Here is a 57,671-nt window from a genome sequence, read left to right as displayed (position 1 = left end):
TGCCATTTTATAGCTATCTTTACCAAAACGCTTGATATATTCCTGATCATTATTAGCCAGTCTTAATTTCATCATGACATTACCAATCAAAGCTGGAATGGATGTACCATCTTCATATATTGAAGAACCCCAAACCTGTTCAAATAAATAAGAAATACTAAAAGGCTGATAAGGATGGGCAATGAGAATGGATAATAACTTATATTCATTTTTTGTTAGTGTTAAAGCTTTTCCATTACATGAACATGTTTTGGCAGTTGTATCCATCACAATATCTTTAAAACGATATATACGTCTAGGTTTTAATATTCCATTTTTATAAACTGATTGAATTTTAATATCTAAATCTTTTAAAGCAAAAGGTTCAGTTAAGTAGTCATCTGCTCCAGCGTTTAATAATGATTCTAAATAATCAGGAGCTAATGCATCACTTAAAACAATCGTAATGGGTTGACCTCTTAATTTAATTTGTACTAGAAAATCTCTTATTTGAATGCGTGGAAAATTATCTTCAATGATGACACAATCATAAGTATGATTTTCAAAATAATTTTCTAAATCTTTATATGTGATGACTTGTTGACAGATATAATCTTTAGATTCCAGATAGTCTTTGATTTGATTATTGAAATCTTTTTGACTATGAATGATAAGAGCTGTAAATTGTCCAAACATAAAAATTCACCTCTTTATAAGTATAATATGAAACGCAAAAAATACAATAGAATATATTCAAAATATTTTTATTTCATTATATGAAAATGTACACTATTTAATTGATATACTGCATAGTCATGGTATAAAAGTTATAAACATCAAATTTAAAATATTTGATTTTATTATATGAAAATGCATGTTGCTTATATGTTATAATGATTGATATTTATAGTCATGGTGTAAAAGGTATAAAAAATGAAATTCAAAAAATACAGTAGAATGAATGAAAAAGATTTTGATTTCATTATATGAAAATGCGTATTATTTACCTATTATAAATACGTAATATATATAGACATGGCGCAAATAAATTGATACAATGGTGGAAAAAGAAATGGGGGATGTATTGAATGGATATGAATAAGTTACTTGAAAACTATGGATGTTTGACTTTTAGTGATGATATCATGAGAGAACGTATTCCAAAATCAACTTATAAAGCTTTTCATGAAGCTTTAGATAAAGGTGAACCTTTAGCTAAGGAAACAGCAACAGTTATTGCGAATGCTATGAAAATATGGGCAGTAGAAAATGGGGCCACTCACTTTACACACTGGTTTATGCCAATGACGGGATTAACTGCTGAAAAACATGATGCCTTTTTAGAACCTGATGGTAATAAAGCTATCTTAGAATTTAGTGGTAAAACATTAAGAAAAGGGGAACCTGATGCGTCTTCTTTTCCATCTGGAGGATTACGTGCAACTTTTGAAGCACGTGGTTATACGGCCTGGGATTGTACTTCACCAGCTTTTGTGAAAGATGGAAGCTTATATATACCAACACTATTTTGTTCATATACAGGTGAAGCTTTAGATAAAAAGACACCTTTATTAAAATCCGTTGATGCCTTGACAAAAGCTTCATGTCGTTTATTACCAATGCTTGGTATGGAAGGTATCACTCATGTCAGTGCTTCTGTAGGAAGTGAACAGGAATATTTCTTAGTAGCAGATGAATATTATCAAAAGCGTATGGATTTAAAATTAACAGGTAGAACGCTTTTTGGTGCTATGGCACCGAAAGGTCAGGAATTGGAAGATCATTATTTTGGAAGCTTAAAACGTAAAGTTGCTGCTTTTATGAAAGAACTTGATCAGGAATTATGGAAATATGGTATTCCTTCTAAAACAAAACATAATGAAGTGGCTCCTGCGCAACATGAAGTGGCTTGTGTTTATCGTAATGTTAATATTACAACAGACAATAATCATTTATTAATGTTATTGATGCAGGATATTGCGAAAAAACATGGATTAAGATGTTTGTTGCATGAAAAACCATTTGATGGTGTGAATGGATCAGGAAAACATAATAACTGGTCAGTTGTCACAAATACCGGTGTTAATTTATTTAATCCAGGACAGAACCCAAGTGAAAATTTACCATTCTTAGCTGCTTTAGCATGTACAATTAAGGCCGTTGATGAATATGCAGATTTATTGCGTATGACAACTGCTACAGCTGGTAATGATCATCGTTTAGGAGCTAACGAAGCACCACCAGCTATCATTTCTATGTTTTTAGGTGAAGATTTAGATAAAATCATTCATGCGATTATTGAGGGTGCAGAATTAGAAAATATTGATAAAGCAAGATTCCAGACAGGTGTTTCTGTTGTTCCTGATTTTTCTAAAGATAATACTGATCGTAACCGTACATCACCATTTGCTTTTACAGGTAATAAGTTTGAATTTAGAGCTGTTGGTTCATCACAATCTATTGCGGGTCCTAATACAATCTTAAATTCTATTTTAGCTTATGAAATGGAAGAAATGGCAGATGAAATAGAAAGTGGTAAAGAACCTATGGAAGTCATTAAAGAATTCCTATCTCAACATCAAAGAATTATCTTTAATGGAGATGGATATTCTAAAGAATGGGAAGAAGAAGCAAAAAGAAGAGGACTTCCAAATCGTAAAAATACAGTTGAAGCTATGGAACACTTATTAGATGAAAAGAATGTTAAGATGTTTAAACGTTTAGGTATTTATAGTGAAATTGAACTTCAGGCACGTTATGAAATTTTACTTGAAAATTATAATAAAACGATTCAAGTTGAAGCTTTAACAGCATTAAAAATGGCAAGAAATGAAATTTATCCTGCCGCATTAGCTTATTTAGATCAAATGACAAAAACATCTTTGCATATGCAAGAATTAGGTGTCAATATTGATTATCTGGTGGATGATGTCAAATCATTATCATCATTGTTATCACAAATGAAAAATCAAATGATGATTTTAGAAAAACATATTGATAGAGCACAACATCTTGAAGCTGATATTTTAGAAATTGCAAAAATATGGCGTGATGATGTATTATCAACAATGACGATATTACGTCAGATTGTTGATCAGATTGAAAATTGTGTAGATGAAAAATATTGGCCTATGCCAACATATATGGATTTATTATTTGGTATATAAACTGGTATCTTTTGATACTGGTTTTTTTATTTGACAGGTAACTTTTGGGGTTCTCATACGAAAATGTTTCTTATTTGTCAAGAGTGTGATATAATGAAAATAGTTTTGAAGGGGTGGTGTAGATGAAAACGAGGTTATATAGGCAAAGTGATTTAGATTCTATTTTAGAGTTATTTTATCATAATATTCATACTGTTTGTGTTCATGATTATACATTAGAACAGCTAGATGCCTGGGCACCTGCAAATCCAGATGTTTATCGTTGGCAGGTTTCTTTGAATAGAAATCATACTTTGGTTGTAGAAAAAGATTCACAAATTATTGGATTTGGTGATGTTGGTGAAACAGGATATTTAGATAGGCTTTATGTACATCCTGATTATCTACATCAAGGCATTGCTTCATTGCTTGTTGAACAATTGGAAAAATATGCCAAAGCCAAAGGAATATCTTTTATGAATACAGCTGCTTCTGTGACATCAAGACCTTTCTTTGAAAAACAGGGGTATAATGTTTTAGAAGAACAGATTGTGGAAAGACGTGGCGTGAGATTGAGAAGATATTTAATGGAAAAGAAGCTTTAGTTGTTGAAGGAGAAAAGAGATTTTCTTCTTTTTATTTTGAAGTTTCATAATTTGAAATTTAAAAGACAAAAATAAATATTTCGGTATAATCATGATGGTTGTGGAGGGAAATCATGAATAGAAATATAAAGAGATATATCATTATTGTATTAGGGTTTATTATAACTGGGATAGGTTCAGCTTTAACTTTAAAGGCTGGTATTGGCGTTGGGGCCTGGGATGCTTTAGCTAAATCAACATCAGATTTGATCGGGATAGAAGTTGGAACAGCGGGTATTCTTTTCAATAGCAGTTGTGTACTGGGACAAATTCTTATTTTAAGAAAACAATTTCGTTTGCGCCAGTTGCTTCAGATTCCTTTTAGTATTTTGCTAGGTACGGTTATTAATTTTATGGTTTACCATATTTTAACTTTCCCATTTGATTCCTTTGGTGGCGGAATCGTTTTATATTTATGTGCCAGTACTTTATCGGCATTTGGTGTGTCTATTGTCATGTTGTTGGATGAAGTAACGTTTGCTTTAGAAGGCTTTTGTATGGCATTGACAAAGCTTTTACCTTTTAAGTTTTCTACAATCAGACAAGCTGTTGATGTGATATCTATCTTGATGATTATAGGACTGACTTTATCAGCTCATATTTCTTGGTCTATTGGTGTAGGAACAATTCTAGGAATGTTAACATTTGGACCAACATTAGGTATTTTTATGAAATTATTTAAACCTATATTAAAAAGACATCAGTTGCTTAATTATGAATAAAACTCAAATCTATTTCAGACTTGAGTTTTTTCTTTTCCAATAATTATAAAAATAATAAATCACAATGGCGATCAGGGCACCACATGTATCAATAAGAACATCTGTGAATTGACCAGCTCTGCCACCTATAAATAACTGATGGAATTCATCAGTGCAGGCATATAGAAAAGCACATATAAGTGAATAGACGATAATCTTTTTCAATGGATATTGATTCTTATAGAATCCATAAATAAAAGTCAAAGTTAAAACAGCATATTCGCTCATATGAGCAGCCTTTCTGACAATCAATTCTGTTATAGGAATATGTAAGTAAGTTTGAATCCATAAAACAATTTGTGAACTTAGTCCAGATGATTCATTTCCTGTTTGTTGTGAAAACATAAAAATGATGATCATTAAGATGAAGGATGGTATAAAATATTTGATTTTCTTCATAAAAACACCTCTTGGTTATTATAAAAGAACTTGTCTGTTTCGACAAGTTCTAATCTGTTAAATCTTCACCGTTAGAAGCAATGACTTTTTTATACCAATAGAAAGAATCTTTACGATATCTCTTCAGTGTTCTTAATTCAAATTCATCTCTATCTACATAAATGAAACCATAACGTTTTTTCATTCCTTCATGAGTAGAAATTAAGTCAATGGCAGACCAAGGATTATATCCTAGCATTTCGCATCCATCACTAATCGCAAGTCTAATCTGTTCAATATGTTTTCTTAAATATTCAATACGATATGGGTCATGGACTTTTCCATCTTCTGTTAATGTATCATAAGCTCCTAAACCATTTTCAGTGACTAATAATGGTAAACGATATCTTGAATACATTTCACGAATTGTCGCTCTAAATCCCATAGGGTCAATTTCCCAACCGAATTCAGTTGTTGGAAGATAAGGGTTTTTAAATCCTTTAAACATACCTGTTTCCCCACGTGCTGTTTGTTGGTCAGCTGCAGAGTCACATTCTACAGTGCCATCTTCCCACTCGCAAGTTGCTGTATTGTAGTAGTTGAAACCAATGAAATCTGGATGACCGTTTTTCAATGCTTCTGCGTCACCTTCACCAAAATCAGGTGTTGCATCATGTTCTTCTAACCAAGCCCAAACAAGATTATTGTAAACACCATAAACAGCCATATCTAAATATAACCAGTTTCTAACGGCATTATAGTTTTGAGCAGCTAAAACATCTTCTGGTTTACAGCTGGCTGGATAAACAAGTGAAATGTTTGGTGCAGGTCCAATTTTAGCATCTGGTAACATTTCATGACATAATGCCATGGCTTTTGCCTGAGCTACTAACATATGGTGGTTTTGTTGATAGATTTCTTTTAATTCATTTGTACATCCTTCAGGTATAGTCAATGTTCCAATAACAGGACCAACAAGTGTTAACATATTTTGTTCATTGATTGTTAACCAGTATTTGACTCTATCACCGAAGTTTTCAAACATCACTTTCGCAAAATTCACAAACCAGTCAATTGATTCTCTATTTGACCAGCTACCTCTTTGATCCAATGCAGCAGGCATATCAAAGTGGAACATTGTCACGATAGGTTCAATGTTGTATTTAAGACATTCGTTAATTAAGTTGTTGTAGAATTCAATACCTTTAGGATTGACTTCACCAGTTCCTTGAGGTAAGATTCTTGTCCAAGCAATAGAAAAACGATAAGACTTGAATCCCATTTCAGCCATTAAGGCAATATCTTCTTTATAATGATGATAATGGTCAGCACAGACAGTCAAATCAGAAGTTCCTTCAGGCACTTTTTTAACATCCTGACAAGATGGTCCTTTTCCATCTTCTAAATTTGCACCTTCAACCTGATAGGCAGAAGTACTTGCACCCCAAAGAAAATCTTCAGGGAAAGATTTTAGTGTTTTATGTATCATATTTTATTCCTCCTTAATGTTTATTATATAAAAAATCAAATATTTTGACTATCATTTTTACAATGAAAAAACTTGTTTTTCAACAAGTTTAATCACTTAAATCTTCACCGTTAGAAGCAATGACTTTTTTATACCAATAGAAAGAATCTTTTCTATATCTATCTAAAGTTTTTAAATCAAATTCATCTCTATCTACATAGATAAATCCATAACGTTTAACCATACCTTCATGAGTAGAAATTAAGTCAACAGCAGACCATGGACAATATCCTAACATTTCACATCCATCACTGATTGCTAAACGAACTTGTGTTAAATGATCTTGGTAATATTTAATACGATATTGATCATGAACTTTTCCATCTTCTGTTAATGTATCATAAGCTCCTAAACCATTTTCAGTGACTAATAATGGTAAACGATATCTTGAATACATTTCACGAATAGTTGCTCTAAATCCTTGAGGATCGATTTCCCAACCAAATTCAGTTGTTGGTAAGTTTGGATTTCTAAATCCTTTATACATACCAGTAATGCCTTTAGAAGTTTGTTGATCACTAGCACCAGATAAATCTTCAGTTCCATCAGACCACTGGCAAGTTGCTGTATTGTAGTAGTTGAATCCGATGAAATCTGGATGTCCATTTTTCAATGCTTCTGCGTCACCTTCTCCAAATTCAGGTGTTGCATCATTTTCTTCTAACCAAGACCAAACAATGTTGTTGTAAACACCATAAACAGCCATATCTAAATACAACCAGTTTCTAATAGCGTTGAAGTTTTGTGCAGCTAAAATATCTTCTGGTTTACAGCTAGCTGGATAAACAAGTGAAATGTTTGGTGCAGGTCCAATTTTCGCTTCTGGTAACATTTCATGACATAATGCCATGGCTTTTGCCTGAGCAACTAACATATGATGGTTTTGTTGATAGATTTCTTTTAATTCATTTGTACATCCTTCTGGTAAATGAAGTGTTCCAATCACTGGTCCATTTAAAGTTAAGACGTTTTGTTCATTGATTGTTAACCAGTATTTAACTCTATCACCGAAGTTTTCAAACATGACTCTTGCAAAATTTACAAACCAGTCAACTGATTCTCTATTTCCCCAGCTACCTCTTTCATCTAATGCAGCAGGCATATCAAAGTGGAACATAGTCACTAATGGTTCAATACCATATTTTAAACATTCATTAATGACATTATTATAATATTCAATACCTTTAGGATTGACTTCACCTGTTCCTTGAGGTAAGATTCTTGTCCATGCAATAGAAAAACGGTAAGTCTTAAATCCCATTTCTGCCATTAAGGCAATATCTTCTTTATAACGATGATATTGGTCAGCACAGACAGCTAAATCTGATGTTCCTTCAGGAACTTTTTTAACATCCTGACAAGATGGCCCTTTTCCATCTTCTAAATTTGCACCTTCAACCTGGTAGGCAGAAGTACTTGCACCCCAAAGAAAATCTTTAGGAAATGGTTTTAATGTTTTGTGTATCATAATTTCTCCTCCTCATACAAGCGTTATTATATCGAAAAGTTTTTTGAAATAAGAAATTTTCCAGAAGATGAAAAAAATTTTTATAAAATGAAAACTATTTGAAGAAGATGTATTGAAAATTGATGATTTATCATGAATAATAGAGAAAGATGTGAAAATAATCAGATAAATTGAAAATGGGATGTTCAAAACAATATTTGATAAGAGGATAGAAATCATTTTCGATTTTAGACAGTAATGATTCATGGTTATATGGGAAATAGGAGGGAAAATAATGAATCAAGACAAAATTATCAATGAAATTATTCCACATTTTTTATGTGAGGGGAGATTATTAAAAATCATTCCTTTTGGCAATGGTCATATTAATGATACATATCGTTTATATTATCAGCTTGAAGATGGTCAGACACAATCTATGATTTTACAGAGAATGAATACATATGTGTTTCAAAGTCCTGACAAGTTAATGGAAAATGTTTTAAATGTCACTTCATTTTTAAAGAACAAAACAATTCAAAATGGAGGAGAACCTGAAAGAGAAACACTCACTGTGATTTTAACTGATCAGGATTTACCTTATTATCAAGATCATGACAATCATGTCTGGCGTATGTATGCCTTTATTGAAAATACAATGAGTTATGATTTGGTTGAAGATGAGAATATTTTTTATCAGAGTGCTTTAGCATTTGGAAAGTTTCAAAATTTGTTAGCTGATTATCCTGCTGATACGCTCTATGAAACAATTCCAGATTTTCATGATACAAGAAAGAGATATGATGCTTTTATAAAAGCGATGCAAGAAGATTGTATGCAAAGGGCTCAAGGTGTATCAAAAGAGATTGCGTTTGTTATTGAACACGAACATTATGTAGATCGCTTTAATGAAGCATTACAAAAAGGAGAAGTTCCTTTAAGAGTGACACATAATGATACCAAATTAAATAATATATTATTTGATTGTGATCAGCATCAGGCTGTATGTATTGTGGATTTGGATACAGTGATGCCTGGACTTGTGATGAATGATTTTGGAGATGCTATTCGTTTTGGCGCAAGTACAGCTTTAGAAGATGAAAAAGATTTATCTCAGGTTGCATGTGATATGCATTTATTTGAAGTTTATACAAAAGGTTTTATTGAAGGAACACAAGGAAAACTCACACCTCAGGAAGTAGAATTGCTGCCTTTAGGTGCTTTAATGATGACATTAGAATGTGGTATTCGTTTTTTAACTGATTATCTACAAGGTGATGTTTATTTCAAAACTGATTATCCTGAACATAATTTGATTCGTTGTCGTACACAATTTCAATTAGTCAGTGATATGGAAAAGAAATGGGATCAGATGACAGCTATTGTGCATCAATATGCCTACGTTCACCAATAATACACTTCTTTATGGGATAATGATTGTAAGGAGGGAAGACAATGGTTGGTTTTGAGATGGGATTGGAAACAGGTGGTTATGATATGATGTTTACATTGGTTGCGTTATTGATTTTGGGCATGATTTTTGTGATTATCATCAGAGGGATTCAACAATGGCATCATAATAATCAATCACCTAGACTTACAGTGAATGCTAAGGTTGTTTCTAAACGTACTAATGTCTCTTTTCATCATCATGGTCATGATCATGGCGTGACATCATCAACAACTTATTATGTGACTTTTGAAGTGAAAAGTGGAGATCGTTTAGAATTTGTAGTGAACGGACGTGAATATGGTTTTCTAGTGGAAGGTGATTATGGAGAGCTTACTTTCCAGGGAACACGCTATATAGAATTTATAAGAACAGAAAAAAAGGGTTAAAGTTCACTGACTTTAATCCTTTTGCATATTTTCCCATTGTTCAAGAAGCTGATCAAGTTGTGTATGACCATCATCAATCTTTTGAACGACTTCATTATATTTTTTATAATCATTGAGTACATCTTCATCCTGTAATTGAAAATTCCATTCTTTGATTTGATTTTCTAGTGTAGAAATTTCTTTTTCAATTTTCTTGATTTGATTTTGATGTTTACGTTGTAAAGATTGGGCTTTTTTATTTTCAATATAAGATGTATTATTTTTTTCTTTGGTTTCTTTTACTTTTATTTTGTGATCCATATATTGAGAATAATTACCACTATAAATATGACTGCCATGAGCATCCATCTCTACAACTTTTGTAGCAAGTTTATTAATAAAATAACGATCATGACTAATAAAGAGAATTGTTCCTTCAAATGAAAGTAAAGCATCTTCTAAGACTTCTTTAGATTCAATATCTAAATGATTGGTTGGTTCATCTAAGATTAGGAAATTACAGCGAGATAATAATAATTTCATTAAGACAACACGACCACGTTCTCCACCTGATAAAACATCAATTGTTTTAAAAACATCATCCCCTTTAAATTGAAAAGAGGCACAGGCATTTCTAATCTGTGTGTTATTCATTTGTGGGTATGTATCACTAATTTCCTGAAAAATCGTTTTATTGAAAGATAATGATGTGTGTTCCTGATCATAATATCCAATCATGACTTTGCTGCCTAATTTGATTTTACCAGCTGTTGGTACATAATCATTCAAAATCAGATGAAATAATGTTGTTTTCCCAATACCATTTGGACCAATTAAAGCAACACGTTCTTGTTTTTTGACTTCAAAATTGATGTGTTCAAAAAGGGGTTTATCAAATGCCATAGCTAAATCTTTCACTTTAAGCACATCATATCCTGATTCTACCAATGGTTGAAATTGGATACGTATCGCTTGTGGCAGGGCATCTGGTTTTTCAACTTTTTCCATCTTAGCTAAAGCTTTTTCTTTGCTTTCTGCACGTTTGACTTGTTTTTCACGATTAAATGATTTTAATAAATCAATACTTTCCTGCATACGTTTGATTTCTTTTTGATTATCAATATAATGTTTTAATTCTACTTCACGATTATGTTTTTTAATAATCGCATATTCCTGATATGAACATTTATAAGTTGTAGCTTTGCCATGTTCAATTTCAACAATCTGATTAGAAATCTGATCAATGAAATAACGGTCATGGGAAACCATAATAATCGCATGAGGATAATTTTTTAAATAGTTTTCCAGCCATTCAATGGATTCAACATCTAAATGATTGGTAGGTTCATCTAATAATAAAAGATCTGGTTTTAATAAAAGAAGTCTACCTAAAGCAATACGTGTTTTCTGTCCACCAGACAAAATAGAAATAGGCATTTCCCACATAGATTCATCAAAACCTAAACCTTTTAAAACCCCTTTGATTTGACTTTGATAGCTATAACCATCATTATGTTCAAATTCATATGTTAAGCGTTCATATTCATCCATAATAGCATCTAATTGTTGACTCGTTGACATCTGCTGTTCAAGTTCACGAAGACGTTTTTCTGTTTCAATAAGAGGCTGAAAGACATCTTCGAGAGCCTGATAAATAGAAAATTCTGGATTTAATGTATTATGTTGAGATAAATAGCCTATTTTGGTATTTTTAGGTATAAAGATTTCACCATTGTCATAGCTTTCTTCACCACAGATGATTCTAAGCAGTGTTGTTTTTCCTGCCCCATTGACACCAATAATAGCCAGTTTATCATGATTTTCAATTTTAAAAGTAATATCTTTAAGCAAGTCTGTTCCTTGGAATGACTTTTTTAAAGATGAACAAGCTAATATCATTTTGATCACCTCGTTCATTGTAACATACATCATTGAAAAGATAAACTGTAAAAGTTATAGTTGATTGTTTAAACATAACCTTGTATAATTGTATACAATAAGTGAAGGGGTGGTTAAAAATGAATTTAGCATATAAGGTTTTACAAGCACATTTAAAAGAGGGAGAATTAATTCCTGGAACTCCAATCTGTATTGGAATTGATCAGACATTGACGCAAGATTCTACTGGCACAATGGCTTATTTACAGTTAGAAGCTATGGATACAGGGAAAGTTGCAGTTGAAAAAGCAGTAGCTTATATTGATCACAATATGTTACAGACGGGGTTTGAAAATATGGATGATCATGAGTTTATTCGCAGTGTTGCGAAAAAACATGGAATTACTTTTTCAAAACCAGGGAATGGTGTTTGTCATCAGTTACAGTTAGAAAACTTTTCAAAACCAGGGAAAACACTGGTTGGAAGTGATTCACATACACCGACATGTGGCGCTATGGGAATGATTGCGATTGGTGCAGGGGGATTGGATGTTGCGGTTGCGATGGCAACAGGAAAATATTATTTACAATGTCCAAGTGTGATTCAGGTTCATCTGACAGGTAAAAAAGCGCCTTGGGTGAGTGCTAAAGATATCATTTTAAAAATTTTACAGTTATTAAGCGTAAAAGGTGGCGTGAATAAGATTGTAGAGTATACAGGTGAGGGAATCGCTTCTTTATCATTAACAGATCGTGCCACAATCTGTAATATGGGAGCTGAACTTGGTGCAACAACATCTATTTTTCCAACCGATGAAAGAACTTTAGAATATTTAAAACAACAGGGTAGAGAAGCTGATTATGTGGAAATGAAAGCTGATGAAGATGCCCAATATGATGAACGCTTAGATATTGATATGTCTACACTTGAACCAATGGTAGCCAAACCTCATAGTCCAGATGCTGTGGTGAGTGTTAAAGAACTAGAAGGTATGCATATCAATCAGGTTGTCATTGGATCATGTACGAATTCATCATTTGCTGATATGATGCGTGCGGCCAAAATTTTAAAAGGTAGAAAAGTTGCAGATCATGTTTCATTGGTTATTGCGCCAGGATCTTCAAGTATTTTGGCTATGTTATCACAAAATGGGGCTTTAGCAGATATGATTCATGCAGGAGCCAGAATTCTTGAATGTGGCTGTGGTCCTTGTATTGGTATGGGGCAGGCACCTCTTTCTCAAGGGATTTCTTTAAGAACAATCAATCGTAACTTTAAAGGACGTTCTGGAACAAATGATGCCGGTGTTTATCTGGTTTCACCAGAAATTGCTGCCTTGTCTGCTGTTAAAGGATATTTATCTTGTGAATTTGAAGAAGATATGTATTTAGATGAAGTTCCATCAACACCATTTATTAAAAATGAAAACTTTTTTATCAATGAATATGATCCAAATACAAAAGTCTATATGGGACCTAATATTAAACCAGTTCCTCGTGGTGAAAAACTATCAGCTGATATTCAAGGAAAAGTTGTGTTAAAAGTAGGAGATAATATTTCAACTGATCATATTGTTCCTTCAGATTCAAAATTATTACCATTCCGTTCTAATGTTCCACATTTGGCTAAATTTGCTTTTTCAAAAGTGGATGATCAGTTCTATACAAGAGCTAAGGAAAATCATGGTGGATTTATCGTCGGTGGTGATAACTATGGACAGGGATCTTCAAGAGAACATGCGGCTTTGGTACCGAATTATTTAAAGATTAGAGCTATTTTTGCTTTATCATTTGCAAGAATTCATCGTTCTAATTTGATTAATAATGGTATTTTACCGATTGTGATTGATCAGAAAGGTTATGATTTCTTTAATGAAGAAGATGACTATATTTTATTAAATGTCAAAGAATCCGTAGAAAATGATCAGCCGATTATAGTTCAAAATCAACGTACAAAAGAAACTTTATCAACGCAGTTGACTTTAGCACCAAGAGAAAAAACAATGATTTTACAAGGTGGATTATTGAATGCGATTAAAGAATTAGGAGGGGATTTTTAATGAAAGCCGTATTAATTCCAGGTGATGGGATTGGACCAGAAATTGCCAAAAGTGTTGAAGCTTTAACAACAGCCATGAATTTGGATATAGAATGGGTGAAATATCGTGCTGGGGCTGAATATGCCAAAGAAACTGGAGATGTTTTTGAACCTGGACTTGTCGAAGCCATTGAACAATATAAATGGGCATTGAAAGGCCCAACAGCAACACCTATAGGAACAGGATTTAGAAGTGTCAATGTGGCATTAAGACAAAAGTTTGCGACTTATGCCAATATTAGACCGATCCGTTCATTCAAGGGAATCAATTCTAGATATGATGATATAGATTTGGTCATCATTCGTGAAAATACAGAAGATTTATATAAGGGGATTGAATATAAACTCAATGAAAACATGGCAAATGGTGTCAAATTGATTACCAGAGAAGCTAGTGAAAAAATTTGTCGTTATGCTTTTGAATATGCGAAAATCAATCATCGTCATAAAGTGACTGCTATTCATAAAGCCAACATCATGAAATATACAGATGGACTTTTCTTGGAAGCTTTTAGAGATGTTGCCAAGTGTTATCCTGATATTGAAGCGCAGGAAGTCATTGTAGATAATATGTGTATGCAACTGGTTTTAAGACCTGAAACTTTTGATGTTTTGGTTGCACCTAATTTATATGGTGATATTGTTTCTGATTTATGTGCTGGATTAGTTGGTGGATTAGGTTTTGCGCCTAGTGGTAATATTGGAGATGAATATCGTATTTATGAAGCTGTTCATGGTAGTGCCCCAGATATTGCAGGTCAAAATATCGCCAATCCAAGTGCATTATTATTAGCTTTTGCGTTGATGTTGGAAGATTTGGGAAAGATCGAGGCGGCAAATGCTTTAAGAATAGCATTATCAAAAGTTGTTGAAAAACAGGAAACTGTTACACCTGATATTGGTGGACATGCTTCCACTACTGAATTTGTAGACGCAATTATAAAAGAATTATAGGAGGGAAACATATGCCGTCACATAGTTTATTTGAACATGTTTCACACGGCTCTTTGGGAAATAAAATATTTGATATTTTAAGAGATCGCATTTTAAATGAAGAATATGAACATGGACAAAAATTAAATGAATTGGCTTTAGCTAATGAATTAAAAATCAGTCGTACACCTATTAGAGAAGCTTTAAAACAATTAGAGTTAGAAGGATTGGTTGAAAGTATTCCTAATAAAGGTGTTTATGTCAAGGGATTTTCACCACGAGATATTGATGATATGTTTGAAATTCGTTGTGCTTTAGAAGGCTTAGCGATTCAACTGGCTATTGATAGAATGGATGAAGAACATTTAGCTAAAATTAAAGATGTGTTTGAATTGATGGAATTTTATACTGCCAAAAAAGATCAGGAAAAAATTAATGATTTGAATATTTTGTATCATGAAACCATTTATCAGGCAACACAATCTCAATATTTTGAACAGCTGTTAAAAGATGTACATTATTATGTTTCTGTCACAAGTCGTCATTCTATTACCCAGCCTGAAAGATTGGAAACAGCTATTCAGGAACATCGTGCTATTTTAAATTCTATTGTGGCTGGTGATAAAGAATTAGCAAAAGATACGATTCAAAAACATATTAGAAAGACACAAACGCTTGTTCGTGCTTATTATGCGAATAAGAAAAAGAAAAATAATAAAGCGAATGATTGAGTCTGAAAATTCTTTTTCATGTCATATAAATCATCTCATAAAACATTTGTGAAGATACGATAATAAGTATCTTCTTTTTTTGATAAAATAAGCATGAAAAGACTGATGAATGATATAAGGAAAGAAACTCTTTTCAATAAATGAAAATAATAAGCAAAATAAACGATTTGATATTATACTTATCATTAAGGATAAAGGAGGATTGATTATGGAAAAGAAACCAGTAAAAATTGTAACAATTGGTGGAGGAAGTAGCTATACTCCAGAATTGATGGAAGGATTTATCAAGAGATATGATGAACTTCCAATTAGAGAAATTTGGCTAGTTGATATTGAAGATGGAAAAGAAAAATTAGAAATTGTTGGTACTATGGCTCAACGTATGTGGGATGCATCTCCTTATGATGTCAAAGTGCATTTGACTTTGGATCGTAGAGAAGCATTAAAAGATGCAGACTTTGTCACAACTCAATTTAGAGTAGGTTTATTGAATGCGCGTGTCAAAGATGAAAGAATTCCATTTTCATATGGTATGTTAGGTCAGGAAACAAATGGAGCTGGAGGAATCTTTAAAGCCTTCAGAACAATTCCTGTCATCTTAAGCATTGTCGAAGACATGAAAGAATTATGTCCAGATGCATGGTTGATTAACTTTACAAATCCAAGTGGAATGGTCACAGAAGCTGTCATGAAATATGGAAAATGGAATAAAGTGATTGGATTATGTAATGTTCCAGTAGGTGCAATGATGGCTGAACCTGAAACAATTGGAAAAACATTAGATCAGTTAACATATAAGTTTGCAGGATTGAATCATTTCCACTGGCATAAAGTTTATGATGAACATGGAAATGAAGTGACTCAACAAATCATTGATGCAATGTATGAAGGAAAAGATGGAGGAATTCCTGCGAATATTCATGACATTCCTTTCTTTAAAGAACAGCTTGATACAATGCAAATGATTCCTTGTGGATATCATAGATATTATTATCGTCAAGAAGAAATGTTGAAACATGGTCTTGAAGAATACAGTACAATTGGAACAAGAGCACAACAGGTCAAACAGACAGAAGAAGAATTGTTTGAATTGTATAAAAATCCTGAATTAGATCATAAACCAGAACAGCTTGCCAAACGTGGCGGAGCACATTACAGTGATGCCGCATGTGAAACAATAGCATCTATCTATGCGAATAAGAATACACATATCGTTGTCACAACAAGAAATAATGGAGCTGTCCCAGATTTACCACCAGAAGCAGCAGTAGAAGTTTCAGCATATATTGGAGCAACTGGCGCAAAAGCGATAGCATTTGGACCATTACAGCCAGCAGAAAGAGGATGGCTACAATGCATGAAGAACATGGAATGGTGTGTAGAGGAAGCTGCAGTCACAGGAGATTATGGAAAGGCATTACAAGCATTTATCCTTAATCCACAGATTCCATCAGGAGCTACAGCGAAGAGAGTATTAGATGAATTATTGTTGGCACATAAAAAATACTTACCACAGTTTGCAGATAGGATTGCTCAGCTTGAAGCTGAAGGTGTCACAATTAAAGATGATGTCGCAAGGGAGTTAACTGAAAAAGGTTTATAATAAGATTAAAAAGGCTATAAAGAATGAAAAGTTCTTTATAGTTTTTTTATGGATAAATATTTGTTTAAAATGAGTTTATACCATAATATTTACTATCAGCAAATATTATGGTATATTTGTTTTAGAAAGATATGTTTTTTTCACTTTTTTATCCTGAAAAAAAGAAAAATGTCAAAATAATGCGTATATAGATAAGTGAAGGGTTCCTGATTATCATTCCTTAAATATCTAAGAGATTGAAACTATAAAAATAAAAGGAGGAATGATCAAAATGAATCAGGAATATCTTGAATTTGTGAAAGCATTAAGACCTATTGATGATATCTTTATGAAAGTTATCTTCAATGATCCCCGCTGCATTAAATTATTATTCCATATCATTTTTGAAGAGGATATTTCCATTACAAAATGGCATATTCAGGATGAATACAGAAATCTTCATGGTAGAACGGTCATTATGGATATAGTAGCTTCAACAGAGAATGGGAATATTATTGATGTGGAAATGGAAAGAAGTCTAAAGAATGCTTCACCCTTAAGGGCGAGGTTTCATGCCAGCATATTGGATAGCAGTCTGTCATATGTTAATGAGAAGTGGGAAAAGTTACCTGAGATTTATGTTATTTTCATATGTGAAAAGGATGTTCTAGAAACAAACAGATTGAAAAATCATATCCAGAGGTATGGGGAAGATGGAGAAGCATTTGAAGATAAGGTACATATCATTGATGTGAATGCCAACAAGGAAGATGAAATACCCTTAGGGAAGCTGATGCATGATTTAAGATGCGAAAATCATGAAGACATGTATGATGAAGTCTTGAAAGAAAGAGTCAGATATTTTAAACAAAAAGAAGGAGTAAAGAAAATTATGTGTGATATGATGGAAAAATGAGAAAAACGAGGAGAAATGAAAAGTCTTATTCAAATTCTGTTGAAGAAATTTCCAGGCATGAACTTTGAATGGGTCAAGGAATGCAATGAAAAGCAGATAGAGAAAATTCAAGATCATATCTTAATGAATATCAGCTATGAAGAATTTTATCGCTTGATTCACTCATAAGTGAAAATGTAGAATAAATATTTATGGCTTTCTTTGAGTTGATACTATTGTGAGAAAGATAATCGTTGAATGATAGAAAATGATTATCTTTTTTATTTTATTAAGTATTAAAAAGTGAACACCATATTTTTATTGTGAAAGATTGACAAGAGAGTAAAATAGAGGTAGGGAGGGGAATGGAATGAATATCATAACAATTGATCATGTGACAAAGGATTATGGATGTCAACGTGGTATTTTTAATATGAGTTTTCAAATCAAACAAGGAGAAACACTGGGATTTTTAGGACCTAATGGTAGTGGGAAGACAACAACGATTCGACATTTGATGGGATTTATGAAACCAGATAGTGGCATTGTTCAAATTCATGGTTTAGATTGTTTTCAGGATGCTGCTCAGATTCAAAAAATGGTAGGTTATCTGCCAGGTGAAATGTCATTTATTGATGATATGACAGGAATAGATTTTATTCAATTGATTGCTAAACTGAAGGGAATGCAAGATTTGAGTTATGCTTATGAATTGATGCAATTTTTAGAATTGGATGCAAAAGCTCCAATCAAACGTATGTCTAAAGGAATGAAACAGAAGATAGGTTTAGTAATAGCATTTATGCAAAATCCACCAATCTTGATTTTAGATGAACCTACAAGTGGACTTGATCCATTAATGCAATTAAAGTTTGTAGAATTGATGAAACAATTCAAACAACAGGGAAAGACAATTCTCATGTCTTCACATATTTTTGAAGAGATTGAAAATATATGTGATCGTGTGGTTATTATTAAAACTGGTCAAATTGTAGCTATTGAAGATATGGAAAAACTTAAACATAATCGTTATAAACATTATGAAATTCAATTCAGTTCATTACAGGAAGCAAACTTATTTATGAAAAAATATCCTGATGCCAGGCAAAATGAATATTATGTGTCTTTAATGCTTCAAGGACATATTGATGATTTTATTAAAGATTTGTCTCATTATAAAGTGAATGATTTGAATATTCGCTCACAATCATTAGAAGAAATCTTTTTACAATATTATGGGGAGTGATGGTAGATGTCCTGGATTTTATATCAAAAAGAATTAAAATCAAATTATAAAATTCTTTTGCTTTTTCTTGTTGTGATAACTATGTATTCAAGCATTATTATTGCTATGTATGATCCAGATATGAATAGTAGTCTGGAAATATTAGCAAAATCAATGCCACAAATTTTTGCGGCATTTGGTATGATGAATATAGCGACAACACTTTTAGATTTTATTACAAATTATCTATATGGATTTATACTTATTGTTTTTCCTTTTTTATTAAGTGTTATCTTATGTTATCGTTTAATTGGCAAATATGTAGATCATGGATCTATGGCTTATTTACTGGCAACACCTTTAAGTCGCCAACAGTTCATGATGACACAGCTGATGGTTTTATTAACAGCATTGGTTATTGTTGTGATATATGCTTTTGGATTTATTTCTATTTATGCCTGGTTGATGGTTAAAGATGCGAGTATAGATATGATTTCCTTTTTATCTGTTAATATAGGATTGTTAGGTATCCATTGTTTATTGGGAAGTTTATGTTATCTATCTTGTGCTTTGTTTAATGAAGCTAAGTTATCTATTGGCTTTGGTGCTGGATTAGGGATTGTGTTTATTTTAATTCAAATGTTATCTGATGTCAGCCAACAATTTGAAATTCTTAATTATTTGACACCTTTAACTTTATTTGATCCTCAAAGTTTATCAAGTGGAGAATATCAGGCATTTGTTTATGTATTTATACTTTTTGTGAGTGCTTTGTTGTTGTTTGGGATTGGACAATTTCTTTTTAAAAAACGTGATTTACCATTATAGGCATATATGTTGTGCCTACGATGGTTTTTCTATATAATGGAGACAAAGGTGGGATATTTGTGAAAGTATTAGTTATTGGTGGTAGTTATTTTTTAGGACGTGTTTTAACAATGTCTTTATCAAAGCAATGGGATATGACATTGGTTAATAGAGGACATTATTCTATGAAAGATTATGGTGTCTTGGAATATATTTTGGATCGTCATGATCTGGATGCCTGGCAAAAATTACCAAAAGAAGAGTATGATGCAGTTATTGATTTATGTGCTTATCAAAAAGGTGATATTCAAACAGTGATTCAGTCCTTTCCTGGTCAGATTCGTCATTATATATTGATCAGCACTGTTGATGTGTATCAGCGTCAAACAGGTCTTGACAAAGATGAAAAGCATCCCCTTGAAACACGTCAGTTTGAAGGGGAGACAGGGGCTTATATTTTAGGAAAAGTTCAGTTAGAACAAGAATTACAGTCATTATCAAAAGAACATCATATTCCTTATACCATTTTAAGACCAGGCAATATTTATGGTCTATTCAATTATGCACCTAGAGAATCTGTATTGATTGAAAGAGCTGTGAAAGGATGGCCTCTATTTTCAATCAAGGATGCTCAGTGTACTTTTCAGCTTGTCTATGTGAAAGATGTTGTCAGTGCGATTGAAAAAGCTGTCGAAAAGAAAGCTTACAATACTATCTATAATGTTATTAATGATGAACAAGTGACTTATTCTATTATGAATGAAATTCTTAAAACTTGTCAGCCTGATGTCAGTATAGAAGAACATTCTTTAGTTGAAGCCATTGAACAACAATATCCATTGCCATATCCAGTTTTTCAAGAAGAAATGGAGTCTTATAATGGACAAAAGATTGTTCAAGAATTAGGTTTATCTTATACCCCATTAAAAGTCGGATTAAGTAAGACTTATCAGGCTTTTTATCCAGTCTTTAGTCAAAATGAAAAACGATGAGATTTTGATTCTCATCGTTTTCGTGTTTACATATCTTGAATAGTTTGTTTGACAAGTTTCACAAGATTGATTTCAGCCTGATTGGCAGCTTCCATGACTTCCTGATGATTTAATTCACTATTTCCTAAACCAGCCGCTTTATTTGTCACAAGAGAAATACCTAAAGTTGTCATACCAGAATGTCTAGCGACAATGGCTTCAGGAACTGTAGACATTCCAACCATGTCTGCACCAATTGCTTTTAAAGCACGAATTTCAGCAGGTGTTTCAAACATTGGACCTTTAAAGAAACAATAAACACCTTCTTTAAGAGAAACATTTGTTTTTTCTGCTGCTTTTTTCGCAATTTCCTGTAAATGTTTTGAATAGACTTCTGTCATATCTTTAAAGCGTGGACCAAATTCATCTAAGTTAGGACCACGTAATGGACTAGGTGCCATAAATCCAATATGATCTGAAATTAAAGTGATTTGTCCAGGATTTAAATCTTCTCTAATTCCACCACAAGCATTTGTGACAAATAAATAAGGAATGCCTAGTTTCGCAAATACACGAATAGGTAATGTCACAACATCCATATTATGCCCTTCATAATAGTGAAAGCGTCCTTTCATGGCACAGACTGTTTTTCCAGCAATGGTACCAATATAAAGTTTTCCTTCATGTCCAGGAATAGTAGAAACTGGAAAATGAGGAATATCCTGATAATCAATAATGATTGGATTTTCAATTTCATCAGCCAATGGACCTAAACCAGATCCTAAAATAATCGCAATATCAATTTTCCCATGATAGCGTGAATGGATATATTCATAAGCTTCATTAATTTTTGTATACATAACTTTCCTCCTTGTTTTCATTATAAACAAACTGTGCATGAAAAAAAAGACCTTTTTGAGGTCTTTAGTCAGCATTTAAGATTGATGCCTGTGTATATGTTCTTTGAGTTAATTCATTATTTAATGAATAAAGTGATTTAGGATCATGACCAAACAATTCAAATTGTGTTAATAAGTCAGTTGCATTTTTTTCTTCTTCACCTTGTTCAGAGACATACCAGTCTAAGAATTTCATTGTACGGTAATCTCTCACTTCATATGCAGCATCATAGATTGTATGGATTAAACTTGTGACATATTGTTCGTGTTCTAACCCATATTTTAATGGATCATCAAGATGATTTAATTCTTTAGCAGGTTTATCAATAGCAGATAATGTCACAGCATAATCATTATCCTGTAAATATTGAAGAATACCCATAGCATGATCCATTTCTTCTTTAGCTTGAATATTATACCAGTTGGCATAACCATTTAAACCCTTATGCGTATAAAAATTAGCAAAATCTAAATATAAATAAGCAGAATACATTTCTTTATTAATTTGTTCATTTAATAAATCAGCAACTTTTTGATCTAACATTCTTTCATTCCTCCTTATATGTTTCATTATATACCTGATAGAATACAAAAACAATGTTCAACATTTAAGATTATGGACTTTATGAATCAAAATTTGATACAATATATATAAGAAGGTGAGGCTATGAATTTTAAAGAGAATTTTAGACTACAATCAATTGAACTTAATGAAAAAAGAGTCATACGTGATGCCATTCATGATTATATTCATGTTGATCATTTGATCATCTGGCGTTTGATTAATTCTAAGGAAATGCAAAGGCTTCGAAGAATCAAGCAATTAGGAGGAACTTATCAGGTTTTTCAAAGTGCAGAACATTCAAGATTTGTCCATTCTTTAGGTGTGTATCAGGTTGTTAGACGCATGTTAGAAACAGAGTGTTTAACAAATGCTTTAAGTGATTATGATAAACTTTGTGTAATGTGTGCGGGATTACTGCATGATATCGGACATGGTCCATTTTCTCATTCTTTTGAAGGTGTTTTTGAAGAAAATCATGAAGATATGACAGTCAGAATGATTCTCGAAGAAAGTGAAGTGCACGATATTCTCGTATCGTTATATAAACAGCTGCCACAAGATGTCGCAAGTATTATTCAACATACACATCCTAATCGCATTTTAATTCAAATGGTATCCAGTCAGTTAGATGCTGATCGCATGGATTATTTATTAAGGGATTCTTATATGAGTGGAACGACTTATGGACATTTTGATATGTCACGTATTTTGCGTACAATGCGTATTCGTGATGGAAAAATTGTATATAAAGAATCTGGAGTTCAAGCCATTGAAAATTATATTCTAGCAAGATACCATATGTACTGGCAGGTGTATTATCATCCGACAGCTCGTAGTTATGAACATCTTCTACAAAGCATTTTTCAAAGAGTCAAAGATTTATACTATGATGGTTACGTTTTCCAGACCCATTTACATTATTTAATTCCTATGTTGGAACATCATTTTCAGGTCAGAGATTTTGTTGATTTAGATGAAGCCGTTATTTTATATTATTTTAAAGAATTTACACGTGAAAAAGATTTTATTTTAAGTGATCTGTCATCAAGATTTTTAAATCGTCATTTATTTAAATATAAACAATTGAAAAGTCAAAAAGACCTCATGTCTATCAAAGCTATTGCCCAAGCCAAAGGATATCATCCGGATTATTATATTGTCAGTGATAATCAAAAACAAATTCCATATTTGCATTATGGTGAAAGTGGAGAATTAAGTGAAATTGAAATTTTAGATAGCGAAGGTTGTTTATCACCATTACCAATGAAATCTGAGATTGTTTCAGCTATCTTAAATTCAAAACGTTTTAAATCAGATCAAAAAGTATTTTTCCCAAAGGAGATTAAAGATGAACTATCAATTTTTTAATAAGCTTCCTGAAGAAGCAAAAATGATTAGAGAAAAAGTCTTTGTTGAAGAACAGGGATTTCAAAATGAATTTGATGAACAAGATGAACATAGTTGGCATCTGGTTATTTATGATTATCGTACACCTGTAGGATGTGCCCGTATGTTTGATGAAAAGGGAGATATTGTTTTTGGGAGAATCGCAGTGATTCCAGAAAAACGACATAAACATTTAGGAAGTTATATCTTACATGAACTAGAAAAGAAAGCCAGAGAACTTGGTTATCCAAAAGCTAAACTTTCAGCCCAGGTAAGTGCTATGGGATTCTATGAAAAAAACGGTTTTCAAGCATACGGTGAGGAATATTTAGATGAATTTTGTCCTCACATTCATATGGAAAAAAGATTATAATATGTGTCATTGTCAATGAACTGTTGTTCATTGACTTTTTTTGAATAAAAAGTAAAATCATTTCAATATATAGAAACTATATATCAAAGTTTCATATACCACAATATTTACTATCAGCAAATATTGTGGTATATTTGTCTTAGAAAGATATGTTTTTTTACTTTTTTGTCCTGAAAAAAAGAAAAATGTCAAAATAATGCGTATATAGATAAGTGAAGGGTTCCTGATTATCATTCCTTAAATATCTAAGAGATTGAAACTATAAAAAATAAAAGGAGGAATGGTTAAAATGAATCAGGAATATCTTGAGTTTGTGAAAGCATTAAGACCTATTGATGATATCTTTATGAAAGTCATCTTCAATGATCAACACTGCATTGAATTATTATTCCATATCATTTTTGAAGAAGATATTTCCATTACAAAATGGCATATTCAGGATGAATACAGAAATCTTCATGGTAGAACAGTCATTATGGATATAGTAGCTTCAACAGAGAATGGGAATATTATTGATGTGGAAATGGAAAGAAGTCTAAAGAATGCTTCACCTTTAAGGGCGAGGTTTCATGCCAGCATATTGGATAGCAGTCTGTCATATATCAATGAGAAATGGGAAAAGTTACCTGAGATTTATGTTATTTTCATATGTGAAAAGGATGTTCTAGAAACAAATAGATTGAAAAATCATATCCAGAGGTATGGGGAAGATGGAGAAGCATTTGAAGATAAGGTACATATCATTGATATGAATGCCGCTAAGGAAGATGAAACACCCTTAGGGAAGCTGATGCATGATTTAAGATGTGAAAATCATGAAGATATGTATGATGAAGTTTTAAAAGAAAGAGTCAGATATTTTAAACAAAAAGAAGGAGGAAAGAAAATTATGTGTGATATGATGGAAAAATTGGAAAAACGAGGAGAAAAAAGAGGAGAAATGAAAAGTCTTATTCAAATTCTGTTGAAGAAATTTCCAGGCATGAATTTTGAATGGGTCAAGGAATGCAATGAACAGCAGATAGAGAAAATTCAAGATCATATCTTAATGAATATGAGTTATGAAGAATTTTATAAGTTAGTACTCCATGATAAATAATAGAATGTAATAAAAAAATAGAGAAGTTCTATGATAAGCAATTATAGCTTATATCATAGAACTTTTTTAAATAGGGATAAAAAAGAATCTCTGTGTTGATTTCAATAAAATTGTCTTTATTTGTCAGGAATTATGATATACTAAAACAAAGGAAGGTGAGGCAAATGCTTTGTTATTATGCTGTGTTTCCAACAAAAAATTTAAATCAAGATATATTAATAGATTTTTTATGGGATTGGCTGGAACATTCTAAAAATAAAATGGAAGGATTATATATAGAAAAAACTTTTCCATTTGAATATGAAGTGGATCATAAACATTTAAAGCTTCAGATCTTTGATGAAAAATATTTTACGATTTATTTTTCTACACAGGATAATGATAAAAATACACATTTTATAGTAGAAGTGATATATGATATGTTAGAAGAAAAAATACATTTGCTTTTTTCTAAAGAAACATCTCATGATTCACGTTATATATCAGCTGTATCTATTCCTGTTTTGTTTAAAAACATATTAGTATCGCCCTATATAAAAAGTGATATTTATCCGCTTTCTTATAAAGCACATCATGTTAAAGATATTGAAGTTATGAAATTTCAGGAACACCAGTTACCGATTCTTTACATGCATACCACATATATAGATGCAAATCTTCTTGCAAGAAAGATGCTGGGCTTAGCGCATGTCTGTTATTGTAAAAATCAAAAAGAAGAAGGATATATTGAAATCATTGATGATCATGAAAGCCGTATATTTCAATTAAATAAAAAACGTCAAAGTTTATATCAGATTTATGAATTAAATGAACTGTTGAGAAATGAAATCATTAAAAAATATAAAAATCATATGCCTTCTTATGAACAGCTTTATCAAAATCAGATTCTTCATCAACAAAATATGACAATGAAAAATGCTCATGACTATCAGGAAGAATTTAAAAAAGAAATCAAACGTCAACAAATCGAAGTGGATGAACTGAAAGATATATATCATATGTTAATGGAAGAAAAACAAAAGGCCCAAAAACAAAATCAAAAATTAATGCAGGTGGGACAATATCATGATGCTTTGATATATGTGGATCATATGGACAAAATAGCAAGCTATCATGATTGTCTTCTTCAGTATATTCAACATAAAGCTTATGATTTAGAAACAACACAGGAAATTTATCGCCGTCTGGATATTTTAAATGCAATTTTAAAAAAGAATGGAGATTCAATATGAAATCATTTTCAACTTATTTAAAACTCAAAGAAAAATGGACAATTCCTCAGTTTATAGATTCATTATTTGAAGTCTATGATATTCAATATGATAATCTCAATTTACAACAGAAAAGAATTATTGAAGATTATTTTGATATCTATCAGTATCCTCAAGATCGAAGTGTTGTGATTCATTTGTATCATCGTATGGAATACATATATAATGAAAAAGATGGTGGTTTATGTATTCATAATGAGGGATATCAAAAAGGATATCGTTATATAGATTATTTATTGACACATCAGTTGATTCAAACGAGTAGAATTCCTATCAGTGATAGCCCTATAGCAATTGATATGGATCATTGTCAGCAAGTCATGCAATGGCTTGAAACTTATGATAATTTACCTATTGTTTATATTAATTATGAACAGGTTGTTGATCCTGATTATCTTGCCAGACAGTTAAGAGGAATAGCTCATGTTATGTATGAAACATCATATGATGTCTCTTTATGGATGAAAGAACATTGTCAGCTCATTCCTCAACAAAGCCGAGTAATTCTCTATTATTTGAATCATGATTATAAGGCATATCGCTTTTTTAAAAAAGAATCCCAAGATCAACTGCAACAACGTATTCTTCATCATTTGAGTCTGTATTTAAAACAAAGACGGTATGGAACAAGTTATGATTTTCATAGTTTACAAAAAAGATATCTGGAAGAATTAAAAAATCATGCACAAGATTATGAAGAAGAAACAGTTTATCAGTTAGATCAGGAAATGGAAAAATTAGAGAATGAAAAAATCAAATATAGTGAATTAATCAGTCAATTAGAAAATGAAGTAGAATTATTGAAAATGCAAAATGAAATGTTAGAAGAACAAATGAGTCTACAAAATCAATATGGTCTTTTAAATAAAGGTGATATTCAAGAATACTATCAGGGAGAACAGAAAGATATTCTTTTAAATATGCTGGAAGATGATGTGAAAAAGAAAAATGTCGGAAATCTTGATATGAGTATATTGGAAGATATTCTCCAACAGAATACGAAAGATGGTATTAGAGAGGAATATTTAAATTGTATTTTAAAAGCTTTAATCAGTAGTTATGATATATATAAATTAAAAAGCTATGGTATCACAATCAAAGATGAAAAAAATAAGCATCCTATTGCTATGTTTTTTGATAATCCAAGATATCAATCTACGCTTTCATCGACACCAAGTGATCAAAATGCCTGCCGACAGATTTACAGACAATTTAGAAAATACTTTTTTTAACAGAGAACGAAATATACTCGTTCTTTTTTATTGACAACGTCAATAAGAAAATGGGAAGTTGATTTAAGCTTGTTTTTTTAACCTTATTATATATAATTGAAAATAGAAACATCAATAAAGCAGGTGATGAGATGGATAGAAAAGATATTTTAAAAGTGATGGAAAATATTTATACTTCGCAAGAAGCGGCTGAATACTTAGGTATGTCTTATGAAACTTTTTGTCAGATTGTCCAAAGTCAACAGATTCAACCTATTAAACAAAGTCATACAGTAATGTTATTTTTAAAAAGTGATTTAGATGATTATCATAAAATGAGTCATTTACAGGAACCATTTAATATTAATCAGGTTTCTGTAAGAGATGCTATATTGTATTATACAATCCAGCAATATCTTGATAACAGCGATAAAAAAACATTGGCTTTTATCCAACAAATCAAACAATTCTATCATTTTGATTTTCATGCAGGATTAAAAATAAATATTCCATTTTTAGCTTCTCAATTTCATATCACAGAACAAGAATTTTATAATAGCTATTTACAAATCAAAAAAGCTTTTACACAATTACCAGCCAATACTCACATTATAAAAAAAGGAGAAGACAAGTATCCTCAACAACTTGCTGATACAAAAGAGGCTCCGTTATTTTTATTTGTAAATGGTCAGATAGATTTACTGTATCAAAAATCTATATGTGTTGTAGGAAGTCGACAGGCATCTCCATATGCCGTTGAACAGACAAAACAATTGGTAAAAGCATTGGTGGATGATGGTTTTGTCGTCAATGCCGGTTTAGCAAAAGGAATTGATACAGTGGTGCATCAGACTGTTCTACAAAACAAAGGACAGACAATAGCGGTCATTGGTACATCATTACACGAATATTATCCAAAGGAAAATCAGACATTACAATTAATAATCGAAAAAGAAGGTTTGGTTGTTTCGCAATATCCACCATGTCAGCATGTCAATAGATGGAATTTTCCTAAGCGTAATGCGACTATGAGTGGATTGTCAATAGGAACTGTGATTATGGAAGCCCGTGAAAATAGTGGAACTTTGAAACAGGCAGATTATGCTTTACGACAAGGCAGGTATATTTTTATACCTCAATATATCGTTAATGATACGTCTTTACAGTGGCCACAAAAATATATGGATAAAGGAGCATATGTTTTTGAAACTTATGATGATATGATCAAGGTCATCAAACATCAAAAGCAGGAGGAATGTTAATATGTGGAAATGGACACAAATCAATCATTTAAGACTTATTATTCTTGATTGTGATTCTTTAAAACAGGAATATATTGATTTTCCGTATCATCAATATCTTCCAGACATTGAGATTGTCAAAATAAATCCTCAATCTCAAGATCAAAATATAGAGATCAAATATTTTATGGAAGATATTTTAAAAGACATGCGTTGTCAATCATATGAAACAATCTTGATCAGTGGTAATATGTCATATTTAAAAGAAATCATGACAGTTCATATTGGAACTTTATTGATTGGCCATATTCAACAAAAAGATTTAAAATATATGCCAGATTTTGTGATTGATTCTATTGATTTGTTAGCAGATGTATTGTTAGGTCAAAATAAAGGATATAGTGGAGAAGTATTGGCATTTGAAAATAAAAAAGGATCATTGTTGTCCTGTCAAACTGAGATTGTCGCTGATGATGGAAAAAGATATCTCACAGAGTTATATTTTGGAGGACGTTATTATCCAGAAAAACATCAGTATTTATTAGATGATCCTTTATCATTTATGATATTGAAATTTAAACATGTCTATGTTGATATCATGGATACATTTTTTGATGAAGCGATTATAGAAATACGCAAGAAAGAAATAATTGATGCTTTGACATATATACCACCTAAACCTCAAGATATTGAAAAGAAAAGATTTCAAAGATTTTTGAGTTTAAAACTTGAACGCAATGCACAAGATGGATTGATGTTAAAAGATCTTTTGTCATGTCAATGTGATTTTTCACAAAAAGGAAATGATTTGGCTGAAAGAAGACAAACTGTTAAAGGTGTCTTTCGTGTTAACGGGGATGTGAAAGGGAAAAATATTATTTTAATTGATGATGTCTTTTCTTCTGGTTCGACAATGCTTGAAGCTATGAAAACATTGTATGAAGCCGGAGCAAATAAGGTGATTGCTTTAGCTATAGCAGTCAGTCAAATGACAGAATCACCATTGACCTATCAAAAATTAGTCTGTTCACATTGTCAGGAACCTATGGAGCTTGTGTATTATAGAAAAACACATAAATTACTATTTGGATGTCCACATTATTCATCACATCCTGATCAAAAAAGCATCATGAGTTTAAGATTAGGACTATTTTGTTTAAAGAAGAAAAACAGATTATATTATGAAAATTATGAATATGATGAATATGGAGTTCCCATCATATATTCATAAATATTATTGATAAAAGCTTTTTGAATACAGAAATGTATTTGAAAAGCTTTTTTTGATTATACTATATCCGATAAGGAAATCATTTCTATATAGACTGTATTTCAACATATTATTGTATACTGGTATTGGCTTATAGTGAATAAGGAGGTTATGATGTGAATAAAAATATATATGGGTATGTCAGAGTATCGTCTAAAGATCAATGTGAAGACAGACAATTGCTTGCATTAAAAGAATTTGGAATTGTGGAAAGGAATATATATACGGATAAAATCAGTGGGAAAAATTTTAATCGACCACAATATCATCGTTTAATGAAAAAATTAAAACAAGGGGATGTCGTTGTTATTTTATCTATTGATAGACTCGGAAGAAATTATGATGAAATACAGAATCAATGGAGAATCATTACAAAAGAAAAACAGGCTGATATTGTTGTCTTGGATATGCCATTATTAGATACAAGAAAAAGTCAAAATAATGATTTGACTGGAACATTTATTGCAGACTTAGTTTTACAGATTCTTGCCTATGTTGCACAAATTGAGCGAGAGAATATTAAACAAAGGCAAAAAGAAGGGATTCATGCGGCTAAGTGTAGAGGCGTACAATTTGGTAGACCAAGGAAAAATATCCCTGATAATTTTGATGATGTAAAAGAAAAATGGGAAAAAAGTGAAATTAATTCTCGGCAGGCTGCTCAAATATTAGGAATCTCTCAAAATACATTTTTAAGATGGTCACATGAGTAGATATATATAGATTTTATTTTGCAATTTTTCCTTTAAAAAGTAGACATTATCGTTCGATAAACTTATAATAAAAATAAGCTTTTTATGAGTGAAAAAATATAAAAAAAGTACGATTTTTTGATGAAATATAAAACAAAAAGTATGCGTGAAAATGTCTACTTTATCGTTCATTTTTTATTTTATGGAGAAAGGTGTTGAAAAATGTGTCATTTATGACGAAAGAAATGTATTTTACAATTGCACTTTTATCATATGAAAATGGTGTGGTTTGTGGTGATTTACATAGTCCAGTTTTAAAGAAAAGTATTCAGTTTCATAATTTAACAGAACTTATATTAATAATGGATCAAATCATGAAAGATTTAAATATTCCTGAATATGATGAAAGAAATCATCATGTGATTATAAAAAAACAATCCCTTGATGTTCAATTAGATTATCAGGATTTAAAACGAGATAATTTTGAAAAACATTTAAATCGTTCGTTAATGTATCCTAAAAAGAGTAAAGATATTTTTGTAGTTAAAGTGATGTATAGGCAGAACAATTCATGGCAAGGAGAGATGACGTGGCTTAGAACAAATAAAACCAGATTTTTTAGGAGTGCATTGGAATTAGTGGAACTCATATATTCTGTGATTGATAAATATCATAAATAAAATAATTTATAATCTTATCATTAACAAGCAAGGGCACTATTTTTCAATACCATTACTATAAGTATGATTTATGTAGATAAAAAGAGAATTTTTTTATATGTTTATAATCTATGAAATAGAGATAAAATAAGGTATTGTATATCTTTAATAATTCAATATAATATATATTGATTAAAGGATAAAATCTAAATTTATTATAATGAAAGAAAAACCTCTATAGTTATAATCGTTTATAACTATAGAGGCTGTTTAATTAAATTTGAGTATTTTTTAAATCATCGTCCGTAATATATTTTAATTCTTTCATTTTTTGAATTAATTGTTTAGCTAACAATTCATGAAATTCAGTGTTTCCATCAACTAGATTGTCTTGAAGAAGACTACGAGGAATATATCCTTTATCTAGATCGCTTTGATCTTGTTTTGTTGGAGTGATATCAGCATCCTGTAATCCATTTTCTAAAAGATAATCTCTAAAATTAAGAAAATGCTCTTCATGTTCTTCTTCTAATACACTATTCATATCATTTACAATCTGAAATGTTCTTTTTGATGTTAAAGAAACAACGATATATTTCTTGATACCTAATTGATTAAGTATAGCACGTTGATATGTGATTGTTCTGAAGATACTACCTGATTCATAGGGGTCATATGTTCCAGTAAAGATAATAGCAATTCCATTTTTATCAAAAGTTGGAAAATCAGCATTAATACGAGTATATTCATCAAGTGTTACGGATTTACCAGCTTCATCTCTAGTGAATGTGTGCACTTTTTTTTCAGAATCATATTTCAATATACCACTGATACCAGCAATTTTGACATTAGAAAAGTTACTGCCTTTATTTTTTAAAACATCTAATTCTTCATGATCTTCATTATATAATGTTAATTCTACAGGATCAGTTTGTGCAGGAATCGTAATATCATAAGCATATATTTTTGTTCTGCCTGATCTAATCGCTATATCTATTGTTTGATCCTGTGAACCCCCAAATGTCTCTATTGATAAGTTTGTTAATTCAGAAAGAACAGTTGGATATGCATGAGATCCTAGTGTTAAACTATCACCTATACAATAAAGTGTTTGAGTATTTGAGGATTTTGTAGAAGATGTAGGATAATCTTCTTGCAGATTCTGGTATTTTTGACTATCTTTACGTGTAATGAGAGTATTATATCCTATAAGCGTTAAAATAATACATACAAGTAGGATAACGATTAAAGGAAAGGATATCTTTTTCATCAGTAGTAATAATGATATGAACCAGAACCAGAATCAGCTTTTGTTAAGACGCTACCAATAACATTAACATTACTACGTTTAAGTAAATCTACACATTGAGCAGCATCTTTACGTTTTGTATCTTTAGCAGAAACAACAAAAATTGTTCCATCAACAGCATTTCCTACTGGTATTGCATCTGAAATAGAGCCAATAGGTGCACAGTCAATAATGATAAAATCAAAATTTTGTTTTAAAACTTTCATATATTCTTTAAAAGTGTCTGAACTTAATAACTCAGAAGGATTAGGAACATGAATACCAGCTGTTAGTACATAGAGTAATCCAGAAAAAGATTGGTCATTAATTGTTTGGAAATATTCATCATTAAAACGATGTGTTTTTCCAAATTCAATAAGGGCATCAGTAAGACCATGTGAATTGGATAATCTCATATATTTATGTAACATTGTTTTTCTCAAATCACAATCAATAATAAGAACTTTTTTATACTTTGTCGCAAATATATATGCTAAATTCATTGATGTTGTAGATTTGGCTTCTCCTGGTTGAGAAGACGTAATTGCAACTGATTTAATAGGATTATCAACATTTGAGAATTCAATGTTTGTACGAATATGTCTAAAAATTTCTGTATAATCAAATTGTGATTGTTTTTTTGATTTTTCTAAAATATTTAAAGTTTTACGATATTTTTTCTTTTGAGCCATAAATTATCTCCTTTTGAATAACTTTTTGAAAAATGATTGGTTGACTTGAATCATTTCCACGCTTTCATTTTGTAATATGTGTAATGGGTTATCATACATTAACGTTTTCAATGTTTGATAATCATATTTTTTTGAAAGTAATTGATAAATTTCCTGTAAACAAGGAATACGATGACCTTGACTGCGATGAGTATCCGTCGCAATAATATGAATCAAACCATTATTCAATAATTGATAAGCATTATTTTTAACAGTTTTTCCATGTACACCTAATAGACTTGATGCATTGACTTGAATCACATAACCACTATCAATCCACTGTTCAATTCTTTGTAAATCAATACCATGAGGGAAATATCTTTCAGCATGAGCTATAATTGGTGTATAACCCTTGATATCAATCTCATAAAGATAATCTTCAACTTCATATTCTTTCCCAATTTCTTTTCTAACATCAAATTCAACGAGAAGGTATGATGTATTTTCAATAGGTATAAACAGTTGTTGATTTATTGAATTGATATAATCATGATTTAAGAATAATTCACAACCTTCATAAACTTCGATATTTTCATTTTGAGCTAAAGCTTTGAGATTAGCTATTCTTTCTTTAAAATGTTGGATGTCTGTTTCATTATGCGTACCAGGTACAACATGAGGTGTTGCTACTATTGTACAGATGTTATTCTCTTTAGCCATTTGTAAGGCTTTTATAGCTTCATCTTGTGTTGGAATACCATCGTCAATACCCCAGGCATAATGACCATGAATATCAATAAATTGCATTTTAGTTATCAAAATAAGGAATAGAACCTAAACAAGGAATACCTAAGTATTTTTCAGCTTCTTCCCTATTATGAATATGAGTATCAAGCATAAATTTAATAAAAAGATATCCAACACTTAAGAAAGCACCAATAAGTGCACCAATAACTAAATTCATTTTTAAATTAGGAGATACAGGTGTATCTGCGATCTGTGCCTGATCAATCGTTGAAATATTGTTAATATTTAATGTTTCCTTAGCTTCTTTTTTAAAAGTTGCAACTAATTCATCTACAATATTTTTACTTAATTCTGGGTCAGTTGTAGTAGCTGAAATACTAATAATTTGTGTATTAGTTTGGTTAGAAATAGTGACACTATTACTTACTTCAGCAGTAGTCATACCTAAACTTTCAGCAACCTGACTTTGAATGTTATTACCTTTTAACATTTCAATGTAGTTATTGACCATCAAATTGTTAGCATTGATTTGTGTGTAGTCAACCATACCTTCAGTGACTTCAGGTTTTGGATAGATACTGGCAACTGATTGATATTTTCTGTCAATAAAAAAGACTGTCAAAACTCCAGCAACAATCGTTGTAACTAAAGTACTAATAATAATGAGTTTGTATTGCGCTTTTAGTAAAGCAAATAATTCCCCTAAGTTAATTTCAATTTCATCTTCATTTTTCATCATTTCTTGTTCAGTCATAGAGACCTCCTTATTTGTTGTTAAAAAATTAGAAATATGTGTCATTTATCACAAAATTCTTGATTTATTGTCATATAAATGTTATTTTATGACTAGTCATGGATTTTGTGTGACCAATTATATTTCAATATGTATTATGCTTGATTCATAAAAAAAAATCAAGTGATTATCAAATGTTTTCAACATATTGTAAAAATTGGTGAAAAAACATAAGTCCTGACACAAAAATGGAAGGAAAGGGATGATTATGGAGCGTATAGGGGATAAATATCAACTACTTGTTCGAAGAATTATTCTGATAGTGGTAGATATTATAAGTGTATTGTTAAGCTACTATGGGTCAATGATGTTATATGACTATAATATGATGTCATGGACATTTGTGTATGAAACAATACCAATAGCAGTATTATTGGTGCTTATCAGTCTTGGCATATTTACTTTTATGAAACTATATAGTAGCCTATGGCAATTTGCATCAATCAATGAACTTATGAATATTGTCATTTCTACACTATTCAGTACGTGCGCTTTGATAGTTATCAATATGATAACAAATGCTCATTTACCAGTTAGTGTTATATGTGGTTATTTTATGATGAGCACATTATTGGTGGGAGGAACACGTTTTAGTTATCGCTTTTTAAGATTGTATGCCAGTCGCCATGATTTATTTGGAAGAACTGACGTACAAAATAAACGTGTTATGGTTGTTGGAGCTGGTTCGGCTGGCGAAAAAATATTAAGAGAAACATTGAATACAAAAAATTTACATAAAACAATTGTTTGTTTTATTGATGATGATCCTCATAAAATAGGAAGAAGAATACATGGTGTTCCTATTGTTGGGGATAGAAATACTATTTTGGATCATGTTTCAAAATATAAAATTGATGAAATATATATTGCTTTACCTTCAATTGATAAAAAAGAAGTAGCAAAGATATTAAATATTTGTAAGGAAACAAAATGTAAATTAAAAAGATTACCTGGTATCTATCAGTTTATTAATGATGAAATTATCTTGAATAAATTAAAAGATGTGGAAGTACAGGATTTACTTGGTAGAGATCCAATCAAAGTTAATCTAGATGAAATTATGTCTTATGTTACAAATCGTGTTATTATGATTACAGGTGGAGGCGGATCTATTGGTAGTGAGCTATGCAGACAAATTGCAGAAAGATCACCTAAACAATTGATTATTGTCGATATCTATGAAAATAATGCATATGATATTCAATTGGAGTTAAAACGTAAATATCCAAAATTAGATTTACAAACTATGATAGCATCAGTACGAGATGTTGGTAAAATGAATGATTTATTTGAAACATATCATCCTGATATTGTCTATCATGCAGCAGCACATAAACATGTTCCATTAATGGAAGATGCACCACATGAAGCTATAAAAAACAATGTTTTTGGAACATTGAATGTAGTGAAAGCTTGTGATCAGTATCATGTTAAGAAATTTATTTTGATTTCAACAGATAAAGCTGTGAATCCAACAAATATCATGGGAGCATCAAAAAGAATATGTGAAATGATTGTTCAAGCTTATGATCAATTATCAAAAACAGAATATGTTGCTGTTCGATTTGGAAATGTTTTAGGATCTAATGGTTCTGTTATCCCATTATTTAAAAAACAGATACAAAATGGTGGACCAGTGACAGTCACACATCCTGATATTATCAGATATTTTATGACAATTCCTGAAGCTGTGTCCCTTGTCTTACAGGCTGGTGCATATGCAAAAGGTGGAGAAATCTTTGTCTTAGATATGGGAAAACCTGTGAAAATAGTTGATATGGCAAGAAATTTAATTCAGTTATCTGGATATGAACCTGATGTGGATATTAAAATTCAATTTACGGGATTGCGTCCTGGAGAAAAACTTTATGAAGAAATGTTAATGAAAGAAGAAGGAATGCAAACAACACCAAATAAATTGATTCATATTGGGCATCCTATTGAAATGGATATTCCTTTATTCTTAAAGGAATTAGATGAATTAAAGACAATTGCTTATGATGAAGACAGTGATATGAGAAGTGCTGTTAAACATATTGTGAGTACATATCATTATGAAAATGGAAAACAAAGAGTGAAAAGAAAAATGAAACAAGATGCTGTTTTATCTTAAAAAAGATTATTCATCAATAATCGTCGCATTGTCGCGTTATTGAAATAATCTGTTATAAAAAACTGTGTCGAAATATATCAAATATTTCGATAGGATAATTATACTCTTTTGGAGGAATGAGACATGTATGACAATTGGTATGCTGTGCAAGTAAGAAGTGGACAAGAAGAGGAAATTGTTAGAAAATGTGAAATTCTTGTCAAAAAAGATATCTATGAAGAATGTTTTATTCCTAGATATAAACATATGAAGAAGTTTAGAGGAAAATGGCATGAAATAGAAGATATTTTATTTAAAGGTTATATTTTTATAGTGACAGATCATGTAGATGATTTGTTTATTGAATTAAAAAAAATCCCGGACTTAACAAAATTATTAGGAAATGATGGAGAGAATATTTATCCTATATATAAACAGGAAGCTATGTTTTTAGCACAGTTTGGTGGTAAACAGCATATTGTCAATATGTCTATTGGATATATTGAAGGTGATGTGATTCATATTAATGAAGGGCCTTTAATAGGATATGAAGGACATATTGTGAAAATTGATAGACATAAGCGTATCGCTTATGTAGATATATCATTATTTGGTAGAGAAACAACTGTCAAAGTTGGATTAGAAATTATTAGTAAAATTTAGGGAAGTTATACATGAGTGTATATCTTTTTTTATACACTTTTAACTTCATACAAAATATAAATAAAGGATAATCCGCTATTATCCTTTATAGAGGGAGTGGATATATGTATAGAAACTGTATAAAGAGAATACTGGATTTCATACTGTCACTATGTGGACTAATTATTCTTAGTCCTGTTTTTCTTATTCTTTGTATATGGATCAAACTAGATTCAAAGGGACCGATTCTTTTCAAGCAGAAAAGAGTCGGCAAAAATAAAAAGTATTTCAACATATATAAATTCAGAACTATGTATACTGATACACCAAAGGATATGCCTACACATATGTTAGCTAATCCTGATCAGTATATCACAAAGGCTGGCCATTTTCTTAGAAAGACATCACTTGATGAACTGCCACAGATTATCAATATTCTTAAGGGTGAAATGGCAGTGATTGGACCTAGACCAGCATTATGGAATCAGGATGATCTTATCGAGGAAAGAGACAGATATCATGCCAATGATATCAGACCGGGATTGACAGGATGGGCACAGATCAATGGCAGAGATGAGCTGGAAATCGATGTCAAGGCAAGACTAGATGGAGAATATGTAGAACGCATGTCTTTTCTATTTGATTTGAAATGTTTCCTTGGAACAATCACATCAGTACTGAAGTCTGATGGCATTGTTGAAGGTGGTACAGGTGAGCTTCACAAAAAGGATGTGATTGAATGAAACGTATTTTGATTACAGGAGCAAATAGTTACATAGGAACATCGTTTGAAAAGTACATGAATGAGAACTATCCTGACAATTATCAAATTGATACATTGGATATGCTGAGTCCCAATTGGAAAGATTATGACTTTGGTGGCTATGATACAGTTTTTCATGTGGCTGGTATTGCACATGCTGATGTTGGTCACGTCAGTGAAGAGACAAAACAATTGTATTATAAAGTGAATACTGACTTAACCTATAAAACTGCATGCAAAGCAAAACAGTCAGGTGTTAAACAATTTATCTATATGTCATCTATTATTGTCTATGGAGAAAGTGCACCTGTAGGAAAGAGAAAAGTCATCACAAAAGATACAAAACCTCAACCAGCCAACTTCTATGGTGACAGCAAACTTCAGGCTGATCTTAAGATACAGTCTTTAAGCGATGATCAGTTTAAAGTCTGTATATTGAGACCTCCAATGATCTATGGATCTGGTAGTAAAGGTAATTATCAAATGTTATCAAAACTTGCAAAAAAACTACCTATATTTCCAGATATAAAAAATGAAAGAAGCATGTTATATATAGGTAACTTATTTTATTTCGTTAAAAAGTGCATTGATGAAAACTACGAAGGAATCTATTTCCCACAAAACAGTGAATATATATCGACATCTCAGATGGTCAAAGCAATAGCCAAAGCAAATGGAAAGAATATACATCTAACAAAGATATTGAATCCATTTGTTTTTATATTGTCTAAATTCCCAGGAAAGATTGGTAGAATGTGCAACAAGGCTTTTGGAAGTATGACATATGATAAGAATTGTGTAATCTATAAATATACTTTATTAAATGGTATTGAAGAGACAGAGATGAAAGTGTGAAAAATAATTGAACCTAATCGAGAATAAGAATGCATAAATGGAACTTAAAAACAAGTTTAATTTTATTTAAAAAACAAACTATTGTCTAGAAATATCTTGAATTGATACATTTAATCCCTGTAATTTTAGAAACTCTAGTGCTATCTCAACTGTATAATTGCTCTTTTCTTTTTGCAGTTTTGGATTCTTAAATGATTCATAGTCTAAAGAATTGAATTTTTCTCTAGTTAGAATCATATGATAGATACTGATAAATATCATTCTTGAAATGACAATAAAAGTTTTCTTGTGTCCTTTTTTTTGATCCTTGTATACTTTTGACTAAAGTAAGTGTTTTTATTTTTGATGGTTAGCAATGTACTAATACTGATTTAAGATACTGTTTGACTTTATTGTTATAGATTAATTTTTTTCAGTACTTTTATTATTTGTAGGAGAAGTTTTGGCTTAGCAACATAGCTGCTTATCTATTTCAAACTGAGACACTCAACTCCAATTTTTAAAATGATAAGAATTGCATATATAAGATGTATTGAATCAATCTCAATAATATGCAGAAAATCTTAAAAGTATTTAGAAGCATGCTTAACGATTTCTACTTCGACAACTTCAATATGGTTATCAAGTTCATGTATCTGTTATTGAATTTCTATAATCTTAAATCTTAGATCCGGTTTGATATTTGAACTTTTAAGAGATTCAATTGTTTTATCTTTATCAGCAACTTCAGCAGGTAGAACTTCATTCATGAAAGTTTGAACTGTTTTTTTCAAGAAGATCTGAAATAACAGAGGCAAGACCAATATTAGATACTGTCATGGAATTCTAATAATGGTTTTGTTCACAAGTTCTCATGCAGATAAGCTTAAAACGACAACAAGAGAGATTCATTAATTCAATAATATCATTAGGCGAGATAAAAGATGGTTTGAGAAGATTGTGCATGAAATGGTTATATATTCATTTGGAATCATTTTTACTTGTTATCTTGCCCTTGACAATTTTGACATAATTAGCGTGAGCAAAAACACTATCCACTTTAGTTTCACTTTCAAGAATATTAAAAGTAGAAATCAAATATTCTCCAATAGATTTCATACGAACATCAAACATTGAAATTGAATAAGTCAAATTTTAAAATTATAGAGCTCATAGTTAAGAGAAGAAAATATATTGATTGACATGAGTTTTCTTGTCAGTGAAGTAAATAATGGCAATGATAAAGCTATTGTGAACATCAAAATCAGTACAATTAAAACAGTGGATTTTAAGCATAAAAATCCTTTCAAAAAAGAAGTAGGATGGCCTATCAGTCTGCGCAATATCACTATAATTGATAAAATAATTTTAAGTATTTGTGTTGTAAATTATACTTGTTTGTGCTTGAAAGACTGACAGCAACTTATAATTATTTAGGATATTATATATAGTAGAATTACATATTCTTCTTCACGTGCTCTGTAGAAAAAAATTTCTCTTATAGATTATTACAAAAACAATTGTAGATAAGTTATTTTTCAAAAACTGTTTGTATTGGACCGACGAATGCAGACAAAAATGGAGGAAATTATGGGAAAAGAAAAAGTACTAATTTTAGCATCTGTTGCTTCAATGATAGATCAATTTAATATGTCAAATATTAATATTTTATTATCATTAGAATACGAAGTACATGTAGCATGTAATTTTGAAAAAGGAAACACATGTAGTGTGGAAAGAGTAGAAAAATTAAAAAGAAAATTGGAAAAATTAAAAGTAAAATATCATCAAATTGATTTTACTCGTTCTGTTTTTAATATCTCACAAGATATTAAGGCATATAAACAAATCAATAAGATTATGATGGAAAATAAATATAAATTTATCCACTGTCATTCACCTATTGGAGGAGTAGTTGGAAGATTAGCCTGTAAAAGTACACATACCAAATGCATATATACAGCTCATGGATTTCATTTTTATAAAGGTGGGCCTGCTAAAAGTTGGCTTTTGTTTTATCCAATTGAAAAATATTTATCTAAGTATACTGATATTTTAATAACAATCAATGAAGAGGACTTTTCATTAGCCAAGTCTAAGTTCTACGCATCAAAAGTATACAAAGTTCCAGGTGTAGGTGTTGATACAAAAAAGTATATTGAATGTAATGTAGATAAAGAAGAATATCGTAAAAAATTAGGTATAAACATTTCAGATTTTGTAATAATATCGGTAGGTGAATTATCAAACAGAAAAAATCATTCAACTATTATCAAAGCAATTTCTAAATTAAATAATCCTAAAATAAAATATTTAATTGTAGGAATGGGAAACAAAAAAAATGATTTAGAAGATTTGATATGTAAGTTACATTTAGAAGAAAAAATCTTTTTATTGGGTTTTAGAAGTGATATACCCGAATTATGTCATTGTGCTGACATATATGCTTTTCCTTCAAAAAGAGAAGGTCTCGGTCTTGCTGCCATTGAAGGTATGGCATCGGGATTACCTTTATTATCTTCAAATATAAATGGAATTAATGACTATTCTATAAATGGAAAGACAGGTTTTTCTTATTCGCCAGATGATTATATTGGTTTTTCAAAAGGGATAGAATACTTCTTTCAAAATCCAACAAAAAGACAGAAAATTAGCGATATAAATATGAATATTGCAAAAAAATATGATATTTCTAATGTAGATAGCATTATGTTAAAAATTTATAAATCTATGTAATTAGGGGGAAATTGATTTGAAGGTATTACATTTTATTTATGGGCTTAATATTGGAGGGGCAGAATCATATATATATAATATGATGAATGCAATCAATCAAGAAGAATGGAAATTTGATTTTGTAATTCAAGATGACAAATTAGAAAATAAAAAAATTGTAGATTTATGTAGAAATACAAAAGCAAAGATTCATAAGATTGAAAGATTTCCAAGAAGAATATTTATTCAATATAAACAATTGCAAAATATTTTGGACGATGAAGCCTATGAAATTATTCATATACATATGAATTCATTATTGAATATTATTCCTATTCTAGTAGCTAAAAAGAAAAAAATGAGAATAATTATTCATTCTCATAATACGCAAAACAATATAGGGGGTATTTTTGGAAAAATAATACATTATATTAATAGATTTATAGTTACAAGATATTCAAATACAATTTTTGTTGCTTGTGGAGTTGAAGCTGGAAAATGGATGTTTGGAAAAAAAAATTTTATTATTTTAGATAATGCTATACCAATGGAAGAGTATGCATACAAAAAAGAAAACAGAAAGCAAATTAGAAATGAATTATCAATAAATAAAGGGACTATTATTGGGCATGTTGGAAGATTTGTAGAAGCTAAAAATCATCAATTTATTATCAAGTGTTTTAATGAATACTTAAAAAAACATGAAGATAGCTATTTGGTTTTATTGGGGGATGGTCCTATGAAAAGTACAATTGAAAAAGTAGTGCAACAATTAGGCATAACACATAATGTGATTTTTGAAGGAAATTCACAAGATGTTTGTAATTATTATTCTGCCTTTGATTGTTTGCTATTTCCTTCTATATTTGAAGGATTGCCTTTTGTTTTAATAGAGGCTCAAATCTCCGGATTGCCAATAATATGTTCGACTAATGTTACAAAAGATGTAGACTTAGTAAATAATATCAAGTTTTTATCATTAGAGCAAGATATACAAGAATGGGTCAGAGAGATTGAGAATGTAGTAAATTTGGAATCAAATAGAGAAAAATATCTAAATGAAATGCAAAAGACAAAATACAATATTGATATATCAGTTATAAAATTAAAAAAAATATACAAGGGAGACGATTATGAAAGTTTATACTATAACATGCAGTAATGCATATAACTACGGTGCCGTACTGCAAGCCTATGCTTTACAGTGCTATTTAGAAAATCAAGGAAATAGTGTGGAAATTATTGACTATTATCCCCCTTATTTAAGAAAAATATCTGAAAAATATAGAAAAAATATTTTTTTAAGAGTAGTTAGAAGTATTCTTTATTTTCCTGATTACCATAAATCGGAAATGGTTTTTAAGAAATTTAAACAAGAATACTTAAATAATACAAGAAAATGTACATGTAAAGAGGATATAATATCATTAGAAAAACCAGATTTATATATTGCAGGAAGCGATCAAATATGGAATCCTCATTTTGAAAATGGACGTGATGAAAATTATTTTTTAAATTTTGGAAAAGTTAATAAAGTATCTTATGCTGCCAGCATTGCTTTACCAACTCTGGAAAAAAAGTTTCATGAAGACTTTCGCAATTATTTAAAAGATTATTTGAGTGTTACAGTACGTGAAAAGAAAAATGTAGAAACACTACAAAATATAGGTATACAATCTGATTATGTTGTTGATCCAGTATATTTGTTATCTTTGAATGAGTGGAGAAAATTATGTACTGAAAAATGTGAAGATGATTATATTCTTGTGTATGCTTTACACCATGTTCAAAAAATATATGATTATGCATTTGATTTAGCAAAAAAAATTAATGCCAAGGTATATGTTATAAATGTAGAGATAAAAGAAAAAAGAAGGGGAAATGATAAATTTTTTTGGAATCCAACTGTGAATACATTTTTATCTCTAATTGCAAATAGCAAAGCTGTAGTGTCTAATAGTTTTCATGGAATTTCATTTGGATTGATTTTTAATAAACCAATACACTTGTTTGATACAGAAGATAATGATTTAAGATTAAAAAATATAATTGATATATTTGAATTAAGAGAAAGATGTTTAAACGTAGATTATACTGATATTTTAGATAATTCAATAAATGAGAAATCGTTAAAACTAATTGAAAATGAAACAAGAAGATCAAAGAGAATTTTACAAAGTGCATTAGAAAAAGTGGAGATTAATGATGAGTAGAATATTAATGTTATGGCCAAATGTGGATGAAGATATTCCTTCTCTTATTAAAGAATATTATTCTGATATTGTTGATATAAAAAATTTATATACACCTTGTAATTCCTTTAAAAGAATCATAAGAAAATTGCTATCAATTTCCAAATGTTCAACTGAAATGTTTTTTGATAAATGGATATATGAAGTTATGAAATACGATATAATTATTATTCATGCAAACATAATAAATCAAAGTGTCCCTAAAACTTTACGAAAAAAAGGTTATAATGGTAGAATTATATATTGGTATTGGAATCCTGTAAGTGGTTCAATATCACCAAATAGAATTGATAGAAATATTTGTGAGTTGTGGAGCTTCGATTATGATGATTGCAAGAAATACAATATGAAATACAATAGTACATATTATTTTAAAAGACTACCTATTAGAGAAAGCGTATCTAAAACAGATGTATTTTTTATTGGGAAAGATAAGGGGAGATATGATAAATTAAATAACTTTAAGAAATTGATTGAGAATTTAGGATTCTCAACCAATTTCTTAATTATAAAAGATAAAACAAGTAGAGGCGGAGTATATTCAAAAAGCATTCCTTATACTGATGTAATTAACTTTACTAAAGAGTCAAATTGTATATTGGAGTTCCTGCAAAAAGAGCAAAGTGGGATGTCTCTAAGAGTCATGGAGTCACTTTTTTTTAAGAAAAAACTGATAACTGATAATAATAATTTAAAAGATACCAAAGTATATGATATTGGCAATACATATATTATAGGTTCTTCATCTAAAGAGATTGATCAATTTATGAAAGAACCTATTAAACCAGTGGATAAGTCATTGTTAGAATATTATGATTTTGAAAATTGGTTAAATAGATTTTCAAGGTAGGTGTTTAAAATAAATCTTTTAATACTGCTATTAATTTTAATTTTTTTTATATTAATATCTTTATACATGTGCAATATGGATATCATGTCTCCATTAACATTATCATTTGCATCTTTTGCATTGGTAACAGTAGTAGCATTTTTTTACAATGGTTTTTCAGGAAGTGATATCAGTTTTTTTGCGGTATTTCTAATAATATCAACTTTAATTGTTTTCATGATTGGATTTACTGTGAGTTCTTATGGCATGAATCTATCAAATCATAACACAAGAAAGAAACTGAAAGCCATTAATATTAGGCTATGCACATCATTTGTGATTTTAATTATGATGATAATTGGATTAATATTAAATGCTATACAGACTCTCAACATTGCAAGATCAATTGTTCCGTATGCTAATTTCTTTAATATGATGGAATATGCTAGAAGTGCAGTTGTGTTGACAGAAGTGGATAGAAGCTTTTTTATATCGATATTAGGTTTTTTTTGTGCAGCAACTGGATATTTTTACACATATATTGTTATTAATAATATAATTGTAAAATCTAAAACAAAAAAAGTAGTAAGAATAATAAATATTTGTATTATTCTGTTATCGCTTTTAATTCAAATGATGGGAACTGGAAGAACATTTTTAATAAAATATTTGACTGTTTCTATAATTATGTATTACTACATGGTTGTGTATAATCAACAAAAAAACAAAATTAATTTTTCAATAATGGTGAATGTTCTAAAAAAAGTCATAATAATATTAATAATTTTTTTTGTGGGCTTTCAAGCAATGGGATTGACTACAAATAAGACCCAAAAAAATTCTGTAAAAACTACACTTTATTTGTACTCGGGTGCTGCTATTGTCGCATTTGATAAATCATTATATGCGTATGATAAAGATGATAGATTCTTTGGGGAAGAGAGTTTTTATGGCTTATATGGGACATTAAATGCACTTGGAATAAAAGTTCCAAATAATATTTTGCATCTTGATTTTGTGCAAGTAAATAATAATTTGAAAACCAATATTTATACATCTTTGAGAACGTATTTGTATGATTTTGGGTATATAGGCATGTTTATAGTGCAATTCATATTAGGAATTGTTCTGGGGGTTTTTTATAGAATGCTCAAAATGTATGGAAAAAATCCAATTTTTATATTAATATATGGTTTTTTGATTTATGGGGTGATCATGCAGGGAGTCGAAGAAATTCAGTTACGAAATTTTATGAGTTTAACGAATATTTTTACTGTCTTTTTTTATTATGTATTGTATTTAATACTAATTAGAAAGATTAAAATTAGATGCTAGGAGGTAAAAAATGATTAATGCGAATCAATATAATTGTACAGGATGTGGTGCTTGCAAGTTATCGTGTCCAACAAAATGCATAGAAATGATTCCAGATGATGAAGGATTTTTAATTCCAAAAATCAATAAGGTAAAATGCATTGATTGTAATATTTGCGAGAGAGTATGTCCTGAAATTAATACATTAGAAAATAAAAATAAAGGAAAAGTTTATGCTTTCTATAATAAAGATAGTGAAATGAGAGAAAAAAGTTCATCAGGTGGATTTTTTTATTCAATTGCTGAATATGTAATTAGCCAAAATGGAATAGTTTGTGGTGCAATATTTGATAGTCAAATGAAAGTTATTCATGCTTGTTCCAATAGTATTGATGACGTAAAAAAAATGATGAAATCAAAGTATGTTCAAAGTGATACAAGAGAAACATTTAAAGAGATAAAAAAATATTTGGAAATCAATTATATAGTCCTGTTTTGTGGAACACCTTGCCAAGTAGGTGGATTGAAAAAATATTTAAAAAAAGATTATACTAATTTGATAACAATACAATTGATTTGTCATGGTGTACCATCACCTTTGTTATTCGAAAAATATAAAGAATATCTTATAAAACGTTTTAGTTTAAAAAAGATAAGTGAATTTTCATTTAGAGATAATAATAAATTTATTATGAGTATCTCGGATGGAGAAAAAAGAAAAAAATGGCAAGGAAATACTGATAGATATTTGCGACCTTTTATTAAAGGAAAGAATTACAGAATGTGTTGCTATAGTTGTAAATACTCTCAAAATCATATTTCAGATTTTACTATTGGAGATTTTTGGGGATTAGAGCATTATTATGAAAATTTTTGTGATGGTAAAGGTATATCTTTCGTAATGATTAACAGCAATAAGGGTAAAGAAATTTTTTATGAATTGAATAGTGAAACAATAGAAGCAACATATAATCTAGCATCAAAACACAATAAAAATTTGCTAAATCCATCGCCTTTAGATAAAGATAGAAGAGATTTTTATAAGAATATTAATGATTCAAATTACATAGAAAATTTAAAAAAATATATTCCATTAAGTGCAAAAATCGTATCAAAACTTCCTGAAAATATAATAAAAAAAATATCAAGTATTCTATATCATGAATAAAAAATCTATATTTAATAATCTAATAGTGGCTTTCATAGCACAAGGAATATCATTAATATTAAGTTTTTTTATTTCATTTATCCTGCCTAAAATACTTTCTGTTGAGCAGTTTTCTTACTGGCAGCTATTTATGTTTTATATTTCTTATGTTGGTTTTTTCCACTTTGGGATAAATGATGGTGTTTATCTAAAGTATGGTGGTTTAAAGATCAAAGAATTAAATAAAGAATATGTATCAGGTCAATTTAAAATACTTCTATTTATACAATTGATTTTCTTTTTTATATTTTTTGTTTATATTCTGCAATGCCAGCTCATATTTGATCGCAAATGTGTGTTGTTTTTTACAGGATTTTATATGATAATATTTAATTTATCTAACTATCTAGGATATATTTTTCAAAGTGTTAATAAAACTAGATGGTACTCTTATTCTATGATTATAGACAAAGTTTTTTTTATAATTTGTGTTGTTGGACTTGTGGTGGCTAAATTTGATAATTATATAATTTATTTAACTCTTTATTTATTTGGTAAGATATTATGTTTAGCCTACTGTATGATAAAAGCTAAAAAAATTGTTTTTGTCAAAATTAGAAGATATGATGATGTTTTTTTTGAATTAAAGAATACGATAAGTGTAGGTATTAAACTTACAGTATCAGCAATATCCAGTATGTTAATTTTGGGAATAGGAAGATTTTTTATAGATGAAAATTGGGGTATAGAGGTGTTTGGCAAAATTTCTTTTGCATTATCGCTTACAACATTTGCGTTATCTTTTATTTCTCAAGTAAGTATGGTTTTTTTTCCAGCATTAAGAACTACTGACAAAAAATCTCAAATAAGAATTTATGAATTAATGCAAATATTTTGTTTTTTTGTTATGCCTTTGATATATATTGTTATGATTCCAATGAAAGTGATATTGACATATTGGATACCAAGCTATAATGATAGCTTTCAATATTTGAGTATCCTATTACCAATCTGTATATTTGATGCAAAAATGAACATGGTTTTCAATACCTTTTTTAAGGTGCTAAGATTTGAAAAAATTCTTTTATGTATCAATGTTTTAACATTAACCCTTTCTACTATTTTGTGTTTCATTGCAACCTATGTTTTAAAATCTTACATAATGGTCATGATATCTATGGTTATTGCAATCACTTTTAGAAGTTGCTTATCAGAAATTATTTTAGGAAAAAAATTACATAGTTTGGATATTCAAAAAATGATTTTTGAAATTGTATATGCATTGTGTTTTATTATTGTATCACTTAAGTACACAACCTTTACTAGTTTGTTTTTAGTTTTAATTTTTTATCTTATTCAAGTGATAATATTTAGACATCAATTAAAGTATTGCATAATAAAACACAATGGTAATTGAATATTCCGGTAATTTAAAATCTGGCGTTGTAGGGGGGTACCCTTTAAAGTTTATACGTTGCTTTTAAAAGTAGCCTTTAAATTTTAGCGTGGTGCCTTTTTTGTATATAATAAAACCTTCATGTTAGAATATGTTTGACGTTTAATTCATACATGAAGGGAGGCGTTTGCCTATCTATAATGATATCATAAAAACTCTCAATATTAAAGTCGATAATCTTGAATCCATTGACTATGCTTTCAAGAACAATCATTCCTATTATTTTATTAAACTTGTTTCCAGAGGTGTCTTTTGTCCTAGATGTGGCAGATATATCACCAGGATTCAGACCTATGATTCCATCAGTTTGAATCATTCCATATTTATCTCGCATCATACAACTGTTATCTACAAAAGAAGAAGGTATATTTGTCCTCTTTGCAGGGTTACAGAAAGTGAGCCTAACCCATTTCAAAGTTCTCACCCTAAGCTTACTAATGAAACTGTTAAAAATGTTCTTATCCTTCTAAAAGATTATAACCAGACCTTTTCCATGGTCGCAAGAAAAACAAATCTTTCTCCTACTATTGTCCAGACCATATTTGACGAACATGTTCAAATTAAAAGAAAACCTTTATCTGAAGCTATTTGCATTGATGAGTTCTATTTTTCAAGGAAAGCTGAAAATAAATATTCCTGCCTTCTTATCAACTTTAAAAATGGTATGGTCATTGATGTCCTTCCTTCAAGAAAGAAAGCAAACTTAAGATCATATTTTAGAAACATTCCTCAGCATGAAAGAGAAAGAGTAAAGTATGTGTCCATGGATCTCTATGATAACTGCAGAGACATCGTTAAAATCTATCTTCCTTATGCACTGATATGTGCTGACAGATTCCATATCATGAAAATCATAAACAATGCATTGAACCGAATAAGGTGTGATGTCATGAATAAATATAGCGAAAACAAGAAATCAGATGAATATTATCTTTTAAAGCATAAAAATAATTTATTATTCAAAAATTCACTTGATATCAATGATACAAAATCTGACAGAAACAGACATTTTAAAATGAGATATACTGAAGGACAGACATTAGATATGATCCTCGAAATTGATTCTAAACTAAAAGAAGCATATGACCTTAAAGAACTGTATTGCATATTCTGTGAAGCAAATGTTGATATAGATTTTAGAAAGGAATTATTAGAAACAGTTATTGTCGAATATAAGCTCAGCGATATAGAATACATGAGAAATATTGCCATGACATTAGAAAACTGGGAAGAAGAAATCATCAATTCATTTCATATATATGATGGAAGAAAATTATCCAATGGACCAATAGAAGGAAGAAATAGAATAGTAAAAATCATATTAAGACTAGCAAACGGATATACAAATTTCAATAGATTTAGGAATCGATTACTTTATGTTTTAAACAAGCATGAAACATATAGCGAACAGATATTGGATGTACATAAAATAAGAAAAACAGGAACTCCAAAAAAGAAAAGATAAAATAGAGAATATTAAACGTCAAAAAACGACCTAATCTTTAGGTCGTTTCATCAATACAACGTAATTACTTTAAAGCTTTTTTCAAAATCACAACGTGTGAACTTTAAAACTTTTTAAAATCCACAACGCTAGATTTTAAATTATCAATATTCCAATATAACAAGGTTCATCCTCATATCTGCGTATTAGCTTGATAACAATGATTGAAGTATGAATTGTGCTCTAAGTAGTTCAAGTTTACATCCACCATAGCTTTGTCGTTTTATCATCTTCAATTTATTATTTGTTCCTTCTACGAATCCATTGTCGTATTCTTTTACCACTGCGTTTGATATTGGTTCAATATCCTTTAAAACGCTTTTTATAAATGAACGAATTTGAGAATAAGCTGAGTCTTTATTGTTTGTTATAAAAAGACATAGTTCAATGATACTTTTATCTGCGAATAGTTTTCTGAAATCTTTTATTAAATGATTGAGTTCTTTAATAATGTTATATCTATTATTGATTTGCTTTAATTCGTTTTCTGTAAAATTATTATCTCCATGCCATAGATATCTAAAAATATCTGTTCGGTTGATATAATGAAGATTAATTTTTAGGTAATGATATTCTCGCCACAAGTGCTTTTTATTAATCTAGGTAAATTGCATTCTTCAAATAATTCTTTACACTTCTTATAAAACTGTGTCCTTTTTCCAGTATATTCTATTTCAATGGCTTTTGGATAAGCTTCATATACGATATACTTTTTTAAAAGCTTAATGATTTCATTTCTATTTGTATCAAAATTTATCTTATCTATTTTATCAGGTGATGCAAGTTTTTTTGCATCACCTTCAATGTGTTTAGAGACTGTATGTCGAGAAACATGAAACATCTTTGCTAATTTTCTTTGAGAAACTCCTTTTTATAATATATCTGTATTCATCTTCAATTTTAATTTTATCTGGTATGTTTTGTTGTATGACTTTTTGAATACATTCAAGAAAATTTTGATGTAAGTGAAATCTATCTGCTACCTGCATTGCTTCTGGCAATATTTCTTGAATGGCTCTTGCATAAGCAGAAGTACGATCTCTTGTAACTGTTTTAATTTGCTTATTTTCTTTCAACCAATCTTTTAACTCTTTTCCATCTCACCCATTTAATAATTCTATTGGCTGATGTGTATGACCGTCAACTATAATTATTCCATATGTATTTCCTTTTTTATATGCCCAATCATCTACGCCAATAAAATCAGTATTCATCTTATTTATATGAGAAGCACGTTCTAACAAAATTCTAATAATGGTGTCACCACTTGTTTTTATTCCAATAAGTTTTGCTATTCTAGCTGCACTTTCGTAACTGGTATTTAATGCAAGAGTAACTAAGAAATCCTCTAGCCTTCTGATCATTCTCCTATAATGTCCAGTAAAACCATTTAAATCTTCGCAAAAAAACACTTTGATCACAGTCATCATTTTCACATTGATATTGATATCCAGTTAAATAAATATAGACAGACTTTCCAAAGATTGGTAGATTTTGTAATTTTCTACAATAAGTACTGTGATATCTATTAGAATCATGACCACACTTAGGGCAAATTTGCTCATGACTTTGAGATTTTAAATAAATACTAACTTGATTATTATCTTCAACAATTTTAACTATCTTAGAATCCTTTGAATAAAAGGAAGAAAGGTGTAGAATATCAGCAGTGTAGAAGAAATCATAATTTCACTTCTTATCTACTAATAGTATACACCTTAATTAAATTATATTCTACAATATATACGCTAATATGAGGATAAACCCAGACGGTGAGTGAAATATTCAACCTTTTCTTCTTAAATGCTCCATGGTAATTTGACTGATTTGTTTTCTATGAATCATCCTATATATAGTAGAGATTGAAGGTATAGATATTCATTCTACATTTCTGTTTGCAATCTGTTCAAGTGGCCAGTGTAAATTGTATTTTATTTTCAATATAACTTAATACATTAGCATCATTAATTGCTTTACGATGACATTCTTTCCTTCTTAACTCATATAAGTTTTGTGACTTATGAAAATAATATCTATAAAATCGTCCTTTACTTGAATATTTCACCCTAATGACAACAATGTGTTAATGGAGTGACAACAACATATCAATCAAACTGACGACAAAATGTTTTATGCCGAGAAAATTCGCTGATTTAGAAAATTATAAATTAGATAATAATTTTTGGTGAAATTGCTTCATTAATTTCGACAAAATATAAATAATTTATTAATCTAGTATGTGAATCAATGAAGGAATTGGAAGAAATATTTTGATGTTTCATGTCATCAAAGAATATTCCTCTCACCCTGACCAACTATTCCTATCAGATTGACCTAGTATTCTGATAAGCCTAATCAAGAATCTATTTTATGATAATTCCGATGGCTAAGATCAATGATTCCAATAAAACTGACCAATTAAAATCCTGATTAGTTAATTTAGGTATTATAAAATCCTATGAGGATTTGACAAAATCGCTTTAAAATATAATGAGGATTCGATAACAAAATTTCGAATCCTTTTTAAAATTCTATGAGGAGAAGTGGTGTCTGGCTGTATTCTCCTCCTTTTATTTTTTATTCTTCAAATTCGTCAGTTTCATCATCGTTAAATAACAAATCTTCTTTTTTCATTTTTATCGAATCTGTATATTCTATATCTAAATCATAGCTTTCATATTTATTCTGTGAATATAAAATTCTGTTTCTTGCACGTTCAAAGTTTTGCATTCCATTGCCGTTATATAATATCTTCTTTATGTAGTGATTCTTTCCTTCGATAGGTCCATTAGATATTCTTCTGTCCTTTATCCATACAAATGAGTTGAGTATTTCTTGTTTCCAGTTTTTTAATGTTTCTGCAACTTCTATCATTTCTTCTATGTTTGAATTTTTAAATTGTTTGATAATTGAGTTTAATTCCTTTTCCATATCATAGTTATTGATTTCTTTTTTTGTGATACTGTCAAAAGCTCTATATAATTCTTTGAGTTTATAGGCTCTATTGATTTCATCATCTAACAATGTCATCTGATAAACTATGCCCGATTGTGTTGTAGTGAATCCAAGTATATGATCATTTTTGTATGTTTCATCATCAAGGTCTTCTTCATTCTTTAATAAAAGTTTGTATTTGTTTTTTAAAATCCGATAGTTTAAAGATGTTTTATCATGAGAATATTTACGCATGACTCTAATTCTAGTATTATTTAATTGATCATTGATATATTTTATAACATGAAAATGATCGACAAGAAGCGTTGAATGAGGAAAATAGAGCTGTAGAAGGGGTTTAAATGTATAGCTCATATCCGTGCATATAAATTCAACAGCTTCTTTTTCTTCTTTAGGAATATGAAAGAAATATTCTAGAGTTACTTCCTGTTTTCTGGATTTTATAACATCAATAATGACATTGTTTTCAAAATTCATGAGTATAGTTGGATGTTTAAATTTAACTTTTCTAGAAAAGTAGAACTCATCAATAAGAAGTACTCTAGGAAGTTTTTTTCTTTTGACCCTTACATATCTATCAAATAGATTCATAATATGAGAAGTTGACGTACCAAATCTATTAGCAATTTGCGAATAGGTCGCTGTATAAGGTTTAAGTTCATTCAATATGGTAATAACAGCAGTTCTAGTCATATTTGTGTTCTTATATGAAATAGGATTTTCATCAACAGGATATGAACCACAATTTTTACAAACGAATCTATTGATTTTACATTTAATGAGTGTAGGTTTCCCATTAAAAGGGCAACCTACTAAAGTACTTGTATAATAGCCTTTGCTTAATAATTTGACAGAACCACATACAGAGCAGTAGTTCATAGTTCTTTTGAATTTAACATAAAGAGTATTTCTTTTCATATCAGTTTCTAAACTGACATTTTCGACGAGATCATCATCAAGATCAAAAATCTTAAGTAGAATTTTTTTATTTTTATCCATAATCATAGACAGCCAGACTATTAAATTATAACAAAAAATGAGGAGTAGAAACTCCTCATAAAATTTTAAAGGTCATATGTGACATGTCCTCATAATATTTTAAAGGCCTTCTTTCTCCTCATCAGATTTTATAATACCTTAATTTATAATTAATCAGGATTTCTTTTTATTATCTGTTTCTCATTGATTTATCACCCAATATTTTTATTGTATGAGATTTAAATACAATTCTATCTAAGACTGCATCAGCAAATGCTCTACCTCCTAATTTATTATGCCATCCAGCCACATCAAACTGTGAACATAATATTGTTGAATATACTCGATATCTTTTTTCTAGAATTTCGAGTATATCCTGCTATTCTGTATTGCTAGTCTTGTCACAGAGCCAATATTCTTTGTTGATTCGATGCTTATTTACAATCAAATATTACATCAAAAGGGGCGTATATAATATGGTTGATATACCTAATTGGAATCATTGATCAGTTATATCGGAATTGATGATCACTTATAATTGGAATTAATGGTCAGCTACGCTGTAATAATCAGTCAATAAATTAACATGATGCATGAATATTCACTTTACTGAGTATTTCACTAAAAAGATGACACCATTTCACTCATTTGATGACATCATCACACCAGTGTGATGATAAAAATAGTCACTATAGATTTGACCATAGTGACATTTTCTTATTAATTCTTTTTTCGCGTTCTCATTGATTTGTCGCCCTTTATATGAATGGTATACGAAGACGATACTATTCTATCAAGTATGGCATCTGCTATTGCTCCTCCACCTAGGTTTTTGTGCCATCCATCTGGTGTGAATTGTGAAGCAATAATTGTTGTATGACTATCATATCTTAATTCCAACAGTTCGAGAATATCGCCCTGTTGTTCCTGAGTTGTTGGATTAAGCAGGAATTCATCAATAATAAGAACTTCAGCTCTTGCATATAATCTTAATTTTGGCTTATATTTTCCATTTCGTCTTGCCTGATCCAATTCAAACAATAAATCTGGCAACCTTATATATTGAATATTTCACCTCTTTGACAACACCGTGTTAATAAGGTGACGACAGTGTGTTAATCAAATTGACGACACTATATCTTCATCAAAAAAGGAAGTTTGTTCTTTAGTATTTTTTGAACATTCTTCCCTTATTTTTTATTCAAATTCTCTTACCCTCATTGATTTACTTCCTTTAATATGAATGAGATATGAATTTGCTGTTATTCTATCTAATATTGCATCTGCTATTGCACTGCTTCCTAAGTTTTCATGCCATCCTTGTGGAATAAATTGTGAAGCAAATATTGTTGAATGAGTATTATATCTCAATTCTAATAATTCTAAGATATCTGATTGCTGTTCTGAAGTCGTCGGTGTTAATAGAAATTCATCAATAATGAGTAATTCTATCCTTGATAGTGCTCTTAATTTCTTTTTATAATTTCCTTTAGCTCTTGCTTGATCTAAATCATACAATAAATCAGGCAATCTTATATATTTTACATTTATTGCTTTTTTACATGCTTCATTTCCTAATGCCGAAATGTAATATGTCTTTCCCTAATGTAAAAGGAAAAACATTTTTATCAAACTGTCTAGGTAAAGCAGCTTGTCGTGATGGAATAAGTACACGTTATATAAGAATACCTGATTTGTTTGTTCAGTTAGAAGAAGCAGAACTAAAAAGAGGACGAAATAAGCTCATTAATAAATATGCTAAGTGTCCTTTGCTTATCTTAGATGAATGGCTCATAAACTCTATGAACGAACAAGAAATAGAATTTATTTTTGAACTTGTGGAAAGAAGATATCAAAACAAATCAACTATATTTTGTACGTAATTCAAAATAGAATCTTGGCATACACGATTAGGTGGAGGGGTACATGCAGATGCAATCATGGACCGAATTATTCATAACTCTGTTACGATTAATGCAGGTGACGTCAATATGAGAGAAGTTACTTCAAATATGAACAAAGAATAAAAACAGGCACCGCTTTTGAGCGGTGCTATTCATTTGCACAGGTGGTGCTACAATTATCTACTACTGGTGCTGATGTTGTGAATTGAGTGGTTGAAGAACGTGAAATAATCAATAGACAATAGTATTCATTTTTAAACCTAATCGTTCCAAATTCTAACTTCTACATTTATTTTCTTTTTAAATAAATTATGAATTGCTTTAGTTCTCTCAATTCTTTTAACGGCTTCCATATATTTTCCTCCCCCATTATTAATCAACCAATTTAAAGATTTATTTGAAAATTGTATTTTATCCTTATTAAATTTGAAGCTCATTCTTGAAATCTTTAGAAGCTTATCATTACATATTGAAAAAACCGTACCAAAATTTGGATACGCAGTATCTTGATATGTTTTAGAATATTTGAGACGTTCAATTCTTTCTTGTTTGCAAAGTTCTTTATCTTTTTTTTCGAATTTAAATCTTGCTTCTAAAATAACATACTCATCATTTTGAAAAATAGAGGATCTATAAGAAAAACAACATTCATTAGCAGATAAAATTTTAATTTCCTGATGATGTAATACTTTTATATCTAATAAATAATCAGTAATGCTTTTATTATAACTTTTGCCACGACCAGCATTCATGTAAATAGCTCCACCAACATATCCAGGTACCGAGTACAAATATTCTATTCCACCATAATTATGATTATTAATATAACTGATCAATTTTTGTAGACTAACCGAAGCTCCACAAGTAACAATATCGTCATCTATTGACAAATTTTTGTTAAATTCTTTGGTATAAATAATATGATTAAATCTTATTGTATCATTGATTAAAAGATTTGAACCACCCCCAAGAATTCTAAAGTTTTCTAGTTTTTTGACTAGATTAATTAATTCTTCTTGAGTTTCAGGAATGTAAAAGTTATTAGCAATACCACCTATTTTTATTGTTGTATATTTTGATAAATCTTCGTTATGCAATATCTTCACTTTCATTCACCAATCTTTCTCTTTCATTAATCATATTCATTAATAAATCTACAGATTTTTTTCTTTCTTTTTCCATTTTTATATTTATTGGATTATATTCAATATCTTTTATTTCCGAAACATATTCTATATTTCTATCATTAAATCCAAATTTCTCAGCTAAATCAGCAATACGTGAATTATTATTTATTTTG

General features: G+C 30.1%; 59 protein-coding genes and 1 pseudogene (1 of these 60 running past the window's edge). 37 read left to right on the top strand and 23 right to left on the bottom strand.

What is annotated here, in order from left to right; all coding sequences use genetic code 11:
* Positions 1-675, bottom strand: partial view of a response regulator transcription factor gene (locus E0K96_RS01575; RefSeq protein WP_087243468.1) — the 5' portion only. 6 nt of this gene lie to the left of the window's left edge; 675 of the gene's 681 nt are visible here — the first part of the coding sequence; its start codon is at positions 673-675; its stop codon lies beyond the left edge, outside the window.
* 392 nt (positions 676-1,067) lie between these two features.
* On the opposite strand from E0K96_RS01575, the gene E0K96_RS01570 reads away from it, so the two are divergent.
* The 3 genes from E0K96_RS01570 to E0K96_RS01560 all read left to right on the top strand — a co-directional run bounded on the left by E0K96_RS01570 (position 1,068) and on the right by E0K96_RS01560 (position 4,491).
* Positions 1,068-3,146, top strand: coding sequence for a glutamine synthetase III family protein (locus E0K96_RS01570; protein WP_168080684.1), 2,079 nt, complete (start codon positions 1,068-1,070; stop codon positions 3,144-3,146).
* Positions 3,147-3,268: 122 nt separating this feature from the next.
* A complete protein-coding gene (locus E0K96_RS01565; protein WP_087243466.1) occupies positions 3,269-3,730 on the top strand; it encodes a GNAT family N-acetyltransferase in 462 nt (153 codons plus the stop codon).
* Positions 3,731-3,843: 113 nt separating this feature from the next.
* Positions 3,844-4,491, top strand: a complete 648-nt coding sequence (locus tag E0K96_RS01560) for a YczE/YyaS/YitT family protein (protein WP_168080682.1) — start codon at positions 3,844-3,846, stop codon at positions 4,489-4,491.
* Between the two features lie 9 nt (positions 4,492-4,500).
* Here E0K96_RS01560 and E0K96_RS01555 read toward each other — a convergent pair whose 3' ends face one another.
* From E0K96_RS01555 to E0K96_RS01545, 3 genes are all read right to left on the bottom strand, one after another.
* Positions 4,501-4,929 (bottom strand): VanZ family protein, encoded by a 429-nt coding sequence (locus E0K96_RS01555; RefSeq protein ID WP_168080680.1) that lies wholly within the window; start codon positions 4,927-4,929, stop codon positions 4,501-4,503.
* Between the two features lie 49 nt (positions 4,930-4,978).
* Positions 4,979-6,397 (bottom strand): glycoside hydrolase family 1 protein, encoded by a 1,419-nt coding sequence (locus E0K96_RS01550; RefSeq protein ID WP_168080678.1) that lies wholly within the window; start codon positions 6,395-6,397, stop codon positions 4,979-4,981.
* An 88-nt stretch (positions 6,398-6,485) separates the two neighbouring features.
* A complete protein-coding gene (locus tag E0K96_RS01545) occupies positions 6,486-7,904 on the bottom strand; it encodes a glycoside hydrolase family 1 protein (RefSeq protein ID WP_168080676.1) in 1,419 nt (472 codons plus the stop codon).
* Positions 7,905-8,178: 274 nt separating this feature from the next.
* On the opposite strand from E0K96_RS01545, the gene E0K96_RS01540 reads away from it, so the two are divergent.
* Both E0K96_RS01540 and E0K96_RS01535 read left to right on the top strand, forming a co-directional pair.
* Positions 8,179-9,297, top strand: a complete 1,119-nt coding sequence (locus E0K96_RS01540) for a phosphotransferase enzyme family protein (RefSeq protein WP_168080674.1) — start codon at positions 8,179-8,181, stop codon at positions 9,295-9,297.
* 41 nt (positions 9,298-9,338) lie between these two features.
* Positions 9,339-9,722, top strand: coding sequence for a DUF2500 domain-containing protein (locus E0K96_RS01535; RefSeq protein ID WP_087243461.1), 384 nt, complete (start codon positions 9,339-9,341; stop codon positions 9,720-9,722).
* A gap of 12 nt (positions 9,723-9,734) precedes the next feature.
* Here E0K96_RS01535 and E0K96_RS01530 read toward each other — a convergent pair whose 3' ends face one another.
* On the bottom strand, positions 9,735-11,600 hold the full coding sequence (locus E0K96_RS01530) for an ABC-F family ATP-binding cassette domain-containing protein (protein ID WP_168080672.1): 1,866 nt from the start codon (positions 11,598-11,600) through the stop codon (positions 9,735-9,737).
* Between the two features lie 119 nt (positions 11,601-11,719).
* Between E0K96_RS01530 and E0K96_RS01525 the strand changes: the two genes are divergently transcribed.
* The 9 genes from E0K96_RS01525 to E0K96_RS01485 all read left to right on the top strand — a co-directional run bounded on the left by E0K96_RS01525 (position 11,720) and on the right by E0K96_RS01485 (position 20,842).
* Positions 11,720-13,639 carry an aconitate hydratase gene (locus E0K96_RS01525; RefSeq protein ID WP_168080670.1) on the top strand — a complete coding sequence of 640 codons (1,920 nt, stop codon included), beginning with the start codon at positions 11,720-11,722 and terminating at the stop codon, positions 13,637-13,639.
* A complete protein-coding gene (locus E0K96_RS01520) occupies positions 13,639-14,631 on the top strand; it encodes an isocitrate/isopropylmalate dehydrogenase family protein (protein ID WP_168080668.1) in 993 nt (330 codons plus the stop codon). Before E0K96_RS01525 ends, E0K96_RS01520 begins: the two co-directional genes overlap by 1 nt.
* Positions 14,632-14,642: 11 nt before the next feature.
* The gene (locus E0K96_RS01515) at positions 14,643-15,341 is read left to right on the top strand and encodes a GntR family transcriptional regulator (protein ID WP_168080666.1); all 699 of its coding nucleotides are present in this window, start codon (positions 14,643-14,645) and stop codon (positions 15,339-15,341) included.
* A gap of 208 nt (positions 15,342-15,549) precedes the next feature.
* The gene (locus E0K96_RS01510; protein ID WP_168080664.1) at positions 15,550-16,944 is read left to right on the top strand and encodes a 6-phospho-beta-glucosidase; all 1,395 of its coding nucleotides are present in this window, start codon (positions 15,550-15,552) and stop codon (positions 16,942-16,944) included.
* Positions 16,945-17,215: 271 nt separating this feature from the next.
* Complete coding sequence (locus tag E0K96_RS01505; protein ID WP_168080662.1) at positions 17,216-17,839, top strand: PD-(D/E)XK nuclease family transposase; 624 nt, start codon at positions 17,216-17,218, stop codon at positions 17,837-17,839.
* A gap of 15 nt (positions 17,840-17,854) precedes the next feature.
* On the top strand, positions 17,855-18,007 hold the full coding sequence (locus E0K96_RS01500) for a hypothetical protein (protein ID WP_168080660.1): 153 nt from the start codon (positions 17,855-17,857) through the stop codon (positions 18,005-18,007).
* 181 nt (positions 18,008-18,188) lie between these two features.
* A complete protein-coding gene (locus E0K96_RS01495; RefSeq protein ID WP_168080658.1) occupies positions 18,189-19,064 on the top strand; it encodes an ABC transporter ATP-binding protein in 876 nt (291 codons plus the stop codon).
* 6 nt (positions 19,065-19,070) lie between these two features.
* Positions 19,071-19,871, top strand: a complete 801-nt coding sequence (locus tag E0K96_RS01490; RefSeq protein WP_168080656.1) for an ABC transporter permease subunit — start codon at positions 19,071-19,073, stop codon at positions 19,869-19,871.
* A 59-nt stretch (positions 19,872-19,930) separates the two neighbouring features.
* Entirely contained in the window at positions 19,931-20,842 is a 912-nt protein-coding gene (locus E0K96_RS01485; protein WP_168080654.1) for an NAD-dependent epimerase/dehydratase family protein, read from the top strand.
* Positions 20,843-20,868: 26 nt separating this feature from the next.
* Here E0K96_RS01485 and E0K96_RS01480 read toward each other — a convergent pair whose 3' ends face one another.
* Together E0K96_RS01480 and E0K96_RS01475 are read right to left on the bottom strand one after the other, a co-directional pair.
* A complete protein-coding gene (locus E0K96_RS01480) occupies positions 20,869-21,681 on the bottom strand; it encodes a purine-nucleoside phosphorylase (protein ID WP_168080652.1) in 813 nt (270 codons plus the stop codon).
* A 64-nt stretch (positions 21,682-21,745) separates the two neighbouring features.
* The gene (locus E0K96_RS01475) at positions 21,746-22,264 is read right to left on the bottom strand and encodes a ferritin (RefSeq protein WP_168080650.1); all 519 of its coding nucleotides are present in this window, start codon (positions 22,262-22,264) and stop codon (positions 21,746-21,748) included.
* Between the two features lie 123 nt (positions 22,265-22,387).
* On the opposite strand from E0K96_RS01475, the gene E0K96_RS01470 reads away from it, so the two are divergent.
* From E0K96_RS01470 to E0K96_RS01430, 9 genes are all read left to right on the top strand, one after another.
* Positions 22,388-23,653, top strand: coding sequence for an HD domain-containing protein (locus E0K96_RS01470; protein WP_168080648.1), 1,266 nt, complete (start codon positions 22,388-22,390; stop codon positions 23,651-23,653).
* Entirely contained in the window at positions 23,634-24,044 is a 411-nt protein-coding gene (locus E0K96_RS01465; protein ID WP_168080646.1) for a GNAT family N-acetyltransferase, read from the top strand. The genes E0K96_RS01470 and E0K96_RS01465 overlap by 20 nt, the downstream gene beginning before the upstream one ends.
* Before the next feature lie 289 nt (positions 24,045-24,333).
* Positions 24,334-25,143: a PD-(D/E)XK nuclease family transposase gene (locus tag E0K96_RS01460; RefSeq protein WP_168080644.1), complete on the top strand. Its 810-nt coding sequence runs from the start codon at positions 24,334-24,336 to the stop codon at positions 25,141-25,143.
* A gap of 164 nt (positions 25,144-25,307) precedes the next feature.
* Positions 25,308-26,375 carry a hypothetical protein gene (locus E0K96_RS01455; protein WP_168080642.1) on the top strand — a complete coding sequence of 356 codons (1,068 nt, stop codon included), beginning with the start codon at positions 25,308-25,310 and terminating at the stop codon, positions 26,373-26,375.
* Positions 26,372-27,646 (top strand): hypothetical protein, encoded by a 1,275-nt coding sequence (locus tag E0K96_RS01450; protein WP_168080640.1) that lies wholly within the window; start codon positions 26,372-26,374, stop codon positions 27,644-27,646. Before E0K96_RS01455 ends, E0K96_RS01450 begins: the two co-directional genes overlap by 4 nt.
* 131 nt (positions 27,647-27,777) lie before the next feature.
* Positions 27,778-28,887 carry a DNA-protecting protein DprA gene (locus tag E0K96_RS01445; protein ID WP_168080638.1) on the top strand — a complete coding sequence of 370 codons (1,110 nt, stop codon included), beginning with the start codon at positions 27,778-27,780 and terminating at the stop codon, positions 28,885-28,887.
* Position 28,888: 1 nt separating this feature from the next.
* Entirely contained in the window at positions 28,889-30,097 is a 1,209-nt protein-coding gene (locus E0K96_RS01440; protein ID WP_168080636.1) for a phosphoribosyltransferase family protein, read from the top strand.
* Positions 30,098-30,252: 155 nt separating this feature from the next.
* Positions 30,253-30,849, top strand: a complete 597-nt coding sequence (locus E0K96_RS01435) for a recombinase family protein (protein ID WP_168080634.1) — start codon at positions 30,253-30,255, stop codon at positions 30,847-30,849.
* 203 nt (positions 30,850-31,052) lie between these two features.
* Positions 31,053-31,508, top strand: a complete 456-nt coding sequence (locus E0K96_RS01430; RefSeq protein WP_206080543.1) for a hypothetical protein — start codon at positions 31,053-31,055, stop codon at positions 31,506-31,508.
* 253 nt (positions 31,509-31,761) lie between these two features.
* Here the strand turns inward: E0K96_RS01430 and E0K96_RS01425 are convergent, their stop codons facing one another.
* From E0K96_RS01425 to E0K96_RS01410, 4 genes are read right to left on the bottom strand one after another with little or no spacing between them, the layout of a single operon-like run.
* On the bottom strand, positions 31,762-32,757 hold the full coding sequence (locus E0K96_RS01425; RefSeq protein WP_168080630.1) for a hypothetical protein: 996 nt from the start codon (positions 32,755-32,757) through the stop codon (positions 31,762-31,764).
* A complete protein-coding gene (locus E0K96_RS01420) occupies positions 32,757-33,467 on the bottom strand; it encodes a CpsD/CapB family tyrosine-protein kinase (RefSeq protein WP_087935989.1) in 711 nt (236 codons plus the stop codon). Before E0K96_RS01420 ends, E0K96_RS01425 begins: the two co-directional genes overlap by 1 nt.
* Before the next feature lie 3 nt (positions 33,468-33,470).
* The gene (locus tag E0K96_RS01415; protein ID WP_240924398.1) at positions 33,471-34,265 is read right to left on the bottom strand and encodes a tyrosine-protein phosphatase; all 795 of its coding nucleotides are present in this window, start codon (positions 34,263-34,265) and stop codon (positions 33,471-33,473) included.
* The gene (locus E0K96_RS01410) at positions 34,255-34,947 is read right to left on the bottom strand and encodes a YveK family protein (protein WP_158093971.1); all 693 of its coding nucleotides are present in this window, start codon (positions 34,945-34,947) and stop codon (positions 34,255-34,257) included. The genes E0K96_RS01415 and E0K96_RS01410 overlap by 11 nt, the downstream gene beginning before the upstream one ends.
* A gap of 247 nt (positions 34,948-35,194) precedes the next feature.
* Between E0K96_RS01410 and E0K96_RS01405 the strand changes: the two genes are divergently transcribed.
* The 4 genes from E0K96_RS01405 (at position 35,195) to E0K96_RS01390 (ending at position 39,338) form a co-directional block, all read left to right on the top strand.
* Positions 35,195-37,099: a nucleoside-diphosphate sugar epimerase/dehydratase gene (locus tag E0K96_RS01405; RefSeq protein WP_168080898.1), complete on the top strand. Its 1,905-nt coding sequence runs from the start codon at positions 35,195-35,197 to the stop codon at positions 37,097-37,099.
* A 123-nt stretch (positions 37,100-37,222) separates the two neighbouring features.
* Entirely contained in the window at positions 37,223-37,741 is a 519-nt protein-coding gene (gene loaP, locus E0K96_RS01400) for an antiterminator LoaP (protein WP_168080626.1), read from the top strand.
* 104 nt (positions 37,742-37,845) lie between these two features.
* Complete coding sequence (locus E0K96_RS01395; RefSeq protein ID WP_168080624.1) at positions 37,846-38,463, top strand: sugar transferase; 618 nt, start codon at positions 37,846-37,848, stop codon at positions 38,461-38,463.
* On the top strand, positions 38,460-39,338 hold the full coding sequence (locus tag E0K96_RS01390; RefSeq protein ID WP_168080622.1) for an NAD-dependent epimerase/dehydratase family protein: 879 nt from the start codon (positions 38,460-38,462) through the stop codon (positions 39,336-39,338). Before E0K96_RS01395 ends, E0K96_RS01390 begins: the two co-directional genes overlap by 4 nt.
* Before the next feature lie 78 nt (positions 39,339-39,416).
* On the opposite strand, the gene E0K96_RS01385 is transcribed toward E0K96_RS01390, so the two are convergent.
* Positions 39,417-39,599, bottom strand: coding sequence for a hypothetical protein (locus E0K96_RS01385; protein WP_168080620.1), 183 nt, complete (start codon positions 39,597-39,599; stop codon positions 39,417-39,419).
* Between the two features lie 921 nt (positions 39,600-40,520).
* Between E0K96_RS01385 and E0K96_RS12085 the strand changes: the two genes are divergently transcribed.
* From E0K96_RS12085 to E0K96_RS01345, 9 genes are all read left to right on the top strand, one after another.
* Positions 40,521-40,733, top strand: a complete 213-nt coding sequence (locus tag E0K96_RS12085) for a hypothetical protein (RefSeq protein ID WP_206080522.1) — start codon at positions 40,521-40,523, stop codon at positions 40,731-40,733.
* A gap of 174 nt (positions 40,734-40,907) precedes the next feature.
* On the top strand, positions 40,908-42,053 hold the full coding sequence (locus tag E0K96_RS01380; RefSeq protein ID WP_168080618.1) for a glycosyltransferase family 4 protein: 1,146 nt from the start codon (positions 40,908-40,910) through the stop codon (positions 42,051-42,053).
* Positions 42,054-42,069: 16 nt separating this feature from the next.
* Complete coding sequence (locus tag E0K96_RS01375; protein WP_168080616.1) at positions 42,070-43,194, top strand: glycosyltransferase; 1,125 nt, start codon at positions 42,070-42,072, stop codon at positions 43,192-43,194.
* Positions 43,166-44,245 carry a polysaccharide pyruvyl transferase family protein gene (locus E0K96_RS01370; protein WP_168080614.1) on the top strand — a complete coding sequence of 360 codons (1,080 nt, stop codon included), beginning with the start codon at positions 43,166-43,168 and terminating at the stop codon, positions 44,243-44,245. Before E0K96_RS01375 ends, E0K96_RS01370 begins: the two co-directional genes overlap by 29 nt.
* Complete coding sequence (locus E0K96_RS01365; protein WP_168080612.1) at positions 44,238-45,134, top strand: WaaS/CpsH family glycosyltransferase; 897 nt, start codon at positions 44,238-44,240, stop codon at positions 45,132-45,134. The genes E0K96_RS01370 and E0K96_RS01365 overlap by 8 nt, the downstream gene beginning before the upstream one ends.
* Positions 45,135-45,218: 84 nt before the next feature.
* A complete protein-coding gene (locus E0K96_RS01360) occupies positions 45,219-46,448 on the top strand; it encodes an O-antigen polymerase (RefSeq protein WP_168080610.1) in 1,230 nt (409 codons plus the stop codon).
* 10 nt (positions 46,449-46,458) lie between these two features.
* On the top strand, positions 46,459-47,595 hold the full coding sequence (locus E0K96_RS01355) for a Coenzyme F420 hydrogenase/dehydrogenase, beta subunit C-terminal domain (protein WP_168080608.1): 1,137 nt from the start codon (positions 46,459-46,461) through the stop codon (positions 47,593-47,595).
* Positions 47,588-48,991, top strand: a complete 1,404-nt coding sequence (locus tag E0K96_RS01350) for an MATE family efflux transporter (RefSeq protein ID WP_168080606.1) — start codon at positions 47,588-47,590, stop codon at positions 48,989-48,991. Before E0K96_RS01355 ends, E0K96_RS01350 begins: the two co-directional genes overlap by 8 nt.
* 166 nt (positions 48,992-49,157) lie before the next feature.
* Positions 49,158-50,495, top strand: a complete 1,338-nt coding sequence (locus E0K96_RS01345) for an ISL3 family transposase (protein ID WP_168080604.1) — start codon at positions 49,158-49,160, stop codon at positions 50,493-50,495.
* A gap of 185 nt (positions 50,496-50,680) precedes the next feature.
* Here E0K96_RS01345 and E0K96_RS01340 read toward each other — a convergent pair whose 3' ends face one another.
* The 9 genes and pseudogenes from E0K96_RS01340 to E0K96_RS01300 form a co-directional block, all read right to left on the bottom strand.
* Positions 50,681-51,118 (bottom strand): transposase, encoded by a 438-nt coding sequence (locus E0K96_RS01340; protein WP_168080602.1) that lies wholly within the window; start codon positions 51,116-51,118, stop codon positions 50,681-50,683.
* A complete protein-coding gene (locus E0K96_RS01335) occupies positions 51,094-51,375 on the bottom strand; it encodes a hypothetical protein (RefSeq protein WP_168080600.1) in 282 nt (93 codons plus the stop codon). The genes E0K96_RS01340 and E0K96_RS01335 overlap by 25 nt, the downstream gene beginning before the upstream one ends.
* Positions 51,344-51,613, bottom strand: a pseudogene (locus E0K96_RS01330) (transposase); the annotation flags it as partial. The pseudogene E0K96_RS01330 and the gene E0K96_RS01335, both read right to left, overlap by 32 nt.
* Positions 51,614-51,634: 21 nt before the next feature.
* Positions 51,635-51,961, bottom strand: coding sequence for a hypothetical protein (locus E0K96_RS01325; RefSeq protein ID WP_206080520.1), 327 nt, complete (start codon positions 51,959-51,961; stop codon positions 51,635-51,637).
* A complete protein-coding gene (locus tag E0K96_RS12305; RefSeq protein WP_370519857.1) occupies positions 51,903-52,091 on the bottom strand; it encodes a transposase family protein in 189 nt (62 codons plus the stop codon). Before E0K96_RS12305 ends, E0K96_RS01325 begins: the two co-directional genes overlap by 59 nt.
* A gap of 1,020 nt (positions 52,092-53,111) precedes the next feature.
* Complete coding sequence (locus tag E0K96_RS01315; RefSeq protein ID WP_168080594.1) at positions 53,112-54,488, bottom strand: ISL3 family transposase; 1,377 nt, start codon at positions 54,486-54,488, stop codon at positions 53,112-53,114.
* 169 nt (positions 54,489-54,657) lie between these two features.
* A complete protein-coding gene (locus E0K96_RS12300) occupies positions 54,658-54,831 on the bottom strand; it encodes an ATP-binding protein (protein WP_370519855.1) in 174 nt (57 codons plus the stop codon).
* Positions 54,832-55,187: 356 nt separating this feature from the next.
* Positions 55,188-55,526: an ATP-binding protein gene (locus tag E0K96_RS01305; protein WP_370519854.1), complete on the bottom strand. Its 339-nt coding sequence runs from the start codon at positions 55,524-55,526 to the stop codon at positions 55,188-55,190.
* Between the two features lie 138 nt (positions 55,527-55,664).
* Positions 55,665-56,018: an ATP-binding protein gene (locus E0K96_RS01300; RefSeq protein ID WP_370519853.1), complete on the bottom strand. Its 354-nt coding sequence runs from the start codon at positions 56,016-56,018 to the stop codon at positions 55,665-55,667.
* A 26-nt stretch (positions 56,019-56,044) separates the two neighbouring features.
* Between E0K96_RS01300 and E0K96_RS01295 the strand changes: the two genes are divergently transcribed.
* The gene (locus E0K96_RS01295; protein WP_168080590.1) at positions 56,045-56,350 is read left to right on the top strand and encodes an ATP-binding protein; all 306 of its coding nucleotides are present in this window, start codon (positions 56,045-56,047) and stop codon (positions 56,348-56,350) included.
* Between the two features lie 281 nt (positions 56,351-56,631).
* Here E0K96_RS01295 and E0K96_RS01290 read toward each other — a convergent pair whose 3' ends face one another.
* Both E0K96_RS01290 and E0K96_RS01285 read right to left on the bottom strand, forming a co-directional pair.
* Positions 56,632-57,483, bottom strand: a complete 852-nt coding sequence (locus E0K96_RS01290) for an FAD-binding protein (protein ID WP_168080588.1) — start codon at positions 57,481-57,483, stop codon at positions 56,632-56,634.
* A partial coding sequence (locus E0K96_RS01285; RefSeq protein WP_168080586.1) for a hypothetical protein occupies positions 57,461-57,671 on the bottom strand: 211 nt, incomplete at its 5' end. The genes E0K96_RS01285 and E0K96_RS01290, both read right to left, overlap by 23 nt.

The organism is Massilimicrobiota sp. SW1139, assembly GCF_012027715.1.
Lineage (GTDB): Bacteria > Bacillota_I > Bacilli_A > Erysipelotrichales > Coprobacillaceae > Allocoprobacillus > Allocoprobacillus merdigallinarum.
The sequence above is the reverse complement of the archived record's forward strand: the minus strand, read 5'-3'. Positions and strand labels throughout refer to the sequence as shown.

Excerpts from the sequence above, each read along its gene's own strand:
- E0K96_RS01380 (WP_168080618.1), top strand. The coding sequence starts at position 40,908 with ATGGGAAAAGAAAAAGTACTAATTTTAGCATCTGTTGCTTCAATGATA.
- E0K96_RS01510 (WP_168080664.1), top strand. The coding sequence starts at position 15,550 with ATGGAAAAGAAACCAGTAAAAATTGTAACAATTGGTGGAGGAAGTAGC.
- E0K96_RS01495 (WP_168080658.1), top strand. The coding sequence starts at position 18,189 with ATGAATATCATAACAATTGATCATGTGACAAAGGATTATGGATGTCAA.
- E0K96_RS01315 (WP_168080594.1), bottom strand. The coding sequence starts at position 54,488 with ATGGATAAAAATAAAAAAATTCTACTTAAGATTTTTGATCTTGATGAT.
- E0K96_RS01515 (WP_168080666.1), top strand. The coding sequence starts at position 14,643 with ATGCCGTCACATAGTTTATTTGAACATGTTTCACACGGCTCTTTGGGA.
- E0K96_RS01365 (WP_168080612.1), top strand. The coding sequence starts at position 44,238 with ATGAGTAGAATATTAATGTTATGGCCAAATGTGGATGAAGATATTCCT.
- E0K96_RS01290 (WP_168080588.1), bottom strand. The coding sequence starts at position 57,483 with ATGAAAGTGAAGATATTGCATAACGAAGATTTATCAAAATATACAACA.
- E0K96_RS01395 (WP_168080624.1), top strand. The coding sequence starts at position 37,846 with ATGTATAGAAACTGTATAAAGAGAATACTGGATTTCATACTGTCACTA.
- E0K96_RS01475 (WP_168080650.1), bottom strand. The coding sequence starts at position 22,264 with ATGTTAGATCAAAAAGTTGCTGATTTATTAAATGAACAAATTAATAAA.
- E0K96_RS01470 (WP_168080648.1), top strand. The coding sequence starts at position 22,388 with ATGAATTTTAAAGAGAATTTTAGACTACAATCAATTGAACTTAATGAA.
- E0K96_RS01370 (WP_168080614.1), top strand. The coding sequence starts at position 43,166 with ATGAAAGTTTATACTATAACATGCAGTAATGCATATAACTACGGTGCC.
- E0K96_RS01465 (WP_168080646.1), top strand. The coding sequence starts at position 23,634 with ATGAACTATCAATTTTTTAATAAGCTTCCTGAAGAAGCAAAAATGATT.
- E0K96_RS01565 (WP_087243466.1), top strand. The coding sequence starts at position 3,269 with ATGAAAACGAGGTTATATAGGCAAAGTGATTTAGATTCTATTTTAGAG.
- E0K96_RS01535 (WP_087243461.1), top strand. The coding sequence starts at position 9,339 with ATGGTTGGTTTTGAGATGGGATTGGAAACAGGTGGTTATGATATGATG.
- E0K96_RS01455 (WP_168080642.1), top strand. The coding sequence starts at position 25,308 with ATGCTTTGTTATTATGCTGTGTTTCCAACAAAAAATTTAAATCAAGAT.
- E0K96_RS01425 (WP_168080630.1), bottom strand. The coding sequence starts at position 32,757 with ATGAAAAAGATATCCTTTCCTTTAATCGTTATCCTACTTGTATGTATT.
- E0K96_RS01490 (WP_168080656.1), top strand. The coding sequence starts at position 19,071 with ATGTCCTGGATTTTATATCAAAAAGAATTAAAATCAAATTATAAAATT.
- E0K96_RS01405 (WP_168080898.1), top strand. The coding sequence starts at position 35,195 with ATGGAGCGTATAGGGGATAAATATCAACTACTTGTTCGAAGAATTATT.
- E0K96_RS01385 (WP_168080620.1), bottom strand. The coding sequence starts at position 39,599 with ATGATATTTATCAGTATCTATCATATGATTCTAACTAGAGAAAAATTC.
- E0K96_RS01440 (WP_168080636.1), top strand. The coding sequence starts at position 28,889 with ATGTGGAAATGGACACAAATCAATCATTTAAGACTTATTATTCTTGAT.
- E0K96_RS01560 (WP_168080682.1), top strand. The coding sequence starts at position 3,844 with ATGAATAGAAATATAAAGAGATATATCATTATTGTATTAGGGTTTATT.
- E0K96_RS01480 (WP_168080652.1), bottom strand. The coding sequence starts at position 21,681 with ATGTATACAAAAATTAATGAAGCTTATGAATATATCCATTCACGCTAT.
- loaP (WP_168080626.1), top strand. The coding sequence starts at position 37,223 with ATGTATGACAATTGGTATGCTGTGCAAGTAAGAAGTGGACAAGAAGAG.
- E0K96_RS01530 (WP_168080672.1), bottom strand. The coding sequence starts at position 11,600 with ATGATATTAGCTTGTTCATCTTTAAAAAAGTCATTCCAAGGAACAGAC.
- E0K96_RS01550 (WP_168080678.1), bottom strand. The coding sequence starts at position 6,397 with ATGATACATAAAACACTAAAATCTTTCCCTGAAGATTTTCTTTGGGGT.
- E0K96_RS01445 (WP_168080638.1), top strand. The coding sequence starts at position 27,778 with ATGGATAGAAAAGATATTTTAAAAGTGATGGAAAATATTTATACTTCG.
- E0K96_RS01410 (WP_158093971.1), bottom strand. The coding sequence starts at position 34,947 with ATGACTGAACAAGAAATGATGAAAAATGAAGATGAAATTGAAATTAAC.
- E0K96_RS01570 (WP_168080684.1), top strand. The coding sequence starts at position 1,068 with ATGGATATGAATAAGTTACTTGAAAACTATGGATGTTTGACTTTTAGT.
- E0K96_RS01545 (WP_168080676.1), bottom strand. The coding sequence starts at position 7,904 with ATGATACACAAAACATTAAAACCATTTCCTAAAGATTTTCTTTGGGGT.
- E0K96_RS01500 (WP_168080660.1), top strand. The coding sequence starts at position 17,855 with ATGAAAAGTCTTATTCAAATTCTGTTGAAGAAATTTCCAGGCATGAAC.
- E0K96_RS01325 (WP_206080520.1), bottom strand. The coding sequence starts at position 51,961 with ATGACTGTGATCAAAGTGTTTTTTTGCGAAGATTTAAATGGTTTTACT.
- E0K96_RS01295 (WP_168080590.1), top strand. The coding sequence starts at position 56,045 with ATGCCGAAATGTAATATGTCTTTCCCTAATGTAAAAGGAAAAACATTT.
- E0K96_RS01555 (WP_168080680.1), bottom strand. The coding sequence starts at position 4,929 with ATGAAGAAAATCAAATATTTTATACCATCCTTCATCTTAATGATCATC.
- E0K96_RS01505 (WP_168080662.1), top strand. The coding sequence starts at position 17,216 with ATGAATCAGGAATATCTTGAATTTGTGAAAGCATTAAGACCTATTGAT.
- E0K96_RS01520 (WP_168080668.1), top strand. The coding sequence starts at position 13,639 with ATGAAAGCCGTATTAATTCCAGGTGATGGGATTGGACCAGAAATTGCC.
- E0K96_RS01420 (WP_087935989.1), bottom strand. The coding sequence starts at position 33,467 with ATGGCTCAAAAGAAAAAATATCGTAAAACTTTAAATATTTTAGAAAAA.
- E0K96_RS01390 (WP_168080622.1), top strand. The coding sequence starts at position 38,460 with ATGAAACGTATTTTGATTACAGGAGCAAATAGTTACATAGGAACATCG.
- E0K96_RS01350 (WP_168080606.1), top strand. The coding sequence starts at position 47,588 with ATGAATAAAAAATCTATATTTAATAATCTAATAGTGGCTTTCATAGCA.
- E0K96_RS12085 (WP_206080522.1), top strand. The coding sequence starts at position 40,521 with ATGAGTTTTCTTGTCAGTGAAGTAAATAATGGCAATGATAAAGCTATT.
- E0K96_RS01335 (WP_168080600.1), bottom strand. The coding sequence starts at position 51,375 with ATGTTTCATGTTTCTCGACATACAGTCTCTAAACACATTGAAGGTGAT.
- E0K96_RS01355 (WP_168080608.1), top strand. The coding sequence starts at position 46,459 with ATGATTAATGCGAATCAATATAATTGTACAGGATGTGGTGCTTGCAAG.
- E0K96_RS01360 (WP_168080610.1), top strand. The coding sequence starts at position 45,219 with ATGTCTCCATTAACATTATCATTTGCATCTTTTGCATTGGTAACAGTA.
- E0K96_RS01450 (WP_168080640.1), top strand. The coding sequence starts at position 26,372 with ATGAAATCATTTTCAACTTATTTAAAACTCAAAGAAAAATGGACAATT.
- E0K96_RS01525 (WP_168080670.1), top strand. The coding sequence starts at position 11,720 with ATGAATTTAGCATATAAGGTTTTACAAGCACATTTAAAAGAGGGAGAA.
- E0K96_RS01540 (WP_168080674.1), top strand. The coding sequence starts at position 8,179 with ATGAATCAAGACAAAATTATCAATGAAATTATTCCACATTTTTTATGT.
- E0K96_RS01460 (WP_168080644.1), top strand. The coding sequence starts at position 24,334 with ATGAATCAGGAATATCTTGAGTTTGTGAAAGCATTAAGACCTATTGAT.